The organism is Streptomyces sp. NPDC001220, assembly GCF_053597895.1.
This window is the reverse complement of record NZ_JBSFJE010000006.1, coordinates 1-57,671: the sequence shown is the minus strand read 5'-3', so window position 1 is coordinate 57,671 and position 57,671 is coordinate 1. Positions and strand designations below refer to the sequence as shown.

The 57,671-nt window shown below is 72.0% G+C and carries 39 protein-coding genes and 1 pseudogene; 23 read left to right on the top strand and 17 right to left on the bottom strand.

The window, feature by feature from the left end:
* Nucleotides 1–108 precede the first annotated feature (108 nt).
* On the top strand, nucleotides 109–867 hold the full coding sequence (locus tag ACWDGI_RS16035) for an intradiol ring-cleavage dioxygenase (protein ID WP_450759391.1): 759 nt from the start codon (nucleotides 109–111) through the stop codon (nucleotides 865–867).
* 37 nt (nucleotides 868–904) lie between these two features.
* Here ACWDGI_RS16035 and ACWDGI_RS16030 read toward each other — a convergent pair whose 3' ends face one another.
* Nucleotides 905–1,369, bottom strand: coding sequence for an ATP-binding protein (locus ACWDGI_RS16030; RefSeq protein WP_450759389.1), 465 nt, complete (start codon nucleotides 1,367–1,369; stop codon nucleotides 905–907).
* Between the two features lie 130 nt (nucleotides 1,370–1,499).
* On the opposite strand from ACWDGI_RS16030, the gene ACWDGI_RS16025 reads away from it, so the two are divergent.
* Both ACWDGI_RS16025 and ACWDGI_RS16020 read left to right on the top strand, forming a co-directional pair.
* Entirely contained in the window at nucleotides 1,500–2,321 is an 822-nt protein-coding gene (locus tag ACWDGI_RS16025; protein ID WP_450760047.1) for a helix-turn-helix domain-containing protein, read from the top strand.
* Nucleotides 2,318–2,560, top strand: coding sequence for a DUF397 domain-containing protein (locus ACWDGI_RS16020; RefSeq protein WP_450759387.1), 243 nt, complete (start codon nucleotides 2,318–2,320; stop codon nucleotides 2,558–2,560). Before ACWDGI_RS16025 ends, ACWDGI_RS16020 begins: the two co-directional genes overlap by 4 nt.
* A gap of 5 nt (nucleotides 2,561–2,565) precedes the next feature.
* On the opposite strand, the gene ACWDGI_RS16015 is transcribed toward ACWDGI_RS16020, so the two are convergent.
* A complete protein-coding gene (locus tag ACWDGI_RS16015) occupies nucleotides 2,566–3,465 on the bottom strand; it encodes an aminoglycoside phosphotransferase family protein (RefSeq protein WP_450759385.1) in 900 nt (299 codons plus the stop codon).
* A gap of 96 nt (nucleotides 3,466–3,561) precedes the next feature.
* Between ACWDGI_RS16015 and ACWDGI_RS16010 the strand changes: the two genes are divergently transcribed.
* Nucleotides 3,562–4,545, top strand: a complete 984-nt coding sequence (locus tag ACWDGI_RS16010; protein WP_450759383.1) for a GlxA family transcriptional regulator — start codon at nucleotides 3,562–3,564, stop codon at nucleotides 4,543–4,545.
* 97 nt (nucleotides 4,546–4,642) lie between these two features.
* Nucleotides 4,643–5,620, top strand: a complete 978-nt coding sequence (locus tag ACWDGI_RS16005; protein ID WP_450759381.1) for an Lrp/AsnC family transcriptional regulator — start codon at nucleotides 4,643–4,645, stop codon at nucleotides 5,618–5,620.
* A gap of 25 nt (nucleotides 5,621–5,645) precedes the next feature.
* On the opposite strand, the gene ACWDGI_RS16000 is transcribed toward ACWDGI_RS16005, so the two are convergent.
* Together ACWDGI_RS16000 and ACWDGI_RS15995 are read right to left on the bottom strand one after the other, a co-directional pair.
* Nucleotides 5,646–6,305, bottom strand: coding sequence for a DUF4360 domain-containing protein (locus tag ACWDGI_RS16000; protein ID WP_450759379.1), 660 nt, complete (start codon nucleotides 6,303–6,305; stop codon nucleotides 5,646–5,648).
* Between the two features lie 230 nt (nucleotides 6,306–6,535).
* On the bottom strand, nucleotides 6,536–6,994 hold the full coding sequence (locus tag ACWDGI_RS15995; RefSeq protein WP_382526754.1) for an RrF2 family transcriptional regulator: 459 nt from the start codon (nucleotides 6,992–6,994) through the stop codon (nucleotides 6,536–6,538).
* Between the two features lie 73 nt (nucleotides 6,995–7,067).
* On the opposite strand from ACWDGI_RS15995, the gene ACWDGI_RS15990 reads away from it, so the two are divergent.
* The gene (locus ACWDGI_RS15990) at nucleotides 7,068–10,070 is read left to right on the top strand and encodes a beta-galactosidase (RefSeq protein WP_450759377.1); all 3,003 of its coding nucleotides are present in this window, start codon (nucleotides 7,068–7,070) and stop codon (nucleotides 10,068–10,070) included.
* 82 nt (nucleotides 10,071–10,152) lie between these two features.
* On the opposite strand, the gene arfA is transcribed toward ACWDGI_RS15990, so the two are convergent.
* Entirely contained in the window at nucleotides 10,153–11,664 is a 1,512-nt protein-coding gene (gene arfA, locus ACWDGI_RS15985) for an arabinosylfuranosidase ArfA (RefSeq protein ID WP_450759375.1), read from the bottom strand.
* A gap of 203 nt (nucleotides 11,665–11,867) precedes the next feature.
* Nucleotides 11,868–12,035, bottom strand: a pseudogene (locus ACWDGI_RS15980) (extracellular solute-binding protein); the annotation flags it as partial.
* A 248-nt stretch (nucleotides 12,036–12,283) separates the two neighbouring features.
* On the opposite strand from ACWDGI_RS15980, the gene ACWDGI_RS15975 reads away from it, so the two are divergent.
* Genes ACWDGI_RS15975 through ACWDGI_RS15965 form a run of 3 tightly spaced genes read left to right on the top strand, consistent with a single transcriptional unit; the run spans nucleotide 12,284 to nucleotide 15,505 of the window.
* Nucleotides 12,284–12,886, top strand: coding sequence for a toxin-antitoxin system, toxin component family protein (locus ACWDGI_RS15975; protein ID WP_450759374.1), 603 nt, complete (start codon nucleotides 12,284–12,286; stop codon nucleotides 12,884–12,886).
* Nucleotides 12,883–14,118: an MAB_1171c family putative transporter gene (locus ACWDGI_RS15970; protein WP_450759372.1), complete on the top strand. Its 1,236-nt coding sequence runs from the start codon at nucleotides 12,883–12,885 to the stop codon at nucleotides 14,116–14,118. The genes ACWDGI_RS15975 and ACWDGI_RS15970 overlap by 4 nt, the downstream gene beginning before the upstream one ends.
* Nucleotides 14,111–15,505, top strand: coding sequence for an FAD-dependent oxidoreductase (locus ACWDGI_RS15965; protein ID WP_450759370.1), 1,395 nt, complete (start codon nucleotides 14,111–14,113; stop codon nucleotides 15,503–15,505). Before ACWDGI_RS15970 ends, ACWDGI_RS15965 begins: the two co-directional genes overlap by 8 nt.
* Before the next feature lie 176 nt (nucleotides 15,506–15,681).
* On the opposite strand, the gene ACWDGI_RS15960 is transcribed toward ACWDGI_RS15965, so the two are convergent.
* A complete protein-coding gene (locus ACWDGI_RS15960) occupies nucleotides 15,682–16,548 on the bottom strand; it encodes an SMP-30/gluconolactonase/LRE family protein (protein ID WP_450759368.1) in 867 nt (288 codons plus the stop codon).
* On the bottom strand, nucleotides 16,545–17,318 hold the full coding sequence (locus ACWDGI_RS15955; protein WP_450759366.1) for an IclR family transcriptional regulator: 774 nt from the start codon (nucleotides 17,316–17,318) through the stop codon (nucleotides 16,545–16,547). The genes ACWDGI_RS15960 and ACWDGI_RS15955 overlap by 4 nt, the downstream gene beginning before the upstream one ends.
* A gap of 166 nt (nucleotides 17,319–17,484) precedes the next feature.
* Between ACWDGI_RS15955 and ACWDGI_RS15950 the strand changes: the two genes are divergently transcribed.
* Nucleotides 17,485–18,039, top strand: a complete 555-nt coding sequence (locus ACWDGI_RS15950) for a hypothetical protein (protein WP_450759364.1) — start codon at nucleotides 17,485–17,487, stop codon at nucleotides 18,037–18,039.
* Here ACWDGI_RS15950 and ACWDGI_RS15945 read toward each other — a convergent pair.
* On the bottom strand, nucleotides 18,020–18,892 hold the full coding sequence (locus ACWDGI_RS15945) for an ATP-grasp domain-containing protein (RefSeq protein ID WP_450759362.1): 873 nt from the start codon (nucleotides 18,890–18,892) through the stop codon (nucleotides 18,020–18,022). The two genes, ACWDGI_RS15950 and ACWDGI_RS15945, sit on opposite strands and share 20 nt — an antisense overlap.
* 157 nt (nucleotides 18,893–19,049) lie before the next feature.
* Between ACWDGI_RS15945 and ACWDGI_RS15940 the strand changes: the two genes are divergently transcribed.
* From ACWDGI_RS15940 to ACWDGI_RS15930, 3 genes are all read left to right on the top strand, one after another.
* Nucleotides 19,050–20,129, top strand: a complete 1,080-nt coding sequence (locus ACWDGI_RS15940) for a MerR family transcriptional regulator (protein WP_450759360.1) — start codon at nucleotides 19,050–19,052, stop codon at nucleotides 20,127–20,129.
* Between the two features lie 99 nt (nucleotides 20,130–20,228).
* Nucleotides 20,229–21,710, top strand: a complete 1,482-nt coding sequence (locus ACWDGI_RS15935) for an acyl-CoA synthetase (RefSeq protein WP_450759358.1) — start codon at nucleotides 20,229–20,231, stop codon at nucleotides 21,708–21,710.
* Entirely contained in the window at nucleotides 21,703–23,064 is a 1,362-nt protein-coding gene (locus tag ACWDGI_RS15930) for a carboxyl transferase domain-containing protein (protein ID WP_450759356.1), read from the top strand. Before ACWDGI_RS15935 ends, ACWDGI_RS15930 begins: the two co-directional genes overlap by 8 nt.
* A 23-nt stretch (nucleotides 23,065–23,087) precedes the next feature.
* On the opposite strand, the gene ACWDGI_RS15925 is transcribed toward ACWDGI_RS15930, so the two are convergent.
* Nucleotides 23,088–26,771 (bottom strand): S8 family serine peptidase, encoded by a 3,684-nt coding sequence (locus ACWDGI_RS15925; protein WP_450759354.1) that lies wholly within the window; start codon nucleotides 26,769–26,771, stop codon nucleotides 23,088–23,090.
* A gap of 455 nt (nucleotides 26,772–27,226) precedes the next feature.
* On the opposite strand from ACWDGI_RS15925, the gene ACWDGI_RS15920 reads away from it, so the two are divergent.
* Both ACWDGI_RS15920 and ACWDGI_RS15915 read left to right on the top strand, forming a co-directional pair.
* A complete protein-coding gene (locus ACWDGI_RS15920) occupies nucleotides 27,227–28,264 on the top strand; it encodes a rod shape-determining protein (RefSeq protein WP_450759352.1) in 1,038 nt (345 codons plus the stop codon).
* Between the two features lie 406 nt (nucleotides 28,265–28,670).
* The gene (locus tag ACWDGI_RS15915) at nucleotides 28,671–30,842 is read left to right on the top strand and encodes a prolyl oligopeptidase family serine peptidase (protein ID WP_450759350.1); all 2,172 of its coding nucleotides are present in this window, start codon (nucleotides 28,671–28,673) and stop codon (nucleotides 30,840–30,842) included.
* A 500-nt stretch (nucleotides 30,843–31,342) separates the two neighbouring features.
* Here ACWDGI_RS15915 and ACWDGI_RS15910 read toward each other — a convergent pair whose 3' ends face one another.
* Entirely contained in the window at nucleotides 31,343–32,662 is a 1,320-nt protein-coding gene (locus ACWDGI_RS15910) for an alpha/beta hydrolase (protein WP_450759348.1), read from the bottom strand.
* Between the two features lie 175 nt (nucleotides 32,663–32,837).
* Here ACWDGI_RS15910 and ACWDGI_RS15905 point away from each other — a divergent pair, with 175 nt between their 5' ends.
* Both ACWDGI_RS15905 and ACWDGI_RS15900 read left to right on the top strand, forming a co-directional pair.
* Complete coding sequence (locus ACWDGI_RS15905) at nucleotides 32,838–35,723, top strand: helix-turn-helix transcriptional regulator (protein WP_450759346.1); 2,886 nt, start codon at nucleotides 32,838–32,840, stop codon at nucleotides 35,721–35,723.
* 128 nt (nucleotides 35,724–35,851) lie between these two features.
* Nucleotides 35,852–37,477, top strand: coding sequence for a S53 family peptidase (locus ACWDGI_RS15900; protein ID WP_450759344.1), 1,626 nt, complete (start codon nucleotides 35,852–35,854; stop codon nucleotides 37,475–37,477).
* Between the two features lie 123 nt (nucleotides 37,478–37,600).
* Here the strand turns inward: ACWDGI_RS15900 and ACWDGI_RS15895 are convergent, their stop codons facing one another.
* On the bottom strand, nucleotides 37,601–37,786 hold the full coding sequence (locus tag ACWDGI_RS15895; RefSeq protein WP_450759342.1) for a hypothetical protein: 186 nt from the start codon (nucleotides 37,784–37,786) through the stop codon (nucleotides 37,601–37,603).
* Nucleotides 37,787–38,048: 262 nt separating this feature from the next.
* Between ACWDGI_RS15895 and ACWDGI_RS15890 the strand changes: the two genes are divergently transcribed.
* The 4 genes from ACWDGI_RS15890 to ACWDGI_RS15875 are packed head-to-tail and all read left to right on the top strand — an operon-like array spanning nucleotide 38,049 to nucleotide 41,069.
* The gene (locus tag ACWDGI_RS15890) at nucleotides 38,049–39,398 is read left to right on the top strand and encodes a GH25 family lysozyme (protein ID WP_450759340.1); all 1,350 of its coding nucleotides are present in this window, start codon (nucleotides 38,049–38,051) and stop codon (nucleotides 39,396–39,398) included.
* A 34-nt stretch (nucleotides 39,399–39,432) separates the two neighbouring features.
* The gene (locus ACWDGI_RS15885; RefSeq protein ID WP_450759339.1) at nucleotides 39,433–39,840 is read left to right on the top strand and encodes a hypothetical protein; all 408 of its coding nucleotides are present in this window, start codon (nucleotides 39,433–39,435) and stop codon (nucleotides 39,838–39,840) included.
* A 37-nt stretch (nucleotides 39,841–39,877) separates the two neighbouring features.
* A complete protein-coding gene (locus tag ACWDGI_RS15880) occupies nucleotides 39,878–40,294 on the top strand; it encodes a hypothetical protein (RefSeq protein ID WP_450759337.1) in 417 nt (138 codons plus the stop codon).
* Between the two features lie 25 nt (nucleotides 40,295–40,319).
* Nucleotides 40,320–41,069 carry a D-Ala-D-Ala carboxypeptidase family metallohydrolase gene (locus ACWDGI_RS15875; protein WP_450759335.1) on the top strand — a complete coding sequence of 250 codons (750 nt, stop codon included), beginning with the start codon at nucleotides 40,320–40,322 and terminating at the stop codon, nucleotides 41,067–41,069.
* Nucleotides 41,070–41,130: 61 nt separating this feature from the next.
* Here ACWDGI_RS15875 and ACWDGI_RS15870 read toward each other — a convergent pair whose 3' ends face one another.
* From ACWDGI_RS15870 to ACWDGI_RS15860, 3 genes are all read right to left on the bottom strand, one after another.
* On the bottom strand, nucleotides 41,131–42,240 hold the full coding sequence (locus ACWDGI_RS15870) for a helix-turn-helix domain-containing protein (RefSeq protein WP_450759333.1): 1,110 nt from the start codon (nucleotides 42,238–42,240) through the stop codon (nucleotides 41,131–41,133).
* 393 nt (nucleotides 42,241–42,633) lie between these two features.
* On the bottom strand, nucleotides 42,634–42,972 hold the full coding sequence (locus tag ACWDGI_RS15865; protein ID WP_450759331.1) for a hypothetical protein: 339 nt from the start codon (nucleotides 42,970–42,972) through the stop codon (nucleotides 42,634–42,636).
* A gap of 23 nt (nucleotides 42,973–42,995) precedes the next feature.
* The gene (locus ACWDGI_RS15860) at nucleotides 42,996–49,628 is read right to left on the bottom strand and encodes an RHS repeat domain-containing protein (protein WP_450760045.1); all 6,633 of its coding nucleotides are present in this window, start codon (nucleotides 49,626–49,628) and stop codon (nucleotides 42,996–42,998) included.
* Nucleotides 49,629–50,120: 492 nt separating this feature from the next.
* Between ACWDGI_RS15860 and ACWDGI_RS15855 the strand changes: the two genes are divergently transcribed.
* Nucleotides 50,121–56,240: a LamG-like jellyroll fold domain-containing protein gene (locus tag ACWDGI_RS15855; RefSeq protein WP_450760043.1), complete on the top strand. Its 6,120-nt coding sequence runs from the start codon at nucleotides 50,121–50,123 to the stop codon at nucleotides 56,238–56,240.
* A 182-nt stretch (nucleotides 56,241–56,422) separates the two neighbouring features.
* On the opposite strand, the gene ACWDGI_RS15850 is transcribed toward ACWDGI_RS15855, so the two are convergent.
* Nucleotides 56,423–56,797 carry an amidohydrolase family protein gene (locus tag ACWDGI_RS15850; protein WP_450759329.1) on the bottom strand — a complete coding sequence of 125 codons (375 nt, stop codon included), beginning with the start codon at nucleotides 56,795–56,797 and terminating at the stop codon, nucleotides 56,423–56,425.
* On the opposite strand from ACWDGI_RS15850, the gene ACWDGI_RS15845 reads away from it, so the two are divergent.
* Nucleotides 56,709–57,293 (top strand): oxygenase MpaB family protein, encoded by a 585-nt coding sequence (locus ACWDGI_RS15845; protein ID WP_450759327.1) that lies wholly within the window; start codon nucleotides 56,709–56,711, stop codon nucleotides 57,291–57,293. The two genes, ACWDGI_RS15850 and ACWDGI_RS15845, sit on opposite strands and share 89 nt — an antisense overlap.
* Here ACWDGI_RS15845 and ACWDGI_RS15840 read toward each other — a convergent pair.
* Nucleotides 57,277–57,671 (bottom strand): PP2C family protein-serine/threonine phosphatase (locus tag ACWDGI_RS15840; protein WP_450759325.1); only part of this gene is annotated, 395 nt, incomplete at its 5' end. The genes ACWDGI_RS15845 and ACWDGI_RS15840 overlap by 17 nt on opposite strands.

The following is a 57,671-nucleotide window of genomic DNA, read 5'->3' as shown; positions in this document are numbered from 1 at the left end:
GTCGAACGGGGATCGTCCGTCCGGCTGTCTCAACTCAGGACTTGACGGTGGTTCACTTTGCCGAACTGACAGCTTTCCGACAGCAACCGTTCCTACGGTGCCGTGTCCATGACAGACACCTCAGAAGGCGCCCGCTCCGTCGGGCGCCGTACCGTACTCGTCGCCACCGGGACGACCGCCGCTGCCCTGGCCGTAGGTGCAGCGGTCTCGACCGAGGCTCGCGCGGCGGTCGCCGCCCCCGGCCTCAAGCCGGCCGCCGCCGCGGCGGTCTGCACCCTCACGGAGGAGCTGACCGAAGGCCCCTACTACCTCGACGGAGCGCTGGTCCGCACCGACATCACCGAAGGCAAGCCGGGCATCGCGCTCAAGCTCGTCCTCACCGTCGTCAACTCCGCCTGCACCGTCATCCCCAACGCCCTCGTGGAGGTCTGGCACTCCGACGCGCTCGGCGAGTACTCCGGGTACGTCGGCAACAACGGTCACAGCGAGTCCGACGACGGCACCTTCCTGCGCGGCGGCGTCCTCACCAACTCCGGCGGCGTCGCCAACATCACGACCATCTACCCGGGCTGGTACCGGGGCCGAGCCATCCACATCCACGTGAAGGTCCACACGGGCGTCACCCTCACCTCCGACGGCTCCTTCACCGGCGGCAGGACCCTGCACACGGGCCAGCTCTTCATCAACGAGACCATCACCACGGCGGTCGCCAAGGTCTCGCCCTACTCGACCAACACGGTCACCCGCACCACCCTCGCCCAGGACTCGATCTACGACGACGGCGGCGCCACCTCCGGCCTGATGACCGTCACCGGCTCGACCACCGCCGGCTACACCGGCACGCTCACCCTCGGCGTCTCCAGCTGACGCCCGGGCCCCGGGGACACGTCCTCCGGGGCCCCGTTCAGGGTCTGCGCCGAAAAGGCAGGTCCACCTCGGCCCGTACGGTCTTGCCCGGTGCGTCGGCGCAGTCCCTGCTCAGCACCTCCCACCGATCGGCCAGCGCGTCCACCAGCACGAGCCCGCGCCCGCCGTCGTCCAGCGGCCCGCCCGGCCGTACGACGCCGGGTGCGGGCGGCCGCCGTTCGGCCAGGGTGTCGGTGACCTCGACCCGCACGCTCCCCGTCACCAGCGACACCCGCAGCTCGAAGTCCCGCCCCGGCACCCGCCCGTGCGTCACGGCGTTGGCCGCCAGCTCCGCGACGATCACCGACACCTTGTCGATCACCTCCTCCGCCGCGAACGGCCCGCCCCAGGCGTGGAGTTGAGCGACGGCGAGATGGCGGGCGAGCCGGGCGCCGCGCGGGGTGGCACTGAGCCGCTGGGCGAGTGTTCGACTCACGGTGACGGTGGTGGGGGGAGCGTCCATGCGCCCAATCTGCCGCCCGGGAACGGCACTTCACCAGGTGAGAGCTGCGTACGCTGAGCCCGCGTACGCGGTGACGGACTGGACCGTACCGGTCACTGGCCGTGACCATGAGGGGCGGGAGGTGGCCTACATGGGCGATGGGGTGGAGCCGGAGTCGTCGGACAGTCTGCGGACCTTCGGAGCGGTGCTCCAGGCGTTGCGCGAGCACGCGGGGTTGAGCAGGGAGGAGTTCGCGGAACAGGTGCGGTTCTCGAAACACACGGTGGCGTCGGTGGAGCTGGGGAGGCGGATGCCGGACGAGTCACTGGTGGAGGCGTCGGAGGGGGTACTGGGGAACACGGGCGCGTTGCGGCGGGCGGCCGTACATCTGATGCGGCAACCGGGGTTGGCGGCTTGGTTTCGGCAGTGGGCGCGGATGGAGAAGGCAGCGATCAGCCTCTTCAACTACGAGTGCAGGATGATTCCGGGCTTGTTGCAGACGGAGGCCTACGCACGGCAACTGTTCGCCGACGAGCTTCCGCCGCTCTCCGACGAGCAGATCGAAGCCAGCTGGACGGCACGTGCCGAGCGACAACTTCTGCTGTGGGATCGACCGAACACCGCCTTCAGCTTCATCCTGGAAGAGCACGCTCTCCTCCGCCAGACCGGCGCGGCGGAGGTGACGCGCGAGGCCATCGAACGCCTTCTGGAAATGGCTCAGTTGCGGAACATCGAGATCCAGGTCATGCCATTGGTTCAGAGGTCGCACGCCGGACTGCACGGGCCGATCGCCCTGCTGGAGACCCCCGAGCACAAGTGGTTCGGCTACAGCGAAGGGCAGGAGAACGGACAGATGATCGCCACCCCTCAAGTGATCAGCGTGCTGCAGAGCAGGTATGCCAGGATTCGTTCACAGGCTCTCACCATCGAGGATTCCGCGAGCCTGTTGCAACGGATGCGAGGGGACCTATGAGCACGTCCGACCTGGCCTGGTTCAAGAGCAGCTACAGCAGCGGATCCGGTGACAACTGCATCGAGGTCGCCCTCCACTGGCGCAAGTCCAGCTACAGCAGCGGCAGCGAGGGCGACTGCCTCGAAGTCGCCACCTGCCCCACCACCATCCACATCCGCGACTCCAAGGACCGCCAGGGCCCCGCGCTCGCCCTCTCCCCCGCCGCCTGGGCCGGCTTCGTCACGTACGCGGGGAAGTGACCGGGTCAGCCTTCGTCCAGTACCGCCCGGATCACGTGCCGGGCGTTGTGGGCCATCGCGGGGTTGGTGTTCCGGTAGTACGGCAGTGCGATCAGTGCCTGGGAGAGGGTGCGGGCCCGGCCGCTGATCCAGGTCGGTTCGTCCACGGCCAGTGCCTCGCGGAACGCCTTCCTGCCGTCGGGCGGCAGCAGGTTCCACGCCGGGAACAGGTCGCAGGCCGGGTCGCCCGCCCCCGCGCACCCGAAGTCGATGACGGAGACCAGCCTGCCGCCGTCGACCAGCAGGTTGCCCGGCATCAGGTCGGCGTGCAGCCATACCGGCGGCCCGTCGCCGTCCGGGGCCCGCAGCGCCTCCTCCCACACGGCGGCCACGGCGTCGCAGTCGATGTCCTCCTGCGGGATACCGCGCAGTTCCCCGATCGCCGCCCGGGTCTCCGCGTCCAGTGAGGAGAGCGGCCCGCCCCGGTGGGCCCGCGGCGCGTCCGGCAGGGTGATGCTCCGCATCGCCGTCACGAACGCGGCCAGATCCTCGGCGAGCAGCACGGGCTCGGCCAGGGCGCCCGGTTCGGGAAGCTCCCCCGGCAGCCACCGGTACACCGACCACGGCCACGGATACCCGTGGGCCGGTTCCCCGGCGCCGAGCACCTCGGGGATGCGGACGGGCAGGTGGGGGGCGAGACGGGGCAGCCATTCCCGCTCCCTCGACACGTCCTCGGCCCCGCCCTCGACCAGCGGCAGCCGCACGACCATGTCGTCGCCGAGCCGGTACATGGCGTTGACGGTGCCGCCGGACGGCCACCGCCGCACCGCCGACCCCGCCCACCGCGGGAACTGCGCCGCGATCAACCGTCGTACAAGGCCGTCGTCGATGGGGTGCATACCGGGATGCAGGTGCCCTGTACTCATGCGCGTCATCGGATCACCGGGCGCCGACGGGCGTCAAACGCCTTTCCGGGGCTCGACGGCGATGGCTACATCAGCGGCTGGCGATAGAATCGTGCCATGTCCGAGATCGACTTCCTGCCCACCCGCCCCCACCGGGTCGTCGTGCTCGCCCTCGACGGGGTCTACCCCTTCGAGCTGGGCATCCCGAACCGGGTCTTCCCCTGCGTCCCGGGCGCCTACGAGGTGGTGACCTGCGCGGCGACGGACGATCGCACGGTGGCGACCAACGCCGACTTCTCGGTCACCCTCGGACACGGACCGGAGGTGCTGGAGAGCGCGGACACCGTGGTCGTACCGCCGTACGACATGACACGGATCACGGACGAGCTGCCCGCGCCGGTGGCCGCCGCGCTCGCACGGATCCGGCCCGGTGCCCGGATCGTCTCCATCTGCACGGGGGCGTTCACCCTCGCGGCCGCCGGGCTGCTCGACGGGCGGCCCGCGACGACGCACTGGGCGCTGGCGCCCCGGTTCCGCCGGATGTTCCCGCAGGTCGCCCTGGATCAGGATGTGCTGTTCATCGACGACGGTGACGTGCTGACCTCCGCGGGCGCCGCCTCCGGTGTCGACGTCTGCCTGCACATCGTCCGCTCCGACCACGGCAGCGCGGTCGCCAACAGCGTGGCCCGGCAGTGTGTCGTACCGCCGTGGCGGGACGGCGGCCAGGCGCAGTACATCGAGCAGCCGGTGCCGGACGAGAGCGCCACCGGGACCGCGGCCACCCGGGCCTGGGCCCTGGAGAACCTGGAACGGTCGCTGGCCCTGCGGGAGTTGGCCGAGCATGCCCGGATGAGCCAGCGCACCTTCGCGCGCCGCTTCCTGGACGAGACCGGCGTCAGCCCCGGCCGCTGGCTGATCCAGCAGCGGGTGCACCGGGCCCGCCACCTGCTGGAGACCAGCGACCTGGCGATCGACCGCATCGCCGCGGAGGTCGGCTTCGCCACCGGCACGTCCCTGCGGCAGCACCTGCACGCGGCGATCGGGGTGTCCCCGCAGGCGTACCGGAACACGTTCCGGGCGACGGCGACGGCCCGGGCCTGAACACCCGGTTGCGATGTCTCCGACCCTCACCGGGATGGGCGGAACGAGCCAGGACGTGGGCTTCACGCCGGGAAAGCCAGCCATATGATCCATGGATATGGAGAAAGCACGCCATCGGCTGGACGAGACCGACAGCCGGATCGCCGCCGCGATGATGGCCTCCCCGCGTGCCTCGTGGCGTACCGTCGGCCGGGTCCTCGGCCTCTCCGAGCGGACCGTGGTCCGGCGGGCGGCGCCGCTCTACCACGACGGAACCCTGCGGGCGACGGCCGTCCGCAACCCCCTGTGCTTCCCCGAACTGGTCCCGCTGGCCCTGCGCATCCGGTGCAGGCCCAACCGGATCGGTGCCATCGCCGCCACCCTGGCCCGCCGCCCCGACACCGTCTGGGTGGACGTCCTCGGCGGCGGCGACGAGATCTGCGCCGTGCTGTTCGTGGACGGCCCGGACGCCCGCAACAACCTGCTGCTGCGCGACCTCCCGGCCACCGCGGCGGTCCAATCGTGGACCTCGTACGCGCTGCTGCGGGTCTTTCCGGCCGGCTTCGACTGGAGCGGCGGCCTGCTCTCCGCGGAGGAGCTGGCCAGTCTGCGCCCGGACCTGCCGGCGGCCTACGGCGGGAACCCGCTGCACCCCGTCGACCACCGGCTGATCGCCGGGCTGGTCGAGGACGGGCGAGCCTCCTACACGGAGCTCGCCCGCCGCGCGGACACCTCCGCACTGACCGTGCGCCGGCGCCTGGAGGCGCTGGCGCACGGCATGGTCGTACGGCTGGCGACCGAGGTCGACCTCGCCCGGCTGGGCATCCGTACCGAGGCGCTGTTGTGGATGACGGTGGCCCCCGGCGGCCTGGAGGAGACCGGCCGGCGGCTCAGCCGCCATCCACAGGTGCGGTTCGCCTCGGCGACCACCGGCTCGGCCAACCTGCTGGTGGCGGTCGCCGCGGCCGGCCTCGACGCGCTGTACGTCTTCCTGAGCGAGACCGTCGGCGCCCTGGAACACGTCACGACGACCGAGGTCACGCCCATCCTGACGGGGGTCAAGCGGACCGGACTGGTCCGCCCGGGGAGCCTGTGACCGGCGCAGGACTACTGCACGGGGCCTACTTGGCGGGGCACTGCTTCCAGGCCAGGTGGTAGACGGTGCTGATCTCACCGTCGGTCGAGTCCATGGTCATGAAGCTGACCTTGCCGGGGTTCGCGCTCCCGGCGGTCACCCGCAGCTCCGTGTTGATGTTGAAGTTGCGCTGGACCCCGCAGGGCGCCCAGACCAGCTGGGCCCAGTCGGTGGTGTCGGTGGCCTGCCAGTTGTCGTCGTAGGGGCCCCGGAAGGGGTGGTTCGCGGAGGCCGTGTTGGACGAGCCCTGGAAGTAGTACGAGGCGCGCTGGGTACCGGTGGCGCCCTGCTGGAGGGAGGCGAAGCCGCGGTAGTCGGCGCTGGCGATGGCGTAGGTGAAACCGCCCGGCACGTGAACGACCAGGTTGAGCTGGCAGTTGCGCCGGAAGGCGGTGGGGTCGGAGTTGCCGCCGGCCTGGGCGAGGTAGTCGCTGTAGGTGACGGTGAAGGCCTCGTTGTCCTCGGAGACGGCGACGGCGGTGGTGCCCTGCGGGCAGCCGGAGCCGTTCACCGTGGCGACGTTGATCACGATCTTGTCCGGCGGCGGGTCGTCGAAGACGGGCGACGACGAGGCCTTGGCCTGGGCGGGCAACCCGGCGGTGAGCAGCGCGGCGAGCGCTCCGCCGAGCAGGAGTCCATGCCTCATGGGTTTCATGGTTTCTCCGGTTCGGTGATCGGGTGGGGGGTGACACCCGCGGACCACAGGACCCTCACGCCCCTCAAGGCTCGATATGGTTCACCTTTGAAGAACCTGTGAGTTTCCTGTGAAGAACGGGGCGCTCGCATCGTAGGAATCCCCACCCCGACCGGTCAGGGCGAACTCCGGCCATTCACAACACCGGATTTCACAGCCGCCGTGACCTCCCGCCCCACCCCCTAGGGGTTCTCCCAGGCCGCCGGTTCCGCGGCCAGCGCCCGGACCGGCTCCGGAAGGGCGTCCGCCGCGATGTCCGCCACGGTGACCCCTTCGAGGATCCGGCGGACGTTCGCGCGCAGGGCGATCCACAAAGGCAGCAGCGGCTGGGCGGTGCCGGTGTAGGCCAGACCCGTGGGGCGTTCGCCGCGTACCGACACGATCGGGCCGTCCACGGCCCGGATGAGGTCCGCCACGGTGATCGCGGACGCGTCCCGGGCCAGCCGGTAGCCGCCGCCCCCGCCACGCCGGCTGTCGACGATCCCGGCGCGCCGGAGATCACCCAGAATTCCCTCCAGGAATTTGTGCGGGATCTCCTGCGCCCCGGCGATCTCCTCGGCCTTCACCGGGCCGTCGTCCTGCCGTACGGCGAGCTCCAGGACCGCCCGTACCGCGTAATCCGCTCGTGCCGAGATCCTCATGTGTCCATTGTGGGGCGTACTCCCGTGGACAATGGCGGCACCCGCGCCCCGTAAGATCGCCCGGGAGGATCCCTTGGCGCTCAGCAGACGTACCTTCAGTGCCCTCGCCGGCTCGGCCGCGCTCGGTTTCGCCCTGGGCGGCAGCGGCGGCCCCGGGGCACCCGCGGCCTACGCGGCACGCACCGTGCCGACCGGCCCGGCCCCCGCCCCGCCGCGTGCCGACGGGCGCCGGCACGCGATCGGCCACGACCAGTACTCCCTCGTGGTCGACGGCCGGCGGCTGGTCGTCTGGTCCGGCGAACTGCACCCCTTCCGGCTCCCGAGCCCGTCCCTGTGGCGGGACGTGCTGGAGAAGATGCGGGCGCACGGCTACAACACCGTCAGCATCTACGTGGCGTGGAACTACCACTCCCCCGCGCCCGGCACGTTCGACTTCACCGGCGTCCGTGACCTGGACCTGTTCCTGCGCACGGCCGCCGAGACCGGGCTGTACGTCATCCTCCGGCCCGGCCCCTACATCAACGCCGAGGTCGACGCCGGCGGCTTCCCGGGCTGGCTGACCGCCACGCGCGGCTCGGCCCGCACCACCGACCCGACCTACCTCGGGCACGTCGACGCGTGGCTGACGGCCGTCAACCGCATCGTGCGCCGCCACCAGCTCACGGACGGCGGCGGGACCGTCCTGCTCTACCAGATCGAGAACGAGTACGACGGCCACGTCGCCGACCCGGCCGGCCCCGCCTACATGTCCCACCTGTACAAGAAGGTGCGGGCGGACGGCATCGACGTCCCCCTCTTCCACAACGACAAGGGCCGCAACGGCTACTGGATCCCCGGCTCCTTCGACACCGGCGGCGAGACCGGGAAGTGGCTGTACGGCTTCGACGGCTACCCGGCCCCCACCCAGACCCCGCCGGACTGGGGCGACTTCGGGATCGGCGGCCTCAAGGGCGGCGCGACCGCCAGTCCCCGTACGCCCGGGTTCGTGCCGGAGTACGGAGGCGGCTGGTTCGATCCGTGGGGCGGGGTCGAGTTCGGCGGCAAGGGGTACGCCGAGTCCCGGCGCACCCGGGACGCGGCCTACGAACGCCGCTTCTACCTCACCAACCTCGCCAACGGCATCACGCTGCACAACGTCTACATGACCTACGGCGGCACGAACTGGGGCTGGCTGCCGGCGCCGGTCGTCTACACGTCGTACGACTACGGGGCGGCCATCGACGAGGCCCGCAACGTCACCCCGAAGATCGCGCCGATGCACCAGCTCGGCCACCTCCTGCAACGCGTCCCGGACTTCGCCAAGCTGGAGCGTGCGGCGGACGTCCACGCGGACGGGCTGAAGACGTACCACCTCACCAACCCGGACACCCAGGCGCACGTGTACGTGCTGCGCAACGACGGGGCGAGCGAGGTGACGTCCACCCTGAGGACCCGCAAGCGGGACGGGGGTGACGACATCGAGGTCACCGTCCCGGCCAAGGACGCCCGGCTGATCACCACCGGGCTCTCCCTCGGCAAGCGGAAGCTGCGGTACGCCACCGCCCAGCCGATGGCCGTGTTCACCGCCGGCCGGCAGGACATCGCCCTGTTCACCGGCCGGTACGGCGAGATGGCGCACCTGGTGCTCGAGTGCCCGAGCGAGCCCTTCGTCCAGCGCCTGGACGCCGAGGCGGCCTGGGTGTACGAGCAGGGCGTCCTGCACGTCACCGCGCCGCTCGGACAGGGCGGGCTCACCCGGGTCCTGGTCCAGCGCGGCGAGAGCGACACCCCGCTGCTCCTGCTCTTCGCCGACGACGCGACCTCGCTACGGCTGTTCCCTTACGACACCCCGTCCGGCACCCTGCTGGTCTACGGCCCGGCGCTGCTGCGGCACGCCGAGCTCAGCGGGTCGACCGTGCAGCTCACCGGGGACACGGTCGGGCCGAGCGGCGTGGAGGTGTGGGGGCCGCGCGGGATCTCCTCGGTCACCTGGAACGGGCGGCCGGTACAGACCCGGGCGACCCTCTCGGAGAGCCTGGTCGCCACGTCGGACCTGGCCGGGGCGCCGAAGCCGGCGCTGCCTGTCCTGGCCGGCTGGCGCCGCAGGACCGAGAACCCCGAGTCGGCGCCGGCCTTCGACGACGCGTCGTGGACGGTGGCCGACAAGAAGACGTCGTTCAGTACGACGCCGGTCCCGGACGGACAGCCGGTGCTGTTCGCCGACGACTACGGCTTCCACTACGGGGACGTCTGGTACCGAGGCCGGGTGGACGGCGACCTCGCGGACCTGGAGTCCCTCTCCCTCGCCTACAGCACGGGCACCCAGGGCATGCTGATGGCCTGGCTGGACGGGAAGCCGCTCGGTTCGCACCGGATGCCGGTGCCGGACACGAAGACGGTCCGGCAGGGCAGTTGGACGGCCACGGCCGAGTTCTCCCTCGTCAAACCAGAGAAGAGGGAGAAGGACAAACAGCGCGGGCAGCAGAAGCATGTGCTGTCCGTGCTGGTGCGGCGGATGCAGCACGACATGGACGGCCGCTCCCTGGACACCCACAAGGTGGCCCGCGGCCTGACCGCCGTCACCTTCAAGGGCGTCTCGCCGAAGGTGAGTTGGCGGATCCAGGGCGAGACCGCGCCCGATCCGGTGCGGGGCCCGCTGAACAACGGCGGGCTCTACGGGGAGCGGCAGGGCTGGCATCTGCCCGGCTTCGCCGACGCCGGCTGGGAACCGGCCGCACTCCCGCGCGCGGACAAGGGTATGGGCGTCACCTGGTACCGCACCGGCTTCAGGCTGGCCGTGCCGGACGGGGTCGACGCGTCGGTGGGACTGGTGCTGGAAGACGATCCGGCGCGGGCCTACCGGGCACAGATCTTCCTGAACGGGTGGAACCTCGGGCAGTACATCAACGATGTGGGGCCGCAGCACACGTTCGTGCTGCCGAACGGGATTCTGCGGACCCGGGGGGCCAACACGCTGGCACTGGCCGTGCTTTCGGACGGGACGAGCGAGTTCGGGCCGGGTGCGGTCCGGCTGGAGTTGCTGGGGAGTGCGGCCGGAGGAGTACCGGTGGCTTCAGTGGACTCCCCCGGCCGTTGAGTGCGGGTTGTGGGGGGCTCGCGCCCGCGCGGCGGAGCCGCGAATTGACACAGCCCCGCGCCCCTGGGGGGCGCGTTGACCCTTACGTCAGTCGAATCACATTCCAGGAAAGCGGTTCAAGAACGGCGCTGAGGGTGCCGTCGTTCAGCGATGTGCCCTCGGCCGGGTGGGGGGTCACCCGCTCCGGCTCCTGCAACGTGTTGCGGGCGTCGGGGTTCTCGTCCGCCAGGACGCTGTGCTCCGTGACCGCCGTCAGGTCCAGGCCGCTCAGGGCGATCTCCAGGGGCAGGGCTTCCGTCCGGCCGCGGTTGACGGCGAAGACGGTCACCGTGCCGTCGTCGGCCCTGACCGCCGTCGCGTGCAGCAGGCTCGTCTCGCCGTACTTCTTCGTGTCGTACGTCGGTGAGTCGACCCGCACGTCCAGGACCTGGCCCCGGCCGTACCGGGACGCCTGGGCGAACGGGAAGAACGTCGTCTGACGCCAGGCCGGCCCGCCGGGCTCCGTCATGATCGGGGCGATGACGTTGACCAGCTGGGCCAGGCAGGCCACCGTGACGCGGTCGGCGTGGCGGAGCAGGGCGATGAGGAGGGAGCCGAAGACGACGGCGTCCGTGACGCTGTAGTTGTCCTCCAGGAGGCGGGGGGCCTCGGGCCAGTCCCGCGCGGCGGAGTTCTCGATCTCATGCCACTTCGAGGTGTACCAGACGTTCCACTCGTCGAAGGAGAGGTTGATCTTCTTCTGGGACTTCAGCCTGGCGCCCACGTGGTCACAGGTGGCGACCACGTTCTCGATGAAGGACTCCATGTCGACGGCGGAGGCCAGGAAGGAGTCGACGTCGCCGTCCTGGGGCTCGTAGTAGGCGTGCAGGGAGATGTGGTCGACCAGGTCGTACGTCTCCGCGAGGACCGTCGCCTCCCACTCGGCGAAGGTCGGCATGGACTGGCTGGAGGAACCGCAGGCGACCAGTTCCACGGACGGGTCCATCTGGCGCATGGCGCGGGCGGTCTCGGCGGCGATGCGGCCGTATTCCCCGGCGGTCTTGTGGCCGGTCTGCCAGGGGCCGTCCATCTCGTTGCCCAGACACCAGAGCCTGATGCCGAAGGGGTCCTTGTCGCCGTGGGCGGCGCGGAGGTCCGACAGGGCGGTTCCGGAGGGCTGGTTGGCGTACTCCTGGAGTTCCAGGGCCTCCGCCACGCCCCGCGTGCCGAGGTTGATCGCCATCATGGGCTCGGCCTGCGGGCCGACCTTCTTCAGGAAGGCGATGTACTCGGAGAGGCCGAACCGGTTGGTCTCCGTCGACCGCCAGGCGAGGTCGAGGCGGCGGGGGCGCTCCTCCACCGGGCCGACCGAGTCCTCCCACTTGTAGCCGGAGACGAAGTTGCCGCCGGGGTAGCGGAGGGTGGTGACGCCGAGTTCGCGGACCAGGTCGAGGACGTCGGTGCGGAGGCCTTCGGCGTCGGCCGTGGGGTGGGTCGGCTCGAAGATGCCGGTGTAGACGCAGCGGCCCAGGTGCTCGACGAAGGAGCCGAAGAGGCGGGGGTTGACTTGGCCGATGGTGAAGGCGGGGTCGAGGGTGAAGCGGGCGGTGCGCAATGTTCGCCTTTCGGGGTGGGTGGTTGCTCCATCGCGGGCGGGTGCGGGTGGTTCGTGGTTGCTCACGCAGTTCCCCGCGCCCCTGAAGCAAGCTGGGCCAGCCGTCTTTTGTCCAGCTCAGGGAGTTGAGCCCAAGCTTCGGGGTGCCGTTGTCGTCCGCGTCGTAGTAGTGGTACGCCAGCCACGTCTTGCCGTTCGCGCGGAACCCGGCCGATGCGCATGACGCCGAGGTCCGGTGCGCGGTTGCCGGCGGCCGCCATGGCGAGCTTGGTGTAGAAGGGGTTGCCGAGGGCCGCGAAGCCGAAGCTCGCCGCCGCCAATCCGCCTGCCGCGCCCAGTAGGTGCCTGCGACTGAGGCCAGGTCGTCCCATTGCCTGCCCTTACCTTCGAGGATCCCTCATCGTGTTCGAAATATCGAATCACGCCCGCAACTTCGAACGGACCGTAAAATCGAAGCGCTTCCGCGTCAATGGGTCCGGCGTGACATTCCTGCGGCCGAGGCTCGTTGCCGGGTGAACCACCGGTACCGGAAGGCATGACGCGGACACATCCGGACGCGTAATCTCGGACGGGCCGACGCAGCACGGTGACCGCCGTGGGGCGGGGCGAAGGGGGAGCGATGGACTTGGCCGGCGCGCGGCACCGGTGGGCCCGGATCACCGCGAGGCTGCGGCGCTCCGGCCCGGGCGCACAGATGCGCGTCCTCGCCGCCGACCTCACCACCGCCGTCCGCGCCCGGCCCCGACAACCGGCCGGGATGGGCGAGTTGTGCCGGGCACTGTGCGAGGAGATGACCGCGCTGCGCGCCGGGCGGCCGGTGGAGCTGCGGTTCGAGCGGTTCCCGGACGAGATCGAGGTCACCGGAGTCTGGGTGGAGTTCCAGGACTTCGACCTGGTCATCGTCGAGGAGCGGGCCGAGGCCGTGCAGCAACTGGTCATCCTCGGCCACGAGTTGTGGCACCTGCACACCGGCCACCGGCATCCGCACGAGGTCGGTCCCGAGGCGGCCCGCGCGCTGGCCGGCCAACCCGGCTGGCGGGACATGGCGCTGACGGTGGCCGCCCGCAACGGCTCCCGGGAGACCGACGAGGCCGAGGCCGACGACTTCGGGTACCGGCTGGCGACCGCCTTCCGGCCCTACATCGAGCACCCGCGCCGCTCTCCGACCGACCCCGTCCAGCGCACCCTCGGCTACCGCGGACGCGGCGGAGCGGCGAGGTGACCACCCCCTTGTCGGCACCGACCCCCTCGGGGCTGCTCAGCGAGCTCTACATCTCCTTCTGGATCCCCACCGCGGTACTGACCACCGCCCTGGTGATCAAGCTGCCCACCATCATCCGGCTGTGGCGCGACCCACTGCTGCGCGCGGTCGGCGGACTGCTGCTGCTCGCCTGCGCGGTGTTCGTGTTCTGCACGCCGTCGACGATCGCCACCGTCAACCGGTGGACCGGCGTCCCCAACATCTCCGCGCCCTGGTGCTATTCGCTCATCACCGCGTTCGGCGGCTCCTGCCTGCTGCTGATCATCGCCTGGCGCAACGGGCTCGCCGACCGCTCGGCCGCCACCCGGCGCGCGATGCGCTGGGTGATCGCCGGCTACTCCTCGGTGATCGCCGCCCTGTGGCTGCTGTTCGCGCTCGCCGACGTACCGGTGGAACGGCTCCGGGACCTGGACACGTACTACGCCACCACCCCCTTCATGCGCGAGGAGATCCTGCTCTACCTCGTCGCCCACTGCGTGGCCTGTCTCGTCACCTCGCGGCTGATCTGGAACTGGGTGCGCACCGAGGGCCTCGACGCCTGGCTGCGCTGGGGACTGAAACTGCTCGGCGTCGGCTACGTCCTGAACCTGATCTTCGACGTCTGCAAGCTGGTCGCGGTCACCGCCCGCTGGTGCGGCTCGGACCTGGACTGGCTCAGCACCAGCCTGGCCCCGCCGGTCGCCGCCCTGTCCGCGATCAACATCGCCGTCGGCTTCATCCTGCCGCACGCCGGCCAGTACCTCCACGACCGCTGGCGGGTCCGGCTCGCCCACCACGAGCTGCGGCCGCTGTACCAGCTGACCCGGACCGTGCACGGCGACGGCGTCCCCTTCGTGCTGCGCGCCACGCCCGAGCTGCGGCTGACCCGGCGCGAGACGTTCATCCGGGACGTCCTGCTGCCCCTGACCCGGCGCATCGACGCCGACCTCGACCGGCGCTCCTACGAGGCCGCGCTCGACCTCGGCCACCCGCCCGAGCGGGCCCGGGCACTGGCCTCCGCGGTCAGCATCCTGAACGCCGTCGGCACCCGGGGCCGTACCCCGGAGCCCGCCGACGCGGCCGGCGCCCCGGACGCCACCCACCTCCTCCGGGAGATCGGGGCGGTGTCCCGGGCGCTGCGCCACCCCGACCGGATCGAGGCGGTACGGGAACGTGCGACCGCCCCAGCAGAGAGCGTTGCCCTTCATGACTGACCGCACCGCCGTCGTCCTCGGCGGCTCCCTCACCGGCCTGCTCGCGGCCCGGGCGCTCACCCCCTTCACGGACCGGGTCCTGGTCGTGGAACGGGACGCGCTGCCCGCCGGACCGGAACCGCGCAAGGGGCTCCCGCAGGCCCGGCACGTCCACCACCTGTGGTCCGGCGGCGCCCGCGCCCTGGAGGAGCTGCTCCCCGGCACCGTCGGACGGCTGCGGTCGGCGGGCGTACGGCGGCTGCCGGTGACCACGGACATGGTGGCGCTGTCCCCGCAGGGCTGGTACCGGCGCTGGGCGGAGTCGGCGTTCGTGCTGCCGGGCAGCCGGGACCTGCTGGACTGGGTGGTACGGGAGCGGGTCCTCGCCGACGACCGGATCGAACTGCTGCCGCGCACCGAGGCGGTGGGCCTGCTCGGCACGGACCTCGCCGTCACGGGCGTACGGCTGCGGGCGCTCGACTCCGGCGCGGAGCACGTGCGCACCGCGCAACTGGTCGTCGACGCGACCGGCCGGGGCTCCCGCACACCCGTCTGGCTGGCCGAACTCGGCGTGCCCGCACCCGAGTTCCGTGAGGTCGACGCCGGTATCGCCTACGCCAGCCGGATGTTCCGGGCCCCGGCGGAGACGGTCCGCACCGGTTTCCCGATCGTCAACGTCCAGGCGAGCCCGCGGGGCGGCGCCCCCGGACGCGGCGGTGTCCTGATGCCGATCGAGAACGGCCGGTGGCTGGTCACCCTCCACGGCAGCCGCGGCGGCGAGCCGGGCCCCGGCGCCGACGACTTCCTGCGCTACGCCCGGGAGGACCTGGCCCACCCCGTCATCGCCGAACTCCTCGCGAACGCCGAGCCGTTGACCGACGTGTCGATGACCCGCACGACGGCCAACCGGCGGCACTTCTACGAACGCGCCCAGGCCTGGCCGGAGAACCTGGCCGTCCTCGGCGACGCGGTGTGCGCGCTCAACCCCGTGTACGGGCACGGGATGTCGGTGGCGGCACAAGGGGCGCTCGCGATGCGGGACGTGATACGGCGTCGGGGCTGGGGCTCCCCCGGGCTCGCGCGGTCCCTCCAGAAGGCGGTGAGCCGGCCGGCGCGGGCGGCCTGGGAACTGTCGACGGGGGCGGACGTGTTCTACCCCGGCGCGACGGAGAACGGCCCGACCCTGCGGGACCGGCTGACACAGGTGTATGTGGACCGGCTCCTGTACACGGCGACGGGGAACGGCCGGATCGCCCGCCGGGTGACGGACGTGACGTCGCTGGAGCGGGGCACGGAGGTGCTGATGACGCCGGGTGTGGTGCTGGGCGCGCTGGTGGGACCGCTGAGACCCCAGCTGACCCGCCCCCCGCTGACCACGGAGGAACTGAAGGCGGCGGGGGTTCTTTAGGCGGGGGTGCGTGGGGGCGGGGGGTGTCGCTCACCGGCGCAGGCTGGGTCGGCTGGGAAGACGCGGCTGTGCGGCGCCCCTTCAGGGGCCTGGGACCGTATCCGACATGCGGCTGCCGCCGCGTGGGCGCGATCAGCCCCCACGCATCCGCAGCCGAACGACGGCGGAGGCAACCGCTAGCCCTGGAAAGCCGGTTGGGCAACTCCCTTCCCGGCGCCCGGAATCACCAGCAGGGAACCCGCCGTCGGATGCGGCCGCTCCAGCCCCACCCGCGCCGACGTGACGTACAGGTCGGTCAGATCGGCACCGCCGAACGCACAGGCCGTCGTCAGCGTCGTCGGCAGGCTGATCACCCGGTCCAGCTCGCCGTCAGGCGTGTAGCGGCGCACCGCTCCCCCACCCCACAGCGCCACCCACACACAGCCCTCCGCGTCCACCGTCAGCCCGTCGGGGAACCCGGCATCCTCCTCGATGGTCACCAACGGGCGGCGGTCGACGGGGAGTTCGCCGTCGTAGTCGAAGACGTCCACCCGGCGCGTCGGCGTGTCGACGTAGTACACGCGGCTGCCGTCCGGGCTCCAGCCCGTCCCGTTGCTGACGGTGACATCGGGCAGCAGGGTGGTGACCGAGCCGTCACCGGTCACCCGGGACAGCGTGCCGCCGCCCACCGTCTCGTCGTAGCGCATCGTGCCCGCCCACAGGGAGCCGTCCGGCGCCACCGCCGCGTCGTTGGCTCGGCGGCCGGGAACCGGCTCGCGGTGCAGCCAGCGGAACGTGTCGTCGGGGTCGAGGAGGCCGACGCCGTCGCGGAGGTTGAGGACCAGGCCGCCGTTCGCGCGGGGCTTGACCGCGCCGATGTGCTGCTCAGCGGTACGGATCGTGCGGCGGTCCGTGGCCGGGTCGTACGTGTGGATCCGCGCGCCCAGGACGTCGATCCAGACGAGCCGGCCGGTCGCCGCGTCCCACGTCGGGCCCTCGCCCAGCGTCGCCTCCGCCGCCACCGCGACCTCGTACGCCGTGTATGCCGTGCGTCGCGTCGTCATGCCACGCTCCGGTGGCCGAGGCGCTCGGAGAGTTCGGCGGCGCCCTTGGCCGCGAGCTGCTCCAGCTCGACGCGGCGCTCGTCGCTCCAGCGGATCATCGGGACGGAGATGGACAGCGCCGCGACGACCTGTCCGGTCCGGTCGCGGACCGGCGCGGCCACACAGGAGACGTCCGGGTTGGACTCCCGGCTCTCCACGGCGATGCCACGCGCCCGGATCCCGGTGAGGGCCTCGCGCAGCGCGCCCGGCTCGGTGATGCTGTTCGGGGTCATCGCGACGAGGTCGGCGTCGTCCGGGATGCGCGCGGTCAGCTCCGGCTCCGGCAGCGAGGCCAGCAGCATCTTGCCGACCGAGGTGCAGTGGGCGGGGAGCCGGCGGCCGGCGGCGGAGACCATCCGGACCGCGTGCGTGGAGTCGACCTTGGCGATGTAGATGACGTCGGTCCCTTCGAGGATCGCCACATGGACGGTCTCGTCACAGGTCTCGGCGACGGACCGGGCGACCTGCTGGCCCTCGGCGGCGAGGTCGAGCTGCTCGGCGTACCGGCTGCCGAGCTGGTACGGGCGGACGCCGAGCCGGTATCGTCCGGGCTGTCCGGGTACGGACACGATGTACGAGCGGGCGGAGAGCGTGGTCACCAGCTCGTGCACGGTGGTGCGCGGCAGCTGGAGTCTGCGCACTATGTCGGGGGCGGAGAGAGTCCCGTCCCCGTCGAGGAAGAGCTCAAGAATGTCGAGAGCCCGGGTCACGGCAGGCACGAGGCGTCCCACGTCCGGCCCCCTCCCTTGGGTCTAAGCGCCAGATATCGTCGTGAACCGCGGAAGCCGTTCGAGATATCAACAGGCGATCGGCATGACGAACACAGGCTAGCCATCGGGGATTGCCCGGGCAATGGCCGGGAACCAGCCGGGGGCCGGTATGTGCACCATGGGTGGCATGCGACTGGACTTCCAGCTGGTGCTGCTGCGCCGTATGGCCGACCACAACCCGGACCTGGTCGAGGACGCCCGGCGCGCGCTGGGCGCGTCGATCGCGGACATGCGGGAGGCCAACAAGCGGTGGCAGGCGATGGCCCGCTCGCCCCGGTCCCGCTCGGCGGCCGCCCGCTACCGCTCGGTCCTCGGGCCGCCCGACTCCGAGACCAAACGCACCGTCGGTGACCTGGAGTGCGTGGCCTGGCAGTGGCCCCTCCCCCTGTGGCCCACGCTCCGCTTCGAGGTCATGGCCGGCCCCGGCGGCGCGGTCTGGAACGAATGGCTGGTCCGCGCCCCCGGCGCCGCCGCCCCGAAGCTGGAGACCCTCGACGACCTCGCCCCGTGGTCCTGCACGGTCGACGAGGCCGCCCGCGCCTTCGCCCCCGCCCGCCCGCTGGAGGGCTCGGCCCCCACCCGCTGGGGCCTCACCTTCAAGGTCCCCGACGGCCGTCAGGTCGTCGCGGAGTTCACCTGGGGCCTGCTCCAGCGCACCGCGGTCATCGACGAGCCGCGCTGAGGACCGCCTCCGCCACCCCGTCCACCGATCCGGGGTGCAGGAACAGGAACAGGTTCGGCTCGACCAGCTCCAGCTCCATCACCTGCGGCTGCCCGTCCGCCCCGTCGACCAGGTCCACCCGGGCGTACAGCAGCTCGGGCGCCTCCGGTACGGCGGCCAACGCGCGCTCCGCGACCGCGAGTTCGGCCGGGGCAGGGGTCCACCGCGTCAGGTCGGGGTGGGCGATCTTGTCCGCGTCGTACGCCGTGCCCGGGGTGAGGACCGCCCGCTTGCGGCTGGCATGCAGCAGCCGGCCGCCGAAGAACTGCAGCGCCCGCTCGCCACTGACGTCGATCCCGGCGACGTACGGCTGAACCATCGCGGTCAGCCCCTCGTCGTGCATCCGGGCCAGGTGCCGTACGGCCGTCCCGTGCTCGTCGGGCGTGTAGCGGGCGGCGAACCGGGCGCCGGCGCCGAAGGTGGGCTTGACGACGAAGTCGCGGTCGGACGGCAGCTCGACCGGGTCGCCCGGCGCGAGATACCGGGTCGGCACGACGGGTACACCGGCCGCCGTGAGATCACCGAGATACCGCTTGTCGCTGTTCCAGCGGACCACCGCGGCCGGATTCGCGATCCGGGTCGCCTTCCCCACCCGCTCCACCCACGCCAGGAACTCCTCGGTGCGCCAGCTGTAGTCCCAGGTGGAGCGGATGACGACCAGGTCGAAGGCGCCCCACTCCACGCCGGGGTCGTCCCAGGGCCGGGCGACGGCGTCCGCCCCCGCGGCGGTCAGCGCGCGCAGCAGCACCGGCAGGTCCTGGTCCTTGCTCGGCTCCGCGCCGGGGTCGTAGGTGGCGAGGGCTATTCGGGGCACGGCGGGGGCTCCCTTGTCCTGGTGGCGGCGGGTGTTCCGGTCCGTCGCAGGCTAACCACTCCTGCCTTCCGTACCGCAACCGCGGCCGCCCCGTTGACCTTCCCCTTCGGTGAAGCCCCAGCATCGGTGGCAGACGTCGAGGAACACGAGGTACGGCATGAAGTGGCTGACCATCGGCGCCTTCGCGAAGGCCTGCCGGCTGTCGCCGAAGGCACTGCGGCTGTACGACGAGCTGGATCTGCTGCGGCCCGCCCGGGTCGACCCGGACACCGGCTACCGGTACTACGCCGTCGAACAGCTCGAACGCGCCCGGCTGGTGGCCTGGCTGCGGCGGCTGGGGATGCCGTTGGCACGGATCCGCGAGGTGTGCGGGCTGCCGGCCGGCCGGGCCGCTCAGGAGATCCGGGCGTACTGGGCCCGGGTCGAGGCGGAGACCGCCGTACGGGCGGACCTGGCCGCGTTCCTCGTCGACCACCTGTCGGGAGAATCGAGAAGGGAAACGACGAAGATGCTGGAGTTGCGTTACGCCGCCCACTCGGACCGGGGCCATGTGCGGCCGTCCAACCAGGACACCGTGTACGCGGGACACCGGCTGCTGGCCGTCGCCGACGGCTGCGGCGCGGCCGGGGCCCGGGCCAGTGCCGCCGCCGTGGACGCGCTGAAGGTCCTGGAGGACGCCGAGCTGTCGGCGGGGAACGTACTGAACCTGCTGGAGGACGCGGTGCGTTCGGCGGACGAGGCCGTGCGGGACGTGACGGCGGGGGACGCGGATGCCGGTACGACACTCACCGCGCTGCTGTGGACCGGGTCCCGGCTGGCCCTGGTGCACATCGGGGACTCGCGGGCGTACCTGCTGCGGGACGGGGAACTGTTCCGGATCACGCACGACCACAGTGTGGTGCAGTCGCTGATCGACGAGGGACGGCTGACCCCGGCGGAGGCCGCCACCCACCCACAGCGGATGCTGCTGGCCAGGGCGCTGTCGGGGGCCGAGCCGGCGGTACCGGACCTGAAACTGCACGAGGCCCGGGACGGCGACCGGTACCTGCTGTGCTCGGACGGGCTGAGCAGGACGGTCTCCGACGAACGGATCCGGGAGGTGCTGAGCGGGGGCGGCCCGGCGGACGCGGTGCGGGCGCTGGTCGAGGCGGCCAACACGGCGGGCGGGGACGACAACGTGAGCGCGGTCGTCGCCGACGTCGTGCCTCGCACCCACCCACAGGTCTCGATCGGATAGGAGGCGGTCGGTCGGCGGAGTGCGGGTGGGGCGGCCCCGGAGGGCGGTGGCTGGTGTAGGAAGGGTCTGTCGAGGTTCCGACCGGTGAGGAGTCGTCGCGTGTCCCTTCTGTTTCCGGCCCTGGTGGACGGTCCGGGCGAGCACAGCGGGATGGGGGTCCCCCCGGACGACGTCCGGGGGAGGATCGCCCTGCGCTTCGGCGCCCGGTCGCTGACGTACGGGCAGCTCGCCGCCGCCGCGGGCGCTCTCGCCGGCCGCGTCCGGGACGCCGACCGGGTCGCCGTATGGGCGACTCCGGAGCTGGAGACCGCCGTCGCCGTCGTCGGCACCCTGCTGGCCGGCCGGGCCGCCGTACCGCTCAACCCCAAGTCGGGCGACAAGGAACTCGCGCACATCCTCTCCGACAGCGCGCCGGCCGTCGTGCTGGCCGCCCCGGGGACCGAACTCCCCGCGGCCGTGGCCGGCCTGCCGCGTATCGACGTCGACGTGCGGGCCGTCGGCCCGGTCCCCGAGGACCGCACCACCGAGGCCGACCCCGCCCTCGTCGTCTACACCTCCGGAACCACCGGCCCGCCCAAGGGCGCCGTCCTCCCGCGCCGGGCACTCGCCACCACCCTGGACGCGCTCGCCGACGCCTGGCAGTGGACCGCGGACGACGTGCTGGTGCACGGTCTGCCGCTGTTCCACGTGCACGGGCTGGTGCTGGGGATCCTCGGGCCGTTGCGGCGCGGTGGTTTCGTGCGGCACCTCGGGCGGTTCGACACCGAAGGCGTGACCCGCGAGCTGAACGACGGCGCCACCATGCTGTTCGGCGTCCCCACCATGTACCACCGGATCGCCGAGGCCCTGCCCGCCGACCCCGCGCTGGCGAAGGCCCTCGGCCACGCCCGGCTGCTGGTCTCCGGGTCGGCCGCGCTGCCCGTCCACGACCAGGAGCGGATCGCGGCCGCGACCGGGCGCCGGGTCGTGGAGCGGTACGGCATGACGGAGACCCTGATGAACACGAGTGTGCGCGCGGACGGGGAGGCCCGGGCGGGGACCGTCGGGGTGCCGCTGCCGGGTGTGGAGCTGCGGCTGGTGGAGGAGGACGGGACGGCGCTCGCCACGTTCGACGGGGAGAGCGTCGGGGAGATCCAGGTACGCGGTGCGAACCTGTTCACCGAGTACCTCAACCGGCCCGACGCCACCGCCGCCGCCTTCACCGCCGACGGCTGGTTCCGCACCGGCGACATGGCCGTGCGCGAGCCGGACGGCTACGTGCGGATCGTCGGCCGCAAGGCCACCGACCTGATCAAGAGCGGCGGTTACAAGATCGGGGCGGGTGAGATCGAGAACGCGCTGCTGGAGTATCCGGGGGTGCGGGAGGCCGCCGTCACCGGGGAGCCGGACGCGGATCTGGGCGAGCGGATCGTCGCCTGGATCGTCCCGGTGGATCCGCAGTCCCCGCCCGGGGAGCGGGAGTTGGCGGACCATGTGGCCGGCCGGCTCGCCCCGCACAAGCGCCCGCGGGTCGTCCGCTACCTGGACGCCCTCCCCCGCAACGACATGGGGAAGATCATGAAGCGGGCCCTGGGTGTCTGACAGCCGGCCGGTCCGGCTCTCCGCCCGGCAGTTCCTCGACCTCGTCGCCGACCCCGGCACCTTCGCCGAACTCCCGCACCCGGCACGGGAGTCCCGGCCCGACGGGCCCCTCGGCTGGCAGGGGTACGACGCCTCGCGCGCCCGCGCCGCCGCGCGCACCGGCGAGGAGGAGTCCGTCGTCGTCGGCACCGCGCGCGTCGAGGGCACGGCGGCCGTGCTGATCGTGTTCGAGTTCGGGTTCCTCGGCGGCTCACTGGGCGAGCGGACCGGGGACCGGCTGGAGGCGGCGTACGCGCATGCCCGCGGGCACCGGCTCCCGGTGGTCCCGCTGGTCGCCACCGGCGGCAGCCGGATGCAGGAGGGCATGCTCGCGCTGTCCCAGCTCCAGCGGGTGGCACGGCAGTCGGCGCTCACCCGGGAGGCGGGACTGCCGCAGATCGCCGTCCTGCGCGATCCGACGACCGGCGGTGGCTGGGCCACCCTGGGCGCCGGCGCCGACGTCGTCCTGGCGCTGCCCGGGGCACAGGTGGGCTTCGCGGGCTCCCGGGTCCGGCCGCCGGACGCGGACCCGGCGGCGTACACCGCCCACGCGCAGCTCGCGGCCGGGTCGGCGGACGCCGTGGTGCCACTGGAAGAGCTGAAGGCGGCGCTCGGGCTGTGGCTGCGGCTGCTCACCAACCCGGCCACGGCCCCCGCCGACCCGCCGGACGCCCTGGGTGACACCGGCCTGCCCGCCACCGGATGGCAGGCCGTCCAGCGGGCCCGGTCTCCGCGACGGCCGCGCGCCCAGGCCTACTTGGACGCCTGCTTCGGGGAGCGCCGGGCCGCCCTCGTCGGCGACCGGTGCGGCGGCGCGGATCCGGGCGGAATGCTGTGCGGGTTCGGCGAGCGGGACGGCCGTACCGTCGCCTTCGCCGCGCAGACGGGCACGGCGACCCGGCCCGCCGGATACCGGACCGCCACCCGCCTGATACGGCTCGCCGACCGGCTCGGGATCCCCGTGCTGACCCTCGTCGACACCCCGGGCGCCGCCAACGACGCCGAGGCGGAACGGCAGGGCGCGGGCACGGCGATCGCGGAGCTGTTCGGCGCGGTGGCGGCGGCCCGGACGCCGATCACCACCCTCGTCATCGGCGAGGGCGGCTCGGGCGGGGCACTGGCGCTGGCCGCGCCCGGCCACACCTGGGCCACGCCCGACAGCTACTTCTCGGTCATCGCCCCGGAGCTGGCGGCGGCGATCCTCAAACGGCCTCCGCAGGAGGTCGAGGCCACCGCCGGCCAGCTGCGGATCCGGCCGCAGGACCTGGTGGAGCTGGGGGTGATCCGGGGCATCACGGGTCACCCCCGGCCCTGAGTCACCTCACCCGCGGCCCTGAGTCACCTCACTCCCACGGCCCGGACGATCTCCTGGGTGACCGAGCCGCCCCGGTCGTCGCTCGCCGAGGCGCGCAGCGAGACGTACGCGGCGTCGCGGGGCACCGCGAGCACACCGCGCCCGGCACGGGTGAGGGGGACGTCTCGCCAGGAGGCGCCGTCGTCGTACGACACCGCGAGGCGCGGTCCGCCGAGGGTCCCGGTGCCGCTCGCTCCGGCCACGTACGAGGCGCCGATCCCGACCGGGACCCGCCGGCCGCCCCTGACGTCCCCCGCGAGGTCGGTGCCGACGTCGAAGGCGAGGTTGATCAGCGGGAGGTAGCTCCAGTGGTCGTCGGGGGTGGCCGCCGACCGGAAGGTCCACTCGGCGTGGCCCCGGGTGGCGAGCGGCCAGCTGTCGGCGTCCAGGGCGGTGTCGGTGACCACCCGGTAGGTGTGCTCGTCGGCCGGCGCGTCCCACACGTAACCCGCGGAACCGGTGCCCCGGTCGACCAGGGTGCCGTCCTGGTAGACCGAGGTCTGCTGGGTCATCCCGCTGTCCGCGCTCCACACGTCGCCGAAGCCGGTGTGGTCGGGCCCGGAGTCGCCCCAGCCGGGAGTGTTGAACTGCAGCTGGTTCCCGGCGCGTTGCTGGCCCCAGCCGAGTCCGGTGCCGAGCCAGGGATGCCACACCGGGCGGAACCAGTTCAGCGCCGGCCGTGATCCGCCGGTGTAGGTCACCAGTCCGCTGCGCTCCTCCAGCGTGCCGTCGCCGACGGTCACCGACTCGTGCCAGCGCTGACCGGGGCCGGTGGAGACGTAGTCGGTGCGCTCGGCCGGGAAGTCGATCCGCTGCTGGAAGCCGAGGCCGACCGGGAAGGCGTCGGTGATCGAGTACCGGAACTCACCGCCGCCGGCCGGCCGCGCGGCGTGGAACTTCACTTCCACGGCGGCGAGTTGGCGGTGGGTGGGGGCGTAGGTCAGGTCCCGGTCCGGTACCGCACCCCGGTGGCCCTCCGAAAGGTCGTACACGTAGGGCGAGTTGCGGGTACCGGTCATGTCCACCCGGCCGGCCGCCCGCAGCCGGGCCGCGTCGGCGGCGTCGACCGTGGCTATCTGCAGCGGGCGGTCCGCGTTGTCGTCGGTGCCCCACCAGGCCATCAGCCGGCCGGGCGTGTCATCGGTGACGAACAGCGCCCTGGCGCCCGCGTCCTGCGCGGCCTGGGCGAGGGCGGTGGGGTCGGCGCCGTCGTCGAGACGGGCGAGCACCGCCTTGCCCGTCACACCGGCGAAGGGGCCGTCACCGACGTCGACGAGCGGCAGCCGGGTGCGCCCCTCGACGAGCGTCCCGCCGGACTGCACGGTCGCCTCGCCGATCCCCTTCACCGCCAGCAGCGGCTTCGCGAGGCGCCACACGGTCCGGTACTCGAAGGCGCCCCGGGTGACCTTCGCGGTCGGCGCGGCGAAGACGCTGTCGTAGGTGAGCGGCACCTGGACCGCGCCGAACAGGTCACTGCCGTCGGCGTTCCGGTCGTACTCCATGAGCAGCTGGTCGGTCTCGGTGCGCCGTTCGGTGACGGCCTTGATCTCCCGCAACTTCCGTCCGTCCAGGGTGACTTCGCGGTCGCGGTCCAGGGTGATCCCGGGGGCCGCGAGGAAGCCGAGGCCGAGGGAGTCGGCGCCGTGACTGCCGTGCACGTCGAGGAAGGAGGTGAGGCTGTAGGTGCCCGGGACGAGGCGGAGCCTGAGGGTGCCGGAGTCGCCGACGTGGGCGGGCTCGGCGTCGGCTCCCTCGGCCAGCCGCTGTACGACGAGGTCGGCGGCGGTGGCGGCGCCGCCCCGGTCCTTGACGTGCACGGTGAGGGTGTACCGCTCCTCCTCCTTGACCAGCCCGAAGACGGTGTGCGCGACGGGGGTCCCGGTCCCGGCGAGGGCAGCCACGATCTGCCCGCTGGTGTTGCCGACCGCGGCGCCGGCGCCGTCCCCGGTCACGGTGGTGGTGGCGGTGGCGTGCGCCGGGACGGTGAGGGTGTCGTCGGCGAGGGTCACGACGCCGTCCGGGGCGCCCTGCGCCGTCAGGTTCAGCCGCACGTCGTGGTCTGAGGTGTTGGTGTAGGTGAGCGTCCTGGTCACCGGCTTGTCCGCGTCGTACGGCCAGGCGTGGAAGCCGAGATCGGCGCTGCCGGTCGCGGTGACCTGCGCGCCCACCGCACCGGCGACGTCGACCCGCCCGGCGCCCAGCACGTAGGCGGAGGCGTCGAGCCGCTTCGACGTGGACATCAGGGCGTCCTTGAGCTGGGCGCCCGTCCAGTCGGGGTGCTCCTCGGCGAGCAGCGCGGCCGCCCCCGCGATGTGCGGGGTCGCCATCGACGTACCGCTCATGGTCGTGTAGTAGCCGCTGCCGGAGGTGAGCCGGGAGCGGGCGGCGAGGATGTCGACGCCGGGGGCGGAGAGGTCGGGCTTGAGGGCGTTGTCGCCGTACCGGGGGCCCGCGCTGGTGAAGTAGGCCGCCTGGTCGTCCGCGTCCACCGCGGCGACGGTGAGGGCCGCGTCGGCGGCGCCGGGCGAGCCGATGGAGGAGGGGGCTCCGGTGTTGCCCGCGGCGACGACGAACAGGGCGCCGGTCTCGGCGGACAGGGTGTTCACGGCCTGGGCCATCGGGTCGGTGCCGTCGCTGGGCTCGGTCGAGCCGAGACTCATGGAGATCACCCTGGCGCCCACGTCCCGGGCGGCCCACTCCATGCCGGCGATGATCTGGGACTCGCTGCCCGATCCCTGGTCGCTGAGCACCTTGCCGACGGCGAGGGTGGCCCCGGGCGCGACCCCCTTCTCCTTGCCGTCGGAGGCGGCTCCGCTGCCGCCGACGGTGGAGGTGGTGTGGGTGCCGTGGCCGTTGCGGTCGGCGATGTCCTCCCCGTCGATGAAGCTCCGGGTGGCGCCGGTCCGGCCGGCCAGGTCGGGGTGGGTGAGGTCGGCGCCGGTGTCGAGGACGGCGACGGTGACGCCCTTGCCCGTGTAGCCGGCGTCCCAGGCGGCGGCCGTGCCGATCTGTGCGTTGCTGTCGGCCATGGTCGCCCTGACCCGGCCGTCGAGCCAGACCTTGCCGAGGCTCCCGCGTGCCGTGAAGGTCCGCCAGAAGGTGCGCCCCCGGCCGGCGTCCAGGGCGGCCCCGCGCAGACTGGGCAGCGCCCGGGTCCGCTCGGCGCCGCGTACGGCGGTGGCCCCCTTGCGGTAGGTCACGATCAGCGGCAGGGCATCGCTCCCGGCATCCGTGAGCCCCTGCCGGATCAGCCCGCTGACGTCGAACAGCCGCCGGTCCAGGGTGCCTTCGCGCAGATAGGGCAGGGCTTCGTCGGGTACGACGGTGATGTCACCGTCGTCCACCTGGGTACGGACGGCACCGGTGGCGCCGGGCGGCCGCTGGACGGTGACCGTCTTCTTGCCCTGCCCCACGTCGGTGACGGTGACCTTGTCGCCGGTGACCAGGGTGACGGTGGTGTCGCTCGCGGGCGAGCGGGCGGCGGTCGCGGCCGCCGGCGCTGTCGCCGCTGCCGTCGCCGTCGTCGTCGCCGTCGCCGTCGCCGTCGTGGTCGTCGGCGCTGTCGCTGCCGCTGTCGCTGTCGCTGTCGCCGTTGTCGGGAGCAGGCCGATCACGAGGCCTGCGGACAGCAGGGTCGTCCCACGCCCGATGGTTCGTCGTCTTCTCATCCACGCCTCTTCTCGAGGGATGCGATCAGGTGCGTCGAGTGCTGGGAAGAGTGTCACGGTGCCGGTGTGGCACGGGAGTTGAGCGGTGCTGGCGGGAAGGCGCCCGGGCGGGTTTCCGCCACGGAGCCGGGACGTGGGTGCGGCGTCCGGCGTCCGGCGGCGGTCGCCGAACGCGATCCCCGCACAGCGCCCGCGTACCAGCTCCGGGGCGGGCCGAAGCCGAGCGGGCGACGCCCGGCGGGCCGGCGTTCCCCCTCTTCCCTGCCGGCGGCGGCCCCGGCCCGCGTCCCCTCCTCGAAGCCGCCCGCACCCTGCGGCCGGGAAACCCCCCATTCAGCCGCGCCCCGCCCGGCCCCCTCCCGAAGGCGCGCCGTCCCAATCCCCCGGAGGATGCGAAGCAGGCCGCCGACCGGCGGTACCACCCCGTACGGCCCGCGCACTCGGGAGGATCTGCCGTGACCGTCAGTCTGGAGCAGTTGCGCCGCTGCCATTTCGCCGTCGATCTGGGGGCTGCCCGCACCCGGGTGTACGTGAAGGGCATGGGCCTGGTCGTCGACCAGCCTTCCGTGGCCGCCGTGAACACCCGGACCGGCGCCCTGATCGCGGTCGGCGAGTTCGCGGAGAAGATGACGGGCCGGACACCCGACTACATCCGGGTCGTACGGCCCGTCTCCGGCGGTACCGTCGTCGACATCGAGATGGCCCAGCGGATGCTGCGTCACCTGCTCGGCGACAAGATCCGCCGTTCCCTGCGCCGCAAGCCCCGGCTGCGCGCGGCCGCCTGCACCCCGCACGACGCCGACCCGCTGGCCCAGCGGGCGACCATCGAGACGCTGGCGGGGCTGGGGGCGCGCCGGGTGGAGCTGGTCGACACGCTGATCGCCGCCGCCGTGGGGTGCGGGATGCCGGTGGAACGGCCCGAGGCGACCATGATCCTGGTCTGCGGGGCGGCGGCGACACAGGTCGCGGTGCTCTCCCTCGGGTCGATCGTGTGCGCCGAGCGGCTGCCCGTCGGCGGCGAGGCCGTGGACCACGCGATCGTGCAGCATCTGCGGCACGAGCACGCGCTGATGCTGCCGAGCCAGTCGGTACGGCCCCTGCAGCTCGCCCTGTCCGGGAACGGCCTCACCCCGCACGGGCCGGCCTCCACCGAGATCCACGGGCGGGACGTGGCCACCGGCCTCGCCCGCAGCGTGCAGGTCGACACCGCCGCCGTTCGCGATGCCATCCAGACGCCGCTCACGGGGGTGCTGGACGTGATCGGCAAGGTGCTGCGGGACTGCCCGCCCGACCTGGTCGCCGACCTCGCCGACCGCGGGATCATGATGGTCGGCGGCTCGGCGCTGCTCCCCGGTTTCGACCAGTTGCTGCGGCAGGCCACCGGTATGCCGGTGCACATCGCGGAACGGCCGGACGTGTGCGTCGTGCAGGGCATCGGCGCGATGCTCGAGGGCCGCATCGAGCCGCTGGTGCTGGACCCGCTGGCCGCCTAGCCCTGACCGTTGGGCCGGACTTCGGCTTCCCGGTCGTACCGGGCGTCCGACCACCGTCCCCCGGGCACCTGACCGCCGTCCGGCCGTCCGCACGTCGCCCGCCGCCCGCCGCCCGCCGCCCCGGGCATCTGACCGCCGTCCCGGCCGTCCGCCCGACGTACCGGCCATCCGCCCGACGTACCGGGCATCTGACCACTGCCCCGGCCGTCCGGCCGACGTACCGGCCATCCGCCCGACGTACCGGCCATCCGCCCGCCGCCCCGGCCATCCGCCCGACGTACCGGCCATCCGCCCGCCGCCCCGGCCATCCGCCCGCCGTACCGGCCGTCCCGGTCATCCGCCCGTCGCCCCGGCCGTCCGCGATATTCCCATGCCGCCGCACGGGACGGGTGACACTCTGTCGGGCATGGTGACCTCCCCGCTTCTGCGCCAGCTCGCCCGCACCCGCCGCTTCACCCTCGGCGCGCCCGCCCGCTTCACCGTGGCGCCGGACGGGGGCCGTGTCCTGTTCCTCCGGAGCCGGGCCGGGGACGATCCGGTCGGGTGCCTGTGGTCGCTCGACCCGGCGACCGGTGCGGAGCGGCTGCTGGCCGACCCCGCCGGACTGCTCGGCGACGCGGCCGACGAGGTGCCGGAGGAGGAGCGCGTCCGGCGCGAGCGCGCCCGGCAGCCGGCCACCGGGATCACCGACTACGCCACCGACGCGGCCGCCCGGGTGGCCGCGTTCGCGCTCTCCGGACAGCTGTGGGCGGTGGACACGGGCTCCGGCGCCGTCCGCCGGCTGCCCACCCGGCAACCGGTGGTGGACCCGCGCCCGTCCCCGGACGGCCGGCACATCGCCTACGTCTGCCGCGGCGCGCTCCGGGTGATCGGCGCCGACGGCGGCGGCGACCGGGCGGTGGCCGCGCCCGAACCGGCGGAGGGTCCGGACGTCTTCTTCGGCCTGCCGGAGCATGTGGCGAGCGAGTCGATGGGCCGCCACCGGGCGTACTGGTGGGCACCGGACGGGGAGCGGCTGCTGACCACCCGGGTGGACAACCGGGAGGTCGGGCTCTGGTACCTCACCGATCCGGCGGACCCCGCCAAGCCGCCGCGGACCATGCGCTATCCGCAGGTCGGCACCGCCAACGCGGAGGTCACGCTCTGGATCGCCGATCTGGCGGGCCACCGCACCGAGGTCCGCTGGGACCGGGCCGGCTTCGAGTACCTGCCGGTGGCCGGCTGGGACGGGCACGGCCCGTTCGCCGCCGTCCTCAGCCGTGACCAGCGCACGCTGCAGGTGCTGGCCGTCGATCCGGCGGACGGTGCGACGAGCCTCCTGGCCGAGCGGCACGACGAGCGCTGGGTGGAGCTGCTGGTGCCCGGGGTGCCCGCGCGGACCGCCTCCGGTCTGCTGGTCGACTACCTCGACCGGGACGAGACCCGGCATCTGGGCATCGACGGCACACCGGTCACGCCGGACGGTCTGCAACTGCACGAGGTGCTCGCGGTGGACGGCGAGTCGGTGCTTTTCGTGGCCACCGCGGAACCCACCGAGCGCCATCTGTGGAGGTACCGCCCGGGCGAGGGCGTACGCCGGTTGACCGAGCAGCCGGGCGTGCACACCGGCGCGTACCGCGGCGGCACGCTGGTGCGCACGACGCGCACGCCGGACCGTCCGGGCTCGTACACCACCGTGAGCCGGCTGACCGGGGACGGGCGACCGGAGCCGGACGGCCCCGCGCCCGTCGAGATCGCCTCGCACGCCCAACGGCCGCTGCTGCACGTACGCGTCGAGTCCGCCGCCGTCGGGCCGCGCGGACTGCGCACGCACCTCTTCCTGCCGTCCTGGCACCGCAGCGGTGATGCCCCGCTGCCGGTGCTGGTCGACCCCTACGGCGGCCCCGCGATGCAGAAGGTGCTGGCCGAGCAGTCAGGTCACGCCTTCGTCTCGCAGTGGTTCGCCGAACAGGGCTTCGCGGTGCTGGTGACGGACGGAGCGGGTACGCCCGGACGCGGGCCCCGCTGGGAGAAGGAGATCTTCGGCGACCTGATCGGCCCGACCCTGGACGACCAGGTGGCCGCGCTGCACGCGACGGCCGAGCGCCGCCCGGAGCTGGATCTCGGCCGGGTCGGTATCCGCGGCTGGTCGTTCGGCGGGACGCTGGCCGCCGCCGCGGTGCTGCGCCGGCCCGACGTCTTCCATGCCGCGGTGGCCGGCGCCCCGCTCACCGACCAGCGGCTCTACGACGCCTGCTGGAAGGAGCGCTTCCTGGGCCCGCCCGACCGGTACCCGGAGCACTACGAGCAGTCCTCGCTGCTTGCCGACGCTCCGAAGCTCAGCCGTCCGCTGCTGCTGGCGCACGGGCTGGCGGACGACAACGCCTTCGTGGCCAACACCCTGCAGCTGTCCCGCGCTCTGCTGGCCGCCGGGCGGCCGCACGAGGTGCTCCCGCTGAGCGGGATGACACACTCCGCGCCGGCCGACGACACGTTCGCCCGGCTGCTGGGGCACCAACTGGAGTTCCTCCGGCGGCACCTGGCCGACCGCCCCACCGCGGTGCCCGGCCGGGATCCCGGATCGTCAGTCCGTGACTGACACTCGTTCCGTGCGTGGCCGAGGTGCCGCGCACGCCCTCGATGCGGCGCACGCCCGAGGTGCCGCACACTCCCCCGATACCGCGCGCGCCCGAGGTGCCGCACACTCCCCCGATACCGCGCACGCCTGCGGTGCCGCGCGACGGGTCCGGCCGCGCGCCCCGGCGGTCCGGGTCAAGGCCTGCGCCCGGACGGTGTGTTGCTCACGCATCGATACACGGCCTAGTACGGCAGGATCCGCCCGGAAGGCGTCCTGCGGTCGATTTCCTGTCCCCGGGGAGCGGGCCGACGAACAACGCGCACGCGGATCCGACCGTCCATGACGCCCTCCTCTTGCCGAGCCCTGACCGGGCCTGCCGTCCGGTAGGAGGGCCATGCCCCGCGACCGGCACCTCCAAGCCTCATGAACGCCGCGAGTTGGCAAACCACCTTTCCCTTTCTCCTCACCTCGTTCGGCCCGTCAGGCACCGCCCGGGCACTCCTGACGTCCCCGACCGTCCGTCACCGGCGCGCCGTGGCGGTGGAGCTGGGTTCCGTGCCCTCCGCTCGGAGCGAGCCGTGGCCGTGGCCGGGGGTGGGGGTGGGGGTGGGCCGGGTTGTGCCCCCGGCCTCGGTCGCCCGCTTGGCGTGGTGCCGGGGCACGACGTCCTGCGGGAAGGTCAGCTGACCGTTCATCCACTTCAGGGCGGCGGGCATCTCCCGTACCCAGGTGGGGAAGTTGTGGCTGCCGGTCTCGGGGAGGATCGAGACCACCCGCATGGGCGCCCTGACGGCCCGGATGAAGGCCTCGGTCTCCGCGTAGCCCTTCTCGCCGTGCTTGCTGTTGGCGACCAGGACCGAGACCTGGGGGACGGGCAGGTGCTTCAGCCGCCACATCAGGTCGTGGCCGTCGACCCGGGCCTGACGGCCCGGACCGCTGCCGAAGAGGTTGCCGGTGGTGGGGTCGTCCTTGACCTTGTAGTCCGGGGACAGGGCTGCGGCCGTGGTGTAGACACCCGGGTCGCGCATCGTGAGCTGGAGGGCGCAACTGCCGCCCGAGGAGTACCCCATGACCCCCCAGGAGCCGGCGTCGTGGCCGGCCCGGTAGCCGGACCTGATCGCCTCCGGCAGGTCCTTGGCCAGGAACGTCTCGGTCTGCGGTCCGCCGGGGACGTCCACGCACTCGGTGTCGCGCGGCGGGGCGATCGTGGGCCGGATCATCACCATGATCGTCGGCTGCATCTGGCCCTTGCCCTGCAGCTCCCCGGCGGTCTGCGAGACCCGCAGATGCTGGGCGAGGTTGAAGATGCTGCCGGGGTAGCCGCTGAGCGCGACGATCACCGGGAACCGCATCCGGTGGTACGCCTTCTGGAAGTACTGCGGCGGCAGATAGACGAAGGCCGGGTCGACCACGCCGGTGCGCCTGCCGACGATCTTGACGGACTCCACCCGCCCGACGGCCGCGGCCGGCCCGTCCGGCAGCCCGCTGACCCGGTTCAACTGCTGGTCGCCCGCGGGCTGGACGAGCCCGCCGTGGACAGTGCTTATACCGTTCACCGAGCCGTCGCCGGTGCCGCCGGCCGCCTGTGTGACGCCGACGGGAGCGGTGTCGACGTTGCCGAACAGTTCGCCCCAGGAACCGAAGAACTGGTACGACGAGTTCACCGCGCACGCGAACGCCGCGACGATCGTCACCTGGGTGACGCCGACCGCCGCCAGCCGCCCCAGCACCTGCCACAGCCCCGGCCTGGCGAAGCGCGGCCACAGCCAGACCAGCAGCGCCACGCACAGGGCGGCGAGTGCCACCGTCGCGTATACGGTCGTTCGACTGGTCAAACCCATGTCGTTCAGTCCCTGACTTCCCTGCCCGTGCGTATGTCCTACGCACAGGAGGAGGGCGGAAGAGCCTTTCCCGTTCCGTAACGAGGGATTCAGGCAAAAGACATTGCCTGTTCCTTTATGTCGCATGGTGATCGATGTCATTGACAAGCCGATCATCGGCGGTTGTCATGAACACATGCTTCCGACCGGGCGCCGTGCGCTGCTCGACGCCGCCCGAGTCCAGGCGGCGACGCGCCCCGGAGTGCTCCTCCACGGACCCGCCGGCATCGGCAGGTCCACGCTCGTGACGGCGCTCGCCGCGGCCCTGGCCGCCGACGCCCCGGCCGGCACCGTACTGCACTGCGCGCCCGCCGAGGAGGAGACCCGGCTCCCCTTCGCGGGTCTGGTCGGCCTGTTCGCACGGGTCCCGGAGAGCTGCCTGGAGCCCCTGCCGCCCGAGCCCCGGACGGCGCTGCGGGCGGCCCTGTTGCGCGGCCCGGAACCGGCCGACGACCGGGGCCGTCTCGCGGTGCGCGTAGCCGTCCTCGACGCGCTGCGCGCCCTGGCCGCAACCGGCCCCGTCCTGCTGGTCGTCGACGGTCTGCAGTGGCTGGACGAGCCGACCGCCGAGGTCCTCGCCTTCGCCGTCCGCCGTCTTGAGGGTCCCGGCATCCGGATGCTCGCCACCGAACGGGTGGCCGACGGCGGACAGCCCGAACGGCTGCGCTGCTGCCCGCCCGGTACCGTCGAAATCCCCGTGCCGCCCCTGACGGACGGCGAGACGGCCCGCCTCGTGCGCGCCGACCTCGGCGCCGACCTGCCCCCGGCACTGCTGCGGGCGGTCCAGGAAACCGCCGCCGGAAACCCCTCGTACGCACAGGAGTTGGGCCGGGCCGCCCGGCACACCCCGGCGCCGCTCGGCTTCGGCACGCCCCCGCCCGTGCCCCCGAGGCTGCGCAACCTCCTTTTGGAACGAGCCCGTTCGCTGCCGGAGGCGGTGCGGCACACCCTCCTCGTCGCGAGCGCCGCCGCCCGTCCCACCCTGACCCTGCTGCGTGCCGCGGGAATCCCCGACCCCGCCGCGGACCTCGCGGAGGCCGAACGGCTCGGCATCGCGACGGCCGACGCCGAGGGGATCGTACGGTTCCGGCACCCCGTACTGCGGGCGGCCGTGCACGCCGACGCCCCCGAGCACGGCCGGCGGCAGGCACACGCCCGGCTGGCCCACGCGGCGGCCGAGCCGGTGCAGCGGGCCCGCCACCTCGCGCTCGCCCAGCCGTACGAGGACGAGGCCACCGCCCGCACCCTGATGTCCGCGGCCGGGTCCGCCCGCGCCGACGGCTCCCCCGGCGCCGCCTTCGAACTGGCCGCCCTCGCCGCCCGCCGCACCCCCGCCGACCGCCCGGCGGAGCATGCCGAACGGCTGCTGGCCGCGGCCGAGTACGCGTGCGACGCCGGACGGCCCGAGGAGGCGGCCGAGGCCGCCGGCACCGTCCTGGCCCGGTCGGGCTCCGCGGCCCAGCGGGTGCGGGCCCGCCTGGTCCTGCTGCTCGGCGCCGGGCAGGCGCTGGAGAGCGCCGGGGACCTGATCGCGGAAGGCCTCCAGGACGCGGCCGGCGACCCGCGCTCGGAGGCCCGGCTGCACCACTGGGCCGCCGTACGGGGGCTGCTGTGCGGGGAGTTGGCGGAGGCGGCCCGGCAGGCCCGGCGGGCGGCGCGGCAGGCGGCCGCGGCCGGCGACACGGAGACCAGGATCGGGGCGCTCGCCACCCTCGCCCGGGTGCGGTCCCTGGCCGGGGAGCCGGTCGCCGCCGACGCCGCGCTCGAGGAGGCGCTCGCCCTGGTCGGCGGCGCCGACGGCGGCCCGGAGAGCCGGCGGCTGATCCGGATGCGGGCGATCCTCGCCCTGGACTCCGACCAGGTGACCGAGGCCCGCGACCAGGTCGTCCGGCTCCTCGCGGAGAACGACGGCTCGGCCGGGGCCGAGGAGATGGTGGCGACCCTGGTGGCGCTGACCCGCATCCAGGTCCGCGCCGGACACTGCCGGGAGGCGCTGCGCACCGCGGCCCGCTGCTCGCGCGCCATGGCCCAGGCGGCCCCGGCGCTGTACGCGGCGGCCCTCGCCGCGACCACCGGCGGCGCCGCCGACGAGGCCCGGCGGCTGGCCGCGCGGGCCGTCCAGGCCTCGGAGGCCGACGGCGACCGGCTGTTCCTGCTGCGCGCGCTGGCGGTGCTCGGGCAGGCCGAACTGCTCGGCGGCGACCCGCGCGGGGCGGCGGCCGCGGTCGAGGCGCTGGAGCGCGTCAAGGAGCTGGGCGAGGCCATGTGCGCCGCCGACCCGCCCCTGCTGCACTGGTACGCGGACCTGGCCGAGGCGCTGGTCGTCCTCGGCGAGACGGACGCGGCCGGCGCCGTGCTCCACGACGCCCGCGCACGGCTGCCCCACGCGGCACCCGGCAGCGTACTGGCGGCGCTGGAGCGGGCGGCGGGCCTGCGCGAGGCGGGCCTGGGCCGGGCGAAGGAGGGGGCGGTACGGCTGCGCGGCGCCGTCGAACGCCTCCGTCATCTCCCGCTCCCCGTCGAGCTGGTACGCACCCTGATCGCGCTCGGCGCGGTCGAGCGCCGGGCCCGCCGCCGCAACGCGGCCCGCGAGGCGCTCGCCGAGGCCCTGGAGACGGCGACCCGGATCGGCGCGGCCCCGCTCGCGTCCCGGGCCCGGGACGAGCTCGCCCGGCTGGCGGCCGGGGAGCGCGGTGGCGAGGCGGGCGCCGGCGGGCCCGAACTCACGCCCGCCGAGGCCAGGATCGCCGAACTGGTCGGCGGCGGGGCGACCAACAGGGAGGTCGCCGCCGAGCTGTTCATCAGTGTCAAGACGGTGGAAGGGGCGCTGTCGCGGGTCTACCGCAAGTTCGGCGTCCGCTCGCGCACCGCGCTGGCGCACGCGATGGCGGTCGCCGTCCTCGCGTCCGGAGCGGCGGTGGAAGCCATCGACGACGACCAACCAGGGTCTCCGGCACCCAGCATGACGATCAGTCAGCCCGCCCGTGTGCGTGTCCCCCGCACCTTCGACACCCGCAATTAACACGCAACGCAAGGGTTACCCCGCTTATGGGGGCAGGGCCGCAGTTCCTACGGTGATCCCGTTCCGCTCGCGGGATTCCGCTTACGGGGCACACTCCCCACCCCCCACCCCCCCTCCGGAGGACTTCGGTGAAGTCACGCCTGAAACTGCTCGGTCTGGTCGCCGCGCCGGCCCTGGTCACGGCGGTCGTCCCCGCCGCCTACGCGTCCGACGCCCCGCACACGGCCCGCGCCGCCGTCGCCGGGGACGTCCTGCCCGGCCTCAAGCACAACGCGTCCCGCACCGGCAAGGTCGCCGCCGGCAAGCGGATATCGGTGGCGATCAGCCTGACTCCGCGCGGCGGTAGAGCCCTTGACACCTTCGTGGCCGAGGTCAGCGACCCGCACTCGGCCTCGTACGGCCACTATCTGACGAAGCAGCAGTTCGCGGCCCGGTTCGGCCGGACCGACGCCGAGGTGAAGAAGCTCCGGGACTACCTGCGCTCGCAGGGGGTCACCGTCGGCAAGGTGCACTCGGGCAACCTGCTGGTCGACGCCAGCGGCACCGCCGCCCAGCTGCAGAAGGCCTTCGGCACCGAGCTGTCGACCTGGAAGGACGCCGCCTCGGGCCGCTCCTTCTACGCCAACGACAGCGCGCCGACGCTGCCGTCCTCCCTCGCCTCCCTGGTCAGCGACGTGGCCGGCCTCAACAACCGCGTCCAGCTGCACCACCAGGCGACCACGCACACCGTCTCCCCGCACGACGGCCCCGGCGGCGGCTACACCCCGGCCCAGCTCAAGGGCGGCTACAACGTCTCCAGCACGTACACCGGCAGCGGCCAGAAGATCGCGCTCCTCGAGTTCGACGGCTTCCAGCAGTCCAACATCACCAAGTACGACACCAACTACAGCCTCGGTTCGCCCACCCCGACCGTGTCCAAGGTGGACGGCGGCTCCGGTTCGCTCGGCGACGGCCAGGTCGAGGTCGAGCTGGACATCGAGGTCCTGCACGCGATCGCCCCGAAGGCGAACGTGACCGTGTTCGAGGGCCCCAACTCCGACGCGGGCGAGGTCGACACCTACCAGGCCATCGTCGACAGCGGCATCCCCACCACCTCGATCAGCTGGGGCGCCGCCGAGAGCGCCCGCACCACCTCCAACATCAACGCGGTGGACGCCGTCTTCAAGGCGGGCGCCGCCGAGGGCCTCGGCTTCTACGCGGCCTCCGGTGACGACGGCTCCGACGACGCGGGCGACGGCGGCACCTCCGTCGACTACCCGGCCAGCGACCCGTACGTCACGGGCGTCGGCGGCACCAAGCTGACCGTCACCTCCGCCAACGCCTTCAGCAAGGAGGTGGCCTGGTCGGGCGGCGGTGGCGGCAAGTCCTCCGTCTTCAAGATCCCGAGCTGGCAGACGGCCGTCCAGAAGAGCGCGGGCGGCGGCTTCCGGCAGGTGCCGGACGTCTCGGCGCACGCCAACCCCACCCCCGGCGTCTCCATCTACTCGCAGGGTTCCTGGGGCTCGGTCGGCGGCACCAGTGCGGCGGCCCCCGAGTGGGCGGCGTTCGCGGCCCTCTACAACCAGCGGGCCGCGGCGGCCGGCAAGGCCAACCTCGGCTTCGCCAACCCCGCCCTCTACGCGGCGAGCGGCACCGGCTTCCACGACATCACCAGCGGCAGCAACGGCGCCTACTCGGCGGCCTCCGGCTGGGACTTCACCACCGGCTGGGGCTCGTACAACGCCTCGACCCTGGCCACGAAGCTCCTCGGCTGACCCCACCTCCCGCACCGCCGGACGCGTCCGGCCCGGCCCCGGCCCCGAGTCCTGCCTTCGGACCCGGGGCCGGGCCTTTCGGGTGCGCCGGGGCTCTCGGCCCCGTGGGCCGGCGGCGGGCCGTCACCCGACGTCGACGAAGTCGCCCGCGGCGGTGGCCGGGCCGGTGGTGGCGGTGCCGGGGAAGAGGAAGCGGAAGCAGCCGTCCGCCTTCGCCGTGTTGGTGGTCCTCAGCGTGCCGCCGCTGCCGCTGGTCTCGGGATCGGCGGCCCCACCGGCTCCGCACGGCGGGGCCTGATGGCGGGTCATGCCTACCGGACACGTGAGGGCCGCTCGCGGTTGCCCCCCCTTCCCCGGTCCGGCGGCGGCGGAACCGCGGTGTCCGCCCCGGGCGCCCCGTCCGGGCCGCCGTGTCCCACGTGCATCCCAGCGGTGATCCGTCCCCGCAGATCACAGGCGTGCCACCGTCCCGGCGTCCCGGCCGGGGAGAAGCCGGTCCGCTCCGGCCCGAGCCCTGCCAGCCTGATCCGGGCCGGGACCTCCCGGCTACCAACCTGAGGGGGAACACCAGATGGGACAGAGGACGCTTCTGCGGGGTCTGACCCTCGCCGTGGCAGCGGTCCTGCCCCTGTACGGGCCGACGGCGGTACAGGCGGCGCAGTCCGCCGCGGCCGCCGCGGTCGCGGTCTGCGGGCACACGAGCGCACAACCCACGCTGCAGCGGGGATCGACGGGGGACCCGGCGGTCGAGGCTCAGTGCGAGCTCAATCTGGCGACGAAGCCGAGCCGGTACACGCCGGTCGCGGCGGACGGCTCGTTCGGGCCGGCGACGGAGACGCGGGTCAAGGAGTTCCAGCGGTGCGCCGGGCTGGACGCGGACGGAGTGCTCGGCCCGCAGACCTGGGCGGCGCTGAACACCTGGGCCGCCCAGCCGCACACCTGCGGGACCCAGGGCACGTCGAGCACGGCGCAGACGGCCGTGTGCGGTCACACCGACACGCGGCCGACCCTGCAGAAGGGCGCGAAGGGCACCGAGGTCGAGGAGGTGCAGTGCCGGCTGAACCTGGCCATGGAGCCCTTCCACTACCCGCCGCTGACGATCGACGGCGACTTCGGGGGCGGCACCGAGGGCCGGGTCATCGAGTTCCAGCACTGCGCCAACCTGGGAGCCGACGGTGTCGTCGGCCCCAACACCTGGGCGAAGCTGGTGGACTGGGCCGGCCGCAACACGTACTGCACGCCGCCGCGCCCCGCCGGTTACCCGGTCGACGGACTGGACACCGCCAAGTACCAGCACCCCGGCGGCGCGCCGATCGACTGGAAGGCCGTGAAGGCCTCGGGTGTCGAGTTCGCGACGGTCAAGGCCACCCGGGGCCTGAACGTCACCGACGAATACCTCGCCACCGACCTGCCGGCGGCCAGGGCGGCGGGACTGGCCGTCGCCCCCTACCACTTCTACACGGGCACCGCGGCCGACACCGGTGCCGCACAGGCCGACCGGTTCATCGCCGCCGTGCGGGCCACCGGCTACACCGGGCAGCGGGCGGGCGACCTGCCGCCGGTGTTCGACCTGGAGCGCATGGACGACGGCACCGGACGCTGCCCCACCTACGGCACGGTGGCCGACGCCAAGGCCTGGCTCGACAAGGTGGAGGCGGCCTTCGGCCGCACCCCGGTCATCTACACGCAGAAGTCCTTCCTGGACGACTGCCTGGGTTCGACCACCGCCTTCGCCCGGTATCCGCTGCAACTCGCGGACTACCGCCAGTCGATCACCCAGCCGCCGGTACCGAACGGCTCGGCGACCTGGGCGATGTGGCAGTACACCGACGCCGCGTTGTTCCCGGGCGTCAAGGCACCGGCGACCGCGGACGTGTTCAACGGCACCCAGGCCGACCTCGACCGGCTGGCCAACCGCTGATCCCGGCCGTACCGCCGTACCAAGGAGGACCCCCATGACCACCCGGTTCGCCCGCGCGTCCCTCGTCGCGCTGCTCGTCACCCTGGGCCTCACCGCCCCCGTGCCCGCGGCCTCGGCCGCCACCGCCACCGCCACCGCCACCGCCACCGCCACGAGTTGCTACGGCGGGGCCGTCACCGTGCGCTACGGGGACGTGCTCGACTTCGGCCCCTACTGGACCACCAGCCGCTGCGTGGACATCAACATGCGGGTCACCGGCGGAACCGCGGACTACGTGAACGCCTGCGTGAAGTTCGCGAAGACCGGCGTCTGCAACCGCTGGACCAAGGTCGGCCGCAGCTGGACGACCATCGCCACCGACGTCCTGGACGGCACCAAGTTCACGGTGCCCAACGGCGTGCCCCTGGAGGGCGACGACGCCGTCCTGCAGATCGCCTTCTGACCCCTGCCCTCTCCCCTCACACGGAACGGAGACCACCATGATCCGGAGCAGGATCCTGCCCGCGGCTCTGATCACCGCGGCCGCCCTGCTGGGAGTGGGCGTCGCGCCCGCCTCCGCCCAGACCTCGGCCGCCGCCACCAGCTGCTACGGCGGCGCGAAGACGCTGACGTACCACTACCAGGCGGCCGCCAAGGAGTACGGCACCTACACCACGTCCTCGCGGTGCAACGACATCAACATGCGGCTCATCACGGACGCGCCGGGCGTGTACCTGGACGCCTGTGTGGTGTTCACCGACCACACCACCAAGTGCAACAACGGCGACGCGTACACCACCCACGGTACCGAGTGGGGGACCGTCGCCACGGACGTCCTGGACGGCACCCACTTCATCCTGCGCGTGCACGCCTACGACATCGACGCCCAGAACGTGACCTTCCAGATCGCCTACTGACCCTCTTCCTCCCGAAAGGACGACCATGACTTCCTCCTTCCGTCCCATCGACCGCCGCACCATGCTGCGCGGCACGCTGGCCGCCGGAGCCGGCGTCGCCTTCGGCCAGCTGCTCTTCTCGGGCGTCGCACAGGCCTATTCGTGGTCGCGCACCTTGACCCAGGGCGCGACGGGTGCCGACGTGACCGAACTGCAGATCCGGATCGCGGGCTGGGCGGCGGACAGCGCCAGCCAGAGCCGGGTCGGCATAGACGGGGACTTCGGCCCCGGTACGGCGGCCGCCGTACGCCGGTTCCAGGCGGCGTACGGTCTCAGCGTCGATGCCGAGGTCGGTGCCAACACCCAGGCGAAGCTCAACTCGCTGGAGCAGTCGGACGGTTCCACGCTGCACTTCAACTGGAGCGAGTTCTACAACCAGACGGACGGCACCTTCAACGGCGGCAAGCTGAGCGCGTCGCAGGTGAAGGAGAACGTCCGCCGCTGCATGTACAAGCTGGAGGCGCTGCGCAAGAAGCTGGGCGACAAGCCGATCACGGTCAACTCCGGCTTCCGCAGCATCGCGCACAACGCCGAGATCGGCGGGGCCAGCGACAGCATGCACCTGTACGGCACGGCCGCCGACCTCGACGTGCCCGGCGTGGCCACCAAGACCGTCTACCAGAAGGCGGAGACCTGCGGGTTCTCCGGTCTGGAGACGTACACCGTCGACCACCAGCACGTCGACAGCAGGGCCGACCTGGGCCGCGCCTGGTGGTGGGAGAACGGCACCGTCTGACGCCGCTCCCGGGGGAGCGGAGCTCCGGGTACCGCCGCTTCGGTACCCGGAGCTCCGGGCTTCATCTCTTCGGTGTGCTGTTCGGTGTGCCGCTGGGCGTGTTCTTCAGTGCCGCCTCGCAGGAGGGCCAGTCGTGGAAGTCGTGCCGGACGCTCCACAGACGGTGGGCGGCCCTGATGTTCCAGTCCGGGTCGAACGCCCGCAGCGGGGTGCCGTGGAGGTCCTGCAGGCGGGCGTCGGAGATCTGGAACACGCCCCAGTTGCGGCTGCCGTTGGTGTTGGGCAGTACGTACAGCGGGTCGAGGAACGACGCGCAGCGGGCGACGGCGACGGCGGTGTCGGGATCCTCGACGAACACCTCGCGGATCCGCTTCGCCACCTTCGCCGGCGGCCAGGTCGTCATGCTCACCTTCTGCCCGTAGAGCGCCTCCTTGGTGGCGTCGTCGACCACGTTGGTGGCCGGCAGGCCCGCCAGCACCTGGAACGCGGTCAGCCTGCGCAGGGTCTCCGGTCCGAAGTCCCCGTCGACGGCGAGCGTGCCCTTCGCCCGCGTCAACAGGGTCTGGACCTCGCGTACGCACTCGTCGTGCTGTCCCATGCTCACCGACTTGCACGCGGGCGAGTACAGCAGCTCGCCGCCGGTCGCCGGCGCGTCACCGGCGGAGCTTCCGACGGGCAGCCACACGAAGCCGGCCACCAGCACCACCGCGACCACGGCGGCCAGGATCGCGGAACGCGAGGACAGCCTCTCGGGCAACCGGGACCGCCGCGGCTTCGCGGTCTCCTCGGGGGTGATCTCCGGCGGGGTGACATCACCGGGTGCGGGGCTCGCCGGCACGGGCACGGCGGGCTCGGCGGCCTCCGCCTCGGCCCGCGGTTCCGGTTCCGGGTTCTCCTTGGCGGTCGCGAGCGGCACCACGTCCCGGTCGGTGTCCGCCAGCGCCCACAGCCGGTGCAGTTCGCGGAGCTCCTCCGCACTGGCGCCGCACACCTTGGCGAAGGCGTGCACGACCCGGTAGTCCGTCGGGACGCTGAGGCCCGAGCAGTACCGGTGCAGGCTGGAACCACTGACGCCCGCCTCCTTGCCGAGGCGGTCGTAACCCCGGCCGCTGCGGTCCTTCAGCATCCGCAGGTGGGCGGCGAACTTGTCGGTCTGCGGAGAGGCAACCACACGTCCCCCCTTGCTCAAGCCTCTACTGACGGGTAGAAGCTACACCGCAGGAATGGAGCGCGTACGTTCTTTCGATATCGCCATACGACCGTCAACGACCGTTCTTACGACAGTATTTGACGATGCGTCAATAAGAGGCCGTTTCACGTCGGGGAAAGCGCCGTTCGGCCGGGACGCCGAGGCCGAGGGCCAGCTCGACGTGCTGGGCGTCGTGCTGACCGCGCGGCACCTGCACACGGGATCCGGTGCCGGCATCTCCACCGACCGGCGGTCCGGCGGTCGGGCTGCGCCAATGCCCGCGGGCCGAGGCCGAGGCTCCCCGGAAGGGGGATCCTCGGCCTCGGCCCGGTCACCGCGGCGCGGATTCCGGCCGACAGCCGCCGAAGGCGCTGCTCAGCCTGCCTGTCCCTGCTCCGTTCCGGTCGTCGGCGGAACCACCTGGAGGCTCGCCATGGGCTGCACCCAGGACAGGTCCGTGCCCTCGAGTTCGACGACGGCGCTCCAGCCGGGGGTCAGCTCGGTGAACTCCCCGATGGGCTCCCGGTACATCCGAAGCACCCGGGCCGGGGAAGTACGGGCATCCGGCGGGCTGTCCTCCGGGAGGACCGAATCGCCCGGGAAGACGCTCTTCCCCACGCTGATGCAGCGGGCGTGACAGATCACCCTGTGCGCCGAGGGCCGCTCGTACACGATCACCACGCGCAGGAGTCCCACAGGCTCGGTACCACTCATGCTGAGGATGCCTCCATCCAGGGTCAGAACCAATTCATGACCTTGTCGGCCACGTCGGACGCCACACCGCTGCCGATGATGCCTCCGACGACACCCCCGACGACTCCGCCGACGACGGTACCCGCTCCGGGTATGGCCGAGCCGATGGCCGCACCCACCTCCGCGCCGTAGGCGGCGCCCGCGAGGCCGCCCGCGAGACCCGCGGCGTCCCGCGTGGCGGTGTGGAGCCGCTGCGCCGGCGGTGCCTTGGCGACGTCGTAGGCGGAGAGCGCCACCGCGCCGACGAAGAGGGTGCCCTTCAGCGCGCCGCCGACCGTGATGAAGCCCGCGTCACCGCCCGCCGAGTCCGCCAGCTTGCTCGCGGTCGAGGCGGCACCGCTGCCCGAACTGCTGGTGGCCCCGGCGTTCTTGGCGAACTCCTCGATCTGGGCGGGGGTCAGTTTGGGGGTGGCGATGAGGTTGCCGTCCAGGTCGGGCTGCCTGGTGGACGGATCGACGTCGATACCCATCTTGGCCAGCATGCTCCGCGCCTGCTCGACCGGAATCGTCACCCGGGCCCGCTTGGGGATGTCGCTGCCGGACGTCCCGACCCACACCTCGCTCTCGTGCGGTATCGACTGGTAGTAGTTGTCCACGATCTCCAGGTCGACGAGGTCCTCCCTGTTCAGGATGTGGAGCACACCCTGCCCGTGAAAGTCGTTCGCGGCCTGGGTGGCGAAGTGGGTGGAGACACCGGGGTCCGAAGAGGTCGGTGTGAAGCCGGTGGACTGAATGCGCTCCGAACCCTCGAACCCCTCGGTGGAGCCGCGGAAGAGCCAGTCCGTCGCGTCCGTCGGCGGGCGGTAGCCCGGCCCGGGGCCCATGTCCGCCGGGTACATCTGGCCGCTCGGGTCGGCGTTGGTGACGGGGTTGTCACCGCCGTAGGCGTAGCCGCCGAGCTCCTGCGGGTTGGTGGCCTCGAACTTGGGGTCGACGCTGATGAAGCGTCCCAGCGACGGGTCGTACTTGCGGACACCGACGTCGGTGTAACCGGTGGCGGCCTCCTGGGACTTGCCGAGGAACGAGTGGGTGGGGTCCGCCCACGGGGTGTCGTTGGCGTTGGCCCGCTGCTGCCCGTACGGCGTGTACTGCTGACGGGACACCTTCTGCGTGGTGGTGTCCATGGCCATGGTGCCGGTGCCGTGCGGGTCGTCGAAGAGGTAGTCGGTGCCTCCGCCGGGCAGGCTGGAACGGACCGCCACCGCGCTGCCGGCACCGCCGTGCGAGTAGGTGCGTACGGCGCCGAGCAGGACGTTCGGGGTGACGCCGGTGTTGACGACGATCTCGGTGTCGCCCGCGAACAGCGTGGTCTTCCCGGGGTCGCGGCGGATCAGCTGGTTGCCGTCGGCGTCGTAGACGTACTTCGTGGTGGTGGGGCTGCTTCCGGTGGTGTCGACCTGGGCCAGGTGGCCCTCGTCGTCCCAGGTCAGGCTCTGGCCCGCGCCGCTGCCGGTGGGGGTGCGAGTGAGCAGGTTGCCCGCGGCGTCGTAGACGAGGTCGGCCGGGTTGCTTCCTCCGGTGGTCTTGGTGAGGGTGTGCGGCTGGGCGCCGGTGGCGTTGCAACCGGTGGTGCAGCCCTCGACGTAGCCGGTGGTGACGTCCGCCCCACCGGTGGTGGAGTGATCGACCACCTGAGTGCGGTCACCGATGGCGTTGTAGCTGTAGGACTGCCAGTACGACCCGGCGGTGCCGGCGACGGTCGCGGCGGTGGGGTCGGTCCCCTGCGCCGGGCAGGCGGCCTTCGCGGTCCACGCCTCGGACAGCCGGGCCAGTGCGTCGTACTGGTAGCACTGGGTGTCCTTGACCGTGTTGCCGGTCTCAGACTGCTGGTCGGCGGTGGTCAGCGGGTTGCCGGCGGCGTCGTAGGAGTACGTGGTGTCGTCCACCTGCGGCCCCGGGGCCTGCGTGCGCGAGACGAGCCGCTCGGTGGGCTTGCGGGTCTGGTCGTCGTAGGAGTAGGTGATCCAGGCGGGGTTGGTGGACGCCCCCAGAGTGAGCTGCGAGGGCTGGCCGTAGTTGGTGTAGACGGTGCCGCCGACGTAGGTCTGGATGCTGCTCGCGGTCGTGGTGGGGTTGCCGAGCACGTCGTGCCCGTAGGTGATGGTCTCGTTGTTCAGGCCCTGAGTGCGCGGGTCGGCCTGCGTGGCCAGCAGCTGCGCCTTGGGGGTGTAGGTGTAGGTGGTCTGGTAGCTGGTCGGCAGCGGTGCCTCGCTCGCGGGCAGCGTGATCTTCGTGCCGGTCGACTTGCCCAGTGTGGTGTAGCCGGTCGTCGCGACCGTGTATCCGCCGGTCACGCCCTGCACATAGCTGGTGGACGAGGTCAGCTGGCCGATCCGCGAGGTGTCGTACAGCCAGGAGGCGACCTTGAAGTTCTTCGCCTTGTCCGTCTCGGTCAGCTTGCGGCCGAGCAGGTCGTAGGTGAAGTCCAGCTCGTTGGTGCGTGAGTCGGTGGTGGAGACGAGGTTCCCGGCGTCGTCGAAGCCGTAGTGGCTGGCGCCGGCGTCCGGGTCCGCCTGCGAGGTCTTGCGGCCCAGCAGGTCGTAGCCGAAGTCCCAGACCGTGTTGTCGGGGCCGGTCACCTTGTTCTGCCGGCCGGCCGCGTCGTAACCGTAGCGAGTGGCGTGGGACGTCCCACCGGTGACGGTGAAGCCGTCGGTGGCGTTGCCGCTCACGGTCGGTGCCACGGTGAACTGGTCGAGCTCGGTGTTCTGACCGCGCGCGTCGGCCACCGTGGTGGTGGCGACCGCACCGGTGGGCGGGATGACGGTGGTCTTGTCACCCGTGTAGGCGGTGCGGGTGTTCCAGGTCTGGACCCCGTCGTGCTCCTCGGTGCTCCGGGTGGTTCGTCCCATCGCGTCGTGGTCGGTGACGGTGGTGGCGGGGATGCTGACCTGGGAGACCGACACCAGACCGGAGCGCGGGTCGCCGTCGATCGCGTAGCTGTCGTCGGTGACCACGGTCCAGCCGTGCGAGTCGTACTGGGTGTCCGAGACCGTGGTGCTGCCGTTCTCCGCCGTCACCTGGGTCTGCAGGGTGCGCAGCATGGCGTCGTACAGCGTCTCGTTGACGCTGTAGCTGCCGTTGTCCAGCAGGGTGCCCGTGGACACCACCGAAGGAGCGGTGGCGGACAGCGCGTAGCTGTAGGTCATGCTGGCGGGGGCGCCGGCTCCCTTGTTCTCGTTGGGCAGCCAGACACCGGTCAGCCGGCCGAGCGCGTCGTAGGACAGCGACGTGACCAGACCGGCGACGTCGGTCTTGGTGACGGGCACGCCACGGGCGGCGTCCAGCCCGGAGGACGCCACCTGGCAGTCCTTGGACGAGGTGGTGGCCGGTGTGCAGGCCGTGCCCGGGGTGATCTGCGTGGCGGTGGTGGTGCTGGTGGGCAGCGCGCCGGTGGCCGGCGTGTAGGAGGTCGCCACGGTCTGGGCCAGGCTGCTGCCGTCCGGGGCGGTGGAGTGGGGCGTCCGGGTGGCCAGTACCACTCGGCCGTAGGAGTCGTACGCGCTCTGGGTCTGGTCGACGAACTTGGTGGCGGTCGCCCCGCTGGAGGCAGACGCCTTCTGGACGAGGGTGGCGTCGCCCGTGCTCGGCTGGTCCGGGTTGGACTGACCGTCGCCGTTGTAGGCGAAGGCGTGCCCGTCGAACGACGTGCGGGTGTCGGAGACCAGGTTTCCGGAGGGGGTGGCCCCGGAGCTGTTGCAGTCCTGGTCGGTGACGATGGTCTCGGCGGTGACCACCACGGTCGCGCGGCTGCCGTCGAGGTAGCGGGTGAGGGTGCACTTGGCGGTGTTGCCGGTGGCACCCGTCTCACCGCGGTCGTCGCTCTGGACGGCCATGCCGGTGGTGGTCTGGCCCAGGCTCGTGTTGTAGAAGGTGTCGGTCTCGGTCTTCCGCCAGCCGTAGGAGACGGCCTGACGGGTCAGCTTTCTGGCGGGGCGGACCATGTTCGCCGTCAGGTCGGCGAGTCCGCTCCGGGACCGCGTGGCGGTCGGGCCGATGATTTTGGGAACGTCGACGACGGCCTTGTCGATGCCGCCGTTGACACCGGTGTAGGTGTCGGTCTCGAAGACCTGACCGGCCAGCGCGTTGTCGTCGGCGACGCTGACGCTGCCGTCCTGGCTGGTGAGCGCGGGCACGCTGCGTGTTCCCGACGGCATGGTGTCGCCGTTCATGCCCAGGAAGTAGTAGGTCTTGGTGAGGGTCTTCTGGTCGTAGACCTTGGCCCCGTCGGTGTAGTGGAAGACGTTCGGGTCACCGGTGGTGACGTCCACTTCCGGGAATCCGCGGAACTGGCCCCAGGTGCGGTTCTTGCTCTTGACCGTCTCGTTGTCGTCGTAGTGCCAGCCCGGGTTCCCCTTGTAGGAGTACTCCGTCAGCAACTCCGGCTCGGTGCCGTCCTGGTAGCTGTTGTGCGGGTCGATGGTGGACACCGATCTGACCGGGTGCAGGGAGAACCAGTCCAGCATCGGCGCGGGTTGTCCCTCCGGCGTCCAGTACACCGGGAAGCACCGCAGTCTGTTCGTCGAGGCGAACCCCTTCGCCGCCGCGTCCGCCGGGTCGGACGGATCACTTGCCGGGGCGCTGGAGCAGTCCGGGGTGTCGTAGACCACCGTGGTCTGCGCACCGGTCTCCGTGGTGACCGTCTGGATCCGGTCGTGGTACATCAACGGCATCTGCGGGATCGTCCCGACCCGGTTCGCCAGCTGCAGCGGCGGGTCGAAGCTCACCGACGGGGTGGAGGTGCTCGCGGAGGCGCCGCCGAGCAGGTCCAGGCCGGTGTGCTTGATGCCGTCCAGCCACAGGGTCGGGGCGTGGTCCCCGCCGTCGGGGAAGGACTGGGTGAAGTCGTAGCGGTCCACCTGCTTGGTCGCGCCGCCGACCTGCACCTGTGTGGTGATCGAGGTCAGACGCTTGCGCGACCAGAAACTGGGACCGTGGTTGGTGCAGTCGGTCGCGTCCTTGGCGCAGTTCAGGTCGATCGGCACATCCGGCCAGTACTCCGGGTTGGACTTGGTGAACTGGGAGTCCGAGCAGGTGTTGCCCGCGGGCGTGCCCGAGATGCAGCGCTCCGCCGTCGCGTCGAACAGGATCTGCTCCGGCGCGGTGCCCGAGTAGACCGTGGACGAGGTCATGCCGTAGTCGATGCGCTTCAGCGTCCCGCCGCGGGTGTAGGCCACCGCGGTGTTCTTCATGTTCGGGCCGTAGTAACCCGTCTCCGGCGCGTAGTAGTACGCCATCGCGTTGCTGTGCCGGTCCACGACGTAGTCCAGGTTGAACCGGTAGCCCAGAGTGCAGGAGCTGGACGCGAAGTCGGTGCCGGCGGGGCAGTCCGAGACCCCGCTGTGCGCCTTGTAGACCGGCATCGTCCAGGCCGACTTGGTCTCCTCCTTGCCCGAACTCCATCCCGGCAGGCGGTTCCAGCCGAAGTAGTACTGGACGCCGTTCTCGGTGACCTTGAAGTACTCGCCGTTGTCGGTGCCGTTGGTCGCGCCGGTGAGGTCCTCGATCTTCGTGGTGGAGTCGTCCTGCGCGGCGCGGAACGTCTTGGTGCTGTCGTCGTAGACGATCGCCGTGGACTTCCCGTCCAGCGACAGGGTCAGGACCTGGCCCGCCCAGCACTCGTCGCCGTCGTTCTTGGGCGCGTCCGACGACGAGTCGTCCTTGCAGGACTTGTAGGTCCGCTCGATGTAGTTGTCCGAGGTCGACCAGCCGTCACCCAGCCACGAGGACTGGTTGTTGGTCCCCTCGGTACGCGAGTCCTGCGTCGCCGAGTTGTAGTTCAGGGTCAGCGTGGGTGCCGAACCACCGATGGCTCCGGGTACGGAGATGGGGTAGTTGTAGGTGAAGGCCCCGGTGTTGCCCGCGGTGGACCACGTGCCACCGGAGGACAGAGTGGTCGCCGTGTAGTCGCCGGACGAGCCGCTGGTGCCCGAGGTCGCGGCCAGCGCCACCATGCCGCCGGAGGCCTGGGCGGAGTGTGCGGACAGGGTCTTGGACGTCGTCGCCGGCAGCGAGACCTGGGCCGACAGCGGTGCGCCGGCCCTGGTGCGCAGCGGTGTCTGCGACTGGCACCGTGGCAGGCGGGGGGTCGTCAGTACGCAGGCCGGCAGGCGCACCAGGTGCAACCGTGAGGCGTAGTCGCCGCCGAAGGCGTCGCGGAAGGCCGAGTCGTCCACGTCGACCCCGACGTCGCCGGAGCCACCCGTGCTCCGCAGGGTGAACAGCACGCCGTGCACACCGGCGGCCCGTGCGGTCTTCTGCTCGACCGTTCTCACCTGGACCCGGCGTGCCGTGGTACCCGAACGCACCGCCGACAGCAGCACCGGCGACGATCCCGCCCGCACTCGCGACACCGTCCGCCGGGAGGAGGCCGAGCCCGCCGCCGCGTGCGCCGGACGCCCACCGGTGGGCGGAACGGTCAGCGACACCGTCGAGGTGCCGCCACCCGGCAACGCCGCGTGCCCCGCGGGATCGAACCGGGTGAACCTCTTCGACGCCGCGGCCGCCTTCGGCTTCGCGTGGGTGAAGGGGATCCGCTTGTCCTTGGCCACCGCGGGGGCGGGGACGTGCCGATGCGCATTCGGCGAAGCCATCGCGTCCGCGGCGGGGATGAGCATGCTCACCAGGAGGACACCTGTGGTCGGGAGGCTGAGGCCACGGAGCCGTCTGGCGCCCCGTCGCATCCGTCTCCCCAACCCGGCTGTTCGCGTCATCGTGAGCCTTCCCCCGTTCCCGGCCCAGGGCACACGGAAGCCGCCCCCGGGTGTTGCTGTGGCACCCAAGCGGCCTTCGTTCCGGGCCGGTTGAGCGCACGCCAAAGGAGAGGCATGTTGATCAAGCCCCTCACGGAAGCTTCACGCTAGGGCCTGAGATCAACACGCCTTGCAAAGCGTATGCACATGGAATGCAAAGGAATCCTCTAGCCTTGAACTCAATTTGACTGTCATACGTCAAAAACGGACCCCGTTCGGTCACCAGGTGATCACTCGGCGATGGACCCGGCTCACACCGGCCCCACAGAATGCACTCCGGCGCGGGGCCCGCGGGGGGAACCGCCTGAAAAGCGGAGGACCCCAACCTTCATGTCCGTCCATCGCAGTTCCTTGCGCATGTCCCGAGGCCGGCTGTCGAGACCGATCGCCGGCGCCGTCGTCACGGCCCTGACCGCGGCCTCGCTGGCCGCAGCGGCACCGGCGCACGCCGCGCCCGACACCTCACACCGGGCCAGATCGAAGAGCGGCGGGTCTTCGTCCGCCACCCGGCGTCTCAACCCCACGGAGGCGGCGTCCGCGCGGGCGAAGGCCACCGGCAAGCCGGTGACGATCGACCAACTCACCGACACCGGAACGCTGGTGGTGGCCAACCCCAACGGCACCTTCACCCGCACCGACTCCTCGATGCCGCAGCGCACGCTGCAGCACGGGAAGTGGGTGCCGATCGACACGAAGCTGGTGCGGCAGGCGAACGGAACCTGGGCACCCAGGGCCGCCGTCACCGACGTGGCGTTCTCCGCCGGCGGTTCGGGCGCGCTGGTCACGATGCGCAGCGGCGGTGCCAGGCTGGGCTTCTCCTGGCCGGGCAAGCTGCCCGAGCCGGTGATCTCCGGGAACACCGCCACCTACCCCGACGTACTGCCGCAGGTGGACCTGCAGCTGACCGCGGACGCCTCCGGCTACTCCTCGGTCCTCGTGGTCAAGTCCCGCAAGGCGGCGGCCGATCCGCGGCTGCGCAGCCTCGCGCTGAACACCACCTCGTCGAATGTCGAGGTGACTCCCACGCGCGACGGCGGGGCCCGGGCCACCGACAAGCGCACCGGCGAGACGGTGTTCCACAGTGACACCGCGCTGATGTGGGACAGCGCCGGCAAGAAGACCTCCGGCGTGTCCTCGGCCCGCACGGCGACCGTCTCCCTGGCCCGTGCCGAGCAGAAGGCGGCCGCCAAGGTCGGCGGACACCGTGCGCAGGTCCGGGTGAGTCTGCAGCACGGCAGGCAACTGCTGGGCCTGGACCAGAAGTTGCTCACCGCGAAGAGCACCGCCTACCCCGTCTACATCGACCCCGAGTGGAGCGGCAGGCCCTCCCAGCTGGACTGGGCGCGGATCTCCGACAACGGGTGGAACGTCTACAACTCGACGTCCACCTCGGGGGCGACCAACGCCCGTGAGGGATGGGACAACTCCACCCCCGGCAACGGCGAACGGGCCCGCACCTACTACCAGATGAACACGAGCGGCATCAAAGGCGCCGTGGTCACGCATGCCTCGCTGTACGTGAAGCAGCTCTCCGCCGCCTCCTGCGCGGACACCCCGGCCGCCGTCTACGGCACCGACCGCCCCGCAGGCTGGAGTTCCTCGTCGCTGTACTGGGGTCATGAGCCCGGCGGACGCACCGGCTCGCTGGGCACCAACCCCAAGAGCCACGAGGCCGGCACCTGCCCGGTCACCGACGGTGCCAACTCGTGGGTCAGTCCGCCGTCACTGGAGTTCGACGTGACCTCCCGGGCCCAGAGCGCGGCGGCCGGCGGCTGGAAGAGCATGACGCTGATGGTCCAGTCGCCCGACATGAACGACGCCACCCAGTGGAAGCAGCTCGCCTACGGCGGCGGCGCCACCATGTCGGTCACCTACAGCTACCGCCCCAAGCTCAAGAACGGCACCGGCACCCCGGCCATCAAGCCGTCCATCGTGAGCCTGGGCAAGACGATGACCACCACCCACACGCCGACGCTGTCCGCGCGCGCGGTCGACCCCGACCTGGCGGGCGGCAGCGAACTGGTGCGCATCGAGTACAACGTCTACAACTCCTCCGGCACCCTGGTCCACCAGGGCTTCGGCCCCAGCACGGACTCGAAGAAGCGCGCCCGGTACAACACCAACGGCAGCGACTGGACCACGTCGAGCCTGCCGGACGGCACCTACACCTGGAAGGCCACCGCACAGAACGCGGCCGGCTACTGGGTGGGCCCCGGCTCGGGCATCTGGACCAAGACGCAGACGTTCACGGTGGACACCAGCGCGCCACCCGCGCCCACGGTGACCTCGAGTCAGTTCCCCGCCAAGCAGATCGGTGCCGCCTTCGGCGACAAGGGCACCTTCACGCTCAGCAACAACCACACCAACAACATCACCGGCTACCTGTTCGCCCTGGACGCCACGCTCGGCAACACGGTCTACACCAGCAGCGTCACCCACTGGACCACGAGCACCACGATCGTGCCGGGCCACGTCTACTACGCCACCTCCGACAACGGCCCCGGTACCGGCACCGTCGTCCTCAACGGCAGCGCCTCCCCGGCTTTCGCCCCCGCCAAGGCGGGACCGCACACGCTGTACGCCAAGGCCGTGGACCAGGCGGGCTCGACGTCCATCTCCCAGACCGGCTATGCCTTCTACGCCGGTACCAGCACCCCGACGTACGCCTACGGCGACAAGATGATCGCCGGCTGGACGGCGACCAACACCGACGGCACGACCACCGTCGTGCCCAAGGCGACCACCACCTCCAAGGGTGGCCAGCTGATCAGCCAGGCGGCCGGCAGCGGCTACGAGTTCGCCGACGGCTACCAGGCCATGCTGGCCAACAAGAGCACCACCTCGAAGGTGGTCAGCGGGGACAGCGCGACCTTCGGCTTCGACATCCCCAAGGACGGTCCCTGGAGCTTCGGGGTCAACCTGACCAAGGCCAAGGACTACGGCATCTACAACCTGGTCCTGGACGCGGGCAAGCCCACCCAGGCCACCCTGCTCAGCGGCCTGGACGCCTACAACTCCTACGTCACCACCCGGTTCGTCAACCTCGGCATCCCCAAGGACTCGAACGGTCAGCTGCTCACCCTCAAGCAGGGCGCGCACACCCTGACCCTCACCCTGACCGGCAAGAACCCCAGCTCCACCGGCTATCAGGCCGGCCTCGACGTGCTGCGCCTCGCGCCCGCGCTGACCTGCGCGATGAACAGCACCGGCAGTTGCCTGAACAACGCCGCGACCAGCACCTTCACCACCACGACCAGCACGGCCGACGCCGATGGCTCCGGCAACAGCATCAACTCCGGCGACCTGACCGGCACTTCGGGCTGGCAGAGCGGCAAGTCGGTGACCGTCGACGGTACGAGCATCGCGCTGCCGAAGTTCGGCACCGGCACCTACGACAACATGCTGGCCTCCGGGCAGACCGTCACCGTGCCGGGCAGCGGTGTGGTGAACACCGGTGACGCCGTGGTCTTCCTGGCCTTCGCCACCGGCGGTGCGGCCAAGGGAGCCACCGGCACCATCACCTACGCCAAGAACAACTGCCTGGACCCGAACGGCGCCCCCGCCGACCAGTCGTACACCCTGGACACGGTGCCCGACTGGCTGAGCGGTCCCGCCTCCGCGGCCACGCTGACCCTCGTCCACCAGAACCACAGCAACAACACCCAGACCAGCCCGAGCCCCGGCCCGAAGATCTACGCCGTCAGCGTCCCGCTGACCTGCCCCGGCTCGGTCATCAGCAGCCTCTCCCTGCCGCTGTTCACCAACGGTGTCCAGGCCGGCCAGCCGTCCCTGCACATCCTGGGCATGGGCGTCCGGCCGCTGACCGCCACCGGCAACGGCACCCAGCACTGGGTCGGCACCTGGTCCTCCGTCCAGGACACCGCCAAGGTGACGCAGTCCGGCGGCAGCGCCGCCACCGTCAACGGGCAGACGCTGCGCATCCCGGCCCACGTCAGCATCGGCACCGACGACGGCAACGGCGTCCGCGTCCACCTGTCCAACGCCATGGGCAGCAGCCCGGTGACCTTCGACGCGGCCTCCGTCGCCCTGCAGGACGGCACGGCGGGCGGTGCCACGGCGGGCGCGGCACCGGTACCGCTGGCCTTCGGCGGCGCCGGCACCGTCACGATCCCGGCGGGCGGCGACGTCACCAGCGACCCGGTGACCCTGCACGTCGACCAGCAGGCGACGGTCCTGGTCAGCCTTCAGGTGCACGGCTCGGTGTCCGCGTTGCCGGGCCACGCGGCGGCCCAGACCCCGGTCTGGGTCAGCGACGCGGCCAACCGCACCGGTGACACCGCGGCCACCAGGTTCACGCAGACCACGTACACCGGTCTGCCGTACCTGGCCGGCATCGACGTCACCACGCCCACCACCGCCCCCACCGGCTCCCTGGTCCTCTACGGCGACCAGAGCGTCAACGGCGACACCGCGAGCGGCGACGGCCGGCACCACCTGAGCGACGCCATCACCGGCGCCATCGTGGGCGACCCCAACGGGGACTCCACGGTGGACTACGGCGTGCTCAACGCCGGTACGAACAGCAACAGCCTGAGCAACAACCTGCTGCCCCAGGGCACGTACAGCGACAGCCCGATCAACGCGCTCAACCCGCTGGACCGCAACGTGCTGGCGCAGGGCAACGTGCGTACCGTGCTCGTCTCCACCGGTGCCACCGACCTGCTCAACTGCACCGGCACCGCCGACGCCTGCGCCACCGCTGTCGAGCAGGGCCTCGCCGCGATCAACAGCGAGCTGAACTCGTACTACACCGACGACGGACAGGCCTACATCAACGGGCAGCCGGTCACCCAGAACTCCAACATCACCGTCTACCTCACCACCATCACGCCGTTCACCGCCGCCCACCCCGGCACGGCGGCCCAGGAGTCCGCACGTGAGCTGGTGAACCAGTACCTGCTCGACAACTTCCCCAGCCAGGTCATCGACTTCGCCGCGGCGGTCTCCACGGACGGCACGGCCACCTCGTCGACCGTGAAGGCGGCGGACCTCTCGAGCGGCAACCCGTCGAACACGTACTACGACGACCTCGCCGCCCGCTACCTCAACGACACCAACACCCAGGTCGTCGGCATCGCGCCGAACCTGATCGTTCCGGAGGCCACCGGCAGCGACACCCCCGACAACGAGTGGGAGCTGGCCGCCGACGGCACCGACGCACGCGGCGACAACCCGTTCACCGCGGTCGGCGGGGCGACCTTCGGCTCGACCGGAGCGGACGCGGTCAACGCCCCGGCCACCGCCACCTCCTTCGACGGCAGCACCGGCTTCCTGGAGAGCGACCACACCGCTGTCGACACCTCCGCCGACTACACCGTCTCCGCGTGGGTGAAGCTCGACTCCACGGACAACCCGGCCACCGCCATCTGTGAGGGAACCAGCCAGCACCAGGCGTTCTACATCGGCTACGACCGGGGCAACAAGGGCTGGATGTTCCAGACCACGACCACCAACGACGACAACGCCGACTTCCCCACCGCGGAGGGAGACACCAACACCGGGGCCGTGGGCACCTGGACCCACCTCCTGGTCACCTACACCGCACCCGTGGACGGCGACGACAACAGCGGCGTGATGTCCATCTACCAGAACGGCACCCTGATGGGGACCGCCACCAACCTCACCCCGCAGTACGACTCGTCGATGCCCCTGACCGTCGGCGGCTGCATCAACGACCCCGCCGCGACCTCGCCGTACAACGCGTTCCCGGGCTCCGTCTCGGACGTGCAGGTCTACCCGTACGCGATGGCGGCCGGCGATGCCGACGCGGCCAGCGTGATCGTGCCGGCCGGCTGGGACAAGGGCATGCCCGAGGACGAGTGGAAGCTCGGCTCGAACGGCACCGACACCGCCTCCCTCAACCCGGTCACCGCCACCGGCGGCGCCACCTACGGCAGTGACGCGCCGAGCGGACTGTCCGGCAGCGTCGCCTTCGACGGCAGCACCGGCTTCCTCAAGAGCAGGCAGAGCGCGGTCAACACCCTCGGCGACTACTCCGTCTCCGCCTGGGTGAAGATCAACTCGGCTCTCGGGACCGCCGCCGTCTGCCAGGGCACCACCCAGCACCAGTCCTTCTACCTCTCCTACGACAAACCCAGCGCCGCCTGGATGTTCCAGACCACGACCACCAACGACGAGAACTCCGACTTCCCCACCGCGGAAGGAGACAACAACTCCGGCCCGGTCGGCACCTGGACCCACCTGGTCGCCACCTTCCGGGCACCGGTCCCGGGGCAGTCCACCACCGGCAACATGGCCCTCTACCAGAACGGATCCCTGGTGGGGACCGCCACCAACCTCAGCCCCCAGTACGACTCCTCCCTGCCCCTGACCGTCGGCGGCTGCGTCAACAGCGCCTCCGCCACCACCCCCTACCTGGCCTTCCCCGGCTCCGTCGCCGACGTCCACGTCTACCCGCGGACACTCTCGGCGACCGAGGTCAGCGCACTGCACTGACCCGCACCGCCACCACGGGCCGCGCCGGTTGATCACGGCTCGGTGAGCCAGTGGTTCCCAGCAGGTCGAAGGCCCCCGCCACCAGGCGGGGGCCTTCTTCCCTGCACACGGCCCCGTGGCGCATGCGCCTTCCACCGGCCAGAGGCTCCGCCCGGCACGCGCGGCACCTCGCCGCCAGGGGCTCAGGCGAACCGGGGGAACAGCCTGAGCGCGTTGTCGCGTTCCACACCCCGGAGGTCGTCCTCGGTGAAGCCGTCGAAGCCCGTGAGGTTCTCGATGTTGTGCACGACGGTGGGTTCCGGGGCCGCCGGCCAGTCGGTGCCGAACAGGATGTGGTCGGCCGAGGTCACCTCGAGGGTGGGCAGCAGGGAGTTGCGGCTTCCGGCCAGTGCCGTCTCGTAGTAGAGCCCGCGCAGCACCTCGGCGACGTGGGCGGGATCGATGTCCGCGTCCGCAGGCCCCCGCCCCATGACGGTGTGCTCACCGATCCGCCGGCCGAGCGCGGGCAGCGCCCCTCCGCAGTGCGCCAGGATCAGCCGCAGCCCGACCGTCGCCAAGCCGCTCGCGCTGACCGGCGCCTACACCGGCGGGTCGGCGTTCGGCCGGTTCGTGGAGACCTCCCGGCTCTGGACCGACACCACCGAGCCCGGGGCCATGCGCCCCGGTGCCGTGGGACGCCGCTCCGCGGTGTTCGTACGCGTCCTGCACTCGATGATCCGGCACACCCTGCTGCCGCACCCCGAGTGGGACCGGGACCGGCTGGGCATGCCCATCAGCCGGTTCGCGCAGACCGGGACACTGCTGCTCAGCTCCTTCGCCCCCGGTACGCAGCTGAAACTTCTCGGCTACCGCCCCACCGACGCCGACGTCGAGGCGATGATGCACCACTGGCGCTACGTCGGACACCTCTTGGGCGTCGAGGCAGCGTGGTACCCGCAGACGGTGGCCGAGGGTTTCCTGGCCAACCTGCTGCTCGGGCTCGCGGAGCAGCCGAAGATCGACGAGGACTCCCGGGAACTGTGTCCGGCTGATCGGTTCACAGGCGCACGATGACCAGGGCGGTGTCGTCGGTGGCGTCGCCGGGTGGGAGCAGGTCGGTCAGCACGGCGTCGGCGAGGGCTTCGCAATCGTCCGCGCGGTGGCGGGTCAGGGAGTCGGCGAGCCGGGTGAGGCCCGTGTCGATGTCTTCGCCGCGGCGTTCGATCAGACCGTCGGTGTAGAGCACGAGGGCGGCGCCGTCGCGGAAGGCGGTGACGGCCTGGGTCCGGGGGCCGTGCTGGGGGCGGGCGGCCAGGGGTGGGTCGGTGGCCTGGTCCAGGAACTCGACCGTCCCGTCCCTGTGCAGGAGTGCGGGTGGGGGGTGGCCGGCGCTGCTGTAGGTGATGGTGTCGTTCTCCCAGTCGACGAACGCCGTGGCCACGGTGGTGTTCT

Bases quoted from the DNA above. Each gene is read 5' to 3' on its own strand.
- ACWDGI_RS15890 (WP_450759340.1), top strand. From the start codon at position 38,049: ATGGGACAGAGGACGCTTCTGCGGGGTCTGACCCTCGCCGTGGCAGCG.
- ACWDGI_RS15995 (WP_382526754.1), bottom strand. From the start codon at position 6,994: ATGAGGATCTCGGCACGAGCGGATTACGCGGTACGGGCGGTCCTGGAG.
- ACWDGI_RS15855 (WP_450760043.1), top strand. From the start codon at position 50,121: ATGTCCCGAGGCCGGCTGTCGAGACCGATCGCCGGCGCCGTCGTCACG.
- ACWDGI_RS16025 (WP_450760047.1), top strand. From the start codon at position 1,500: ATGGGCGATGGGGTGGAGCCGGAGTCGTCGGACAGTCTGCGGACCTTC.
- ACWDGI_RS15860 (WP_450760045.1), bottom strand. From the start codon at position 49,628: ATGCTCATCCCCGCCGCGGACGCGATGGCTTCGCCGAATGCGCATCGG.
- ACWDGI_RS16010 (WP_450759383.1), top strand. From the start codon at position 3,562: ATGTCCGAGATCGACTTCCTGCCCACCCGCCCCCACCGGGTCGTCGTG.
- ACWDGI_RS16020 (WP_450759387.1), top strand. From the start codon at position 2,318: ATGAGCACGTCCGACCTGGCCTGGTTCAAGAGCAGCTACAGCAGCGGA.
- ACWDGI_RS16005 (WP_450759381.1), top strand. From the start codon at position 4,643: ATGGAGAAAGCACGCCATCGGCTGGACGAGACCGACAGCCGGATCGCC.
- ACWDGI_RS16030 (WP_450759389.1), bottom strand. From the start codon at position 1,369: ATGGACGCTCCCCCCACCACCGTCACCGTGAGTCGAACACTCGCCCAG.
- ACWDGI_RS15895 (WP_450759342.1), bottom strand. From the start codon at position 37,786: ATGACCCGCCATCAGGCCCCGCCGTGCGGAGCCGGTGGGGCCGCCGAT.
- ACWDGI_RS15950 (WP_450759364.1), top strand. From the start codon at position 17,485: ATGCGACTGGACTTCCAGCTGGTGCTGCTGCGCCGTATGGCCGACCAC.
- ACWDGI_RS15915 (WP_450759350.1), top strand. From the start codon at position 28,671: ATGGTGACCTCCCCGCTTCTGCGCCAGCTCGCCCGCACCCGCCGCTTC.
- ACWDGI_RS16015 (WP_450759385.1), bottom strand. From the start codon at position 3,465: ATGAGTACAGGGCACCTGCATCCCGGTATGCACCCCATCGACGACGGC.
- ACWDGI_RS15960 (WP_450759368.1), bottom strand. From the start codon at position 16,548: ATGACGACGCGACGCACGGCATACACGGCGTACGAGGTCGCGGTGGCG.
- ACWDGI_RS16035 (WP_450759391.1), top strand. From the start codon at position 109: ATGACAGACACCTCAGAAGGCGCCCGCTCCGTCGGGCGCCGTACCGTA.
- ACWDGI_RS15975 (WP_450759374.1), top strand. From the start codon at position 12,284: ATGGACTTGGCCGGCGCGCGGCACCGGTGGGCCCGGATCACCGCGAGG.
- ACWDGI_RS15925 (WP_450759354.1), bottom strand. From the start codon at position 26,771: ATGAGAAGACGACGAACCATCGGGCGTGGGACGACCCTGCTGTCCGCA.
- ACWDGI_RS15875 (WP_450759335.1), top strand. From the start codon at position 40,320: ATGACTTCCTCCTTCCGTCCCATCGACCGCCGCACCATGCTGCGCGGC.
- ACWDGI_RS15940 (WP_450759360.1), top strand. From the start codon at position 19,050: ATGAAGTGGCTGACCATCGGCGCCTTCGCGAAGGCCTGCCGGCTGTCG.
- ACWDGI_RS15845 (WP_450759327.1), top strand. From the start codon at position 56,709: ATGACGGTGTGCTCACCGATCCGCCGGCCGAGCGCGGGCAGCGCCCCT.
- ACWDGI_RS15910 (WP_450759348.1), bottom strand. From the start codon at position 32,662: ATGGGTTTGACCAGTCGAACGACCGTATACGCGACGGTGGCACTCGCC.
- ACWDGI_RS15880 (WP_450759337.1), top strand. From the start codon at position 39,878: ATGATCCGGAGCAGGATCCTGCCCGCGGCTCTGATCACCGCGGCCGCC.
- ACWDGI_RS15905 (WP_450759346.1), top strand. From the start codon at position 32,838: ATGCTTCCGACCGGGCGCCGTGCGCTGCTCGACGCCGCCCGAGTCCAG.
- ACWDGI_RS15885 (WP_450759339.1), top strand. From the start codon at position 39,433: ATGACCACCCGGTTCGCCCGCGCGTCCCTCGTCGCGCTGCTCGTCACC.
- ACWDGI_RS15965 (WP_450759370.1), top strand. From the start codon at position 14,111: ATGACTGACCGCACCGCCGTCGTCCTCGGCGGCTCCCTCACCGGCCTG.
- ACWDGI_RS15865 (WP_450759331.1), bottom strand. From the start codon at position 42,972: ATGAGTGGTACCGAGCCTGTGGGACTCCTGCGCGTGGTGATCGTGTAC.
- ACWDGI_RS16000 (WP_450759379.1), bottom strand. From the start codon at position 6,305: ATGAGGCATGGACTCCTGCTCGGCGGAGCGCTCGCCGCGCTGCTCACC.